Origin of the sequence: Pontitalea aquivivens (assembly GCF_046507575.1) — a bacterium.
Lineage (GTDB): Bacteria > Pseudomonadota > Alphaproteobacteria > Rhodobacterales > Rhodobacteraceae > Pontitalea > Pontitalea aquivivens.
In genome coordinates, this window is record NZ_JBKFEY010000001.1 from 447315 (window position 1) to 503232 (window position 55918).

At 66.0% G+C, this 55918-nt stretch carries 54 protein-coding genes and 3 tRNA genes (2 of these 57 only partly in view); 36 read left to right on the forward strand and 21 right to left on the reverse strand.

What is annotated here, in order from left to right:
• From ACK8OU_RS02155 to ACK8OU_RS02165, 3 genes are all read left to right on the forward strand, one after another.
• On the forward strand, positions 1-341 hold the 3' portion of the coding sequence (locus ACK8OU_RS02155; RefSeq protein WP_410301705.1) for an ABC transporter ATP-binding protein. It extends 763 nt beyond the left edge of the window; 341 of the gene's 1104 nt are visible here — the last part of the coding sequence; its start codon lies beyond the left edge, outside the window; it ends in the stop codon at positions 339-341.
• A gap of 118 nt (positions 342-459) precedes the next feature.
• Positions 460-1710, forward strand: a complete 1251-nt coding sequence (locus tag ACK8OU_RS02160; RefSeq protein WP_410301706.1) for an ABC transporter permease — start codon at positions 460-462, stop codon at positions 1708-1710.
• 80 nt (positions 1711-1790) lie between these two features.
• A complete protein-coding gene (locus tag ACK8OU_RS02165) occupies positions 1791-2702 on the forward strand; it encodes an ABC transporter permease (RefSeq protein ID WP_410301707.1) in 912 nt (303 codons plus the stop codon).
• A 66-nt stretch (positions 2703-2768) separates the two neighbouring features.
• Here ACK8OU_RS02165 and ACK8OU_RS02170 read toward each other — a convergent pair whose 3' ends face one another.
• Together ACK8OU_RS02170 and ACK8OU_RS02175 are read right to left on the reverse strand one after the other, a co-directional pair.
• The gene (locus ACK8OU_RS02170; protein ID WP_410301708.1) at positions 2769-3584 is read right to left on the reverse strand and encodes an anti-sigma factor family protein; all 816 of its coding nucleotides are present in this window, start codon (positions 3582-3584) and stop codon (positions 2769-2771) included.
• 39 nt (positions 3585-3623) lie between these two features.
• Positions 3624-4115 (reverse strand): RNA polymerase sigma factor, encoded by a 492-nt coding sequence (locus tag ACK8OU_RS02175; protein WP_410301709.1) that lies wholly within the window; start codon positions 4113-4115, stop codon positions 3624-3626.
• A 98-nt stretch (positions 4116-4213) separates the two neighbouring features.
• Between ACK8OU_RS02175 and ACK8OU_RS02180 the strand changes: the two genes are divergently transcribed.
• From ACK8OU_RS02180 to ACK8OU_RS02190, 3 genes are all read left to right on the forward strand, one after another.
• A complete protein-coding gene (locus ACK8OU_RS02180; RefSeq protein ID WP_410301710.1) occupies positions 4214-5632 on the forward strand; it encodes a S8 family serine peptidase in 1419 nt (472 codons plus the stop codon).
• 88 nt (positions 5633-5720) lie between these two features.
• A complete protein-coding gene (locus ACK8OU_RS02185) occupies positions 5721-6179 on the forward strand; it encodes a GNAT family N-acetyltransferase (RefSeq protein WP_410301711.1) in 459 nt (152 codons plus the stop codon).
• 51 nt (positions 6180-6230) lie between these two features.
• Positions 6231-6307: transfer RNA gene (locus ACK8OU_RS02190), tRNA-Arg, on the forward strand.
• Positions 6308-6413: 106 nt separating this feature from the next.
• Here the strand turns inward: ACK8OU_RS02190 and bhcD are convergent.
• The 4 genes from bhcD to bhcA all read right to left on the reverse strand — a co-directional run bounded on the left by bhcD (position 6414) and on the right by bhcA (position 10910).
• Positions 6414-7379, reverse strand: a complete 966-nt coding sequence (bhcD, locus tag ACK8OU_RS02195; RefSeq protein ID WP_410301712.1) for an iminosuccinate reductase BhcD — start codon at positions 7377-7379, stop codon at positions 6414-6416.
• Between the two features lie 167 nt (positions 7380-7546).
• The gene (gene bhcC / locus ACK8OU_RS02200) at positions 7547-8710 is read right to left on the reverse strand and encodes a 3-hydroxy-D-aspartate aldolase BhcC (RefSeq protein ID WP_410301713.1); all 1164 of its coding nucleotides are present in this window, start codon (positions 8708-8710) and stop codon (positions 7547-7549) included.
• Positions 8711-8751: 41 nt separating this feature from the next.
• Positions 8752-9720, reverse strand: coding sequence for a beta-hydroxyaspartate dehydratase BhcB (gene bhcB, locus ACK8OU_RS02205; RefSeq protein WP_410302004.1), 969 nt, complete (start codon positions 9718-9720; stop codon positions 8752-8754).
• Positions 9720-10910, reverse strand: a complete 1191-nt coding sequence (gene bhcA / locus ACK8OU_RS02210; RefSeq protein ID WP_410301714.1) for an L-aspartate--glyoxylate aminotransferase BhcA — start codon at positions 10908-10910, stop codon at positions 9720-9722. Before bhcA ends, bhcB begins: the two co-directional genes overlap by 1 nt.
• Before the next feature lie 168 nt (positions 10911-11078).
• Between bhcA and bhcR the strand changes: the two genes are divergently transcribed.
• A complete protein-coding gene (bhcR, locus tag ACK8OU_RS02215) occupies positions 11079-11927 on the forward strand; it encodes an HTH-type transcriptional regulator BhcR (RefSeq protein WP_410301715.1) in 849 nt (282 codons plus the stop codon).
• Here bhcR and ACK8OU_RS02220 read toward each other — a convergent pair.
• On the reverse strand, positions 11908-12777 hold the full coding sequence (locus ACK8OU_RS02220) for a bifunctional allantoicase/(S)-ureidoglycine aminohydrolase (protein WP_410301717.1): 870 nt from the start codon (positions 12775-12777) through the stop codon (positions 11908-11910). The genes bhcR and ACK8OU_RS02220 overlap by 20 nt on opposite strands.
• A gap of 249 nt (positions 12778-13026) precedes the next feature.
• Complete coding sequence (locus ACK8OU_RS02225; protein WP_410301718.1) at positions 13027-14259, reverse strand: urate hydroxylase PuuD; 1233 nt, start codon at positions 14257-14259, stop codon at positions 13027-13029.
• A 100-nt stretch (positions 14260-14359) separates the two neighbouring features.
• On the opposite strand from ACK8OU_RS02225, the gene ACK8OU_RS02230 reads away from it, so the two are divergent.
• Positions 14360-15283, forward strand: a complete 924-nt coding sequence (locus ACK8OU_RS02230; protein WP_410302005.1) for a LysR family transcriptional regulator — start codon at positions 14360-14362, stop codon at positions 15281-15283.
• 2 nt (positions 15284-15285) lie between these two features.
• Here ACK8OU_RS02230 and uraH read toward each other — a convergent pair whose 3' ends face one another.
• On the reverse strand, positions 15286-15639 hold the full coding sequence (gene uraH, locus ACK8OU_RS02235) for a hydroxyisourate hydrolase (RefSeq protein WP_410301719.1): 354 nt from the start codon (positions 15637-15639) through the stop codon (positions 15286-15288).
• A 145-nt stretch (positions 15640-15784) separates the two neighbouring features.
• On the opposite strand from uraH, the gene puuE reads away from it, so the two are divergent.
• The 4 genes from puuE (at position 15785) to ACK8OU_RS02255 (ending at position 20762) form a co-directional block, all read left to right on the forward strand.
• Complete coding sequence (gene puuE, locus ACK8OU_RS02240) at positions 15785-17209, forward strand: allantoinase PuuE (protein WP_410301720.1); 1425 nt, start codon at positions 15785-15787, stop codon at positions 17207-17209.
• Complete coding sequence (locus tag ACK8OU_RS02245; protein WP_410301721.1) at positions 17194-17676, forward strand: ureidoglycolate lyase; 483 nt, start codon at positions 17194-17196, stop codon at positions 17674-17676. Before puuE ends, ACK8OU_RS02245 begins: the two co-directional genes overlap by 16 nt.
• Before the next feature lie 61 nt (positions 17677-17737).
• A complete protein-coding gene (locus ACK8OU_RS02250; RefSeq protein ID WP_410301722.1) occupies positions 17738-19162 on the forward strand; it encodes a uracil-xanthine permease family protein in 1425 nt (474 codons plus the stop codon).
• 625 nt (positions 19163-19787) lie between these two features.
• Complete coding sequence (locus tag ACK8OU_RS02255) at positions 19788-20762, forward strand: type I glyceraldehyde-3-phosphate dehydrogenase (RefSeq protein ID WP_410301724.1); 975 nt, start codon at positions 19788-19790, stop codon at positions 20760-20762.
• A gap of 140 nt (positions 20763-20902) precedes the next feature.
• Here ACK8OU_RS02255 and ACK8OU_RS02260 read toward each other — a convergent pair.
• Positions 20903-20978, reverse strand: a tRNA-Ile gene (locus ACK8OU_RS02260).
• Positions 20979-21129: 151 nt separating this feature from the next.
• On the opposite strand from ACK8OU_RS02260, the gene purM reads away from it, so the two are divergent.
• Together purM and purN are read left to right on the forward strand one after the other, a co-directional pair.
• Positions 21130-22188: a phosphoribosylformylglycinamidine cyclo-ligase gene (gene purM, locus ACK8OU_RS02265; RefSeq protein WP_410301725.1), complete on the forward strand. Its 1059-nt coding sequence runs from the start codon at positions 21130-21132 to the stop codon at positions 22186-22188.
• Positions 22185-22772, forward strand: a complete 588-nt coding sequence (gene purN / locus ACK8OU_RS02270; RefSeq protein WP_410301726.1) for a phosphoribosylglycinamide formyltransferase — start codon at positions 22185-22187, stop codon at positions 22770-22772. The genes purM and purN overlap by 4 nt, the downstream gene beginning before the upstream one ends.
• Before the next feature lie 71 nt (positions 22773-22843).
• Here the strand turns inward: purN and ACK8OU_RS02275 are convergent, their stop codons facing one another.
• Positions 22844-23272, reverse strand: a complete 429-nt coding sequence (locus ACK8OU_RS02275; RefSeq protein WP_410301727.1) for a SufE family protein — start codon at positions 23270-23272, stop codon at positions 22844-22846.
• A 121-nt stretch (positions 23273-23393) separates the two neighbouring features.
• Between ACK8OU_RS02275 and ACK8OU_RS02280 the strand changes: the two genes are divergently transcribed.
• A complete protein-coding gene (locus tag ACK8OU_RS02280) occupies positions 23394-23882 on the forward strand; it encodes a hypothetical protein (protein WP_410301728.1) in 489 nt (162 codons plus the stop codon).
• A 185-nt stretch (positions 23883-24067) separates the two neighbouring features.
• Here the strand turns inward: ACK8OU_RS02280 and rnd are convergent, their stop codons facing one another.
• The 5 genes from rnd to ACK8OU_RS02305 all read right to left on the reverse strand — a co-directional run bounded on the left by rnd (position 24068) and on the right by ACK8OU_RS02305 (position 29239).
• The gene (rnd, locus tag ACK8OU_RS02285) at positions 24068-25222 is read right to left on the reverse strand and encodes a ribonuclease D (protein WP_410301729.1); all 1155 of its coding nucleotides are present in this window, start codon (positions 25220-25222) and stop codon (positions 24068-24070) included.
• Positions 25223-25356: 134 nt separating this feature from the next.
• Positions 25357-25707: a RidA family protein gene (locus tag ACK8OU_RS02290; RefSeq protein ID WP_410301730.1), complete on the reverse strand. Its 351-nt coding sequence runs from the start codon at positions 25705-25707 to the stop codon at positions 25357-25359.
• Positions 25708-25810: 103 nt separating this feature from the next.
• Positions 25811-25884, reverse strand: a tRNA-Gly gene (locus tag ACK8OU_RS02295).
• Positions 25885-26080: 196 nt separating this feature from the next.
• Entirely contained in the window at positions 26081-28156 is a 2076-nt protein-coding gene (locus ACK8OU_RS02300; protein ID WP_410301731.1) for an ASKHA domain-containing protein, read from the reverse strand.
• Positions 28157-28396: 240 nt separating this feature from the next.
• The gene (locus ACK8OU_RS02305) at positions 28397-29239 is read right to left on the reverse strand and encodes an AAA family ATPase (RefSeq protein ID WP_410301732.1); all 843 of its coding nucleotides are present in this window, start codon (positions 29237-29239) and stop codon (positions 28397-28399) included.
• Positions 29240-29488: 249 nt separating this feature from the next.
• Between ACK8OU_RS02305 and dksA the strand changes: the two genes are divergently transcribed.
• From dksA to ACK8OU_RS02340, 7 genes are all read left to right on the forward strand, one after another.
• On the forward strand, positions 29489-29914 hold the full coding sequence (gene dksA / locus ACK8OU_RS02310) for an RNA polymerase-binding protein DksA (RefSeq protein WP_410301733.1): 426 nt from the start codon (positions 29489-29491) through the stop codon (positions 29912-29914).
• A gap of 122 nt (positions 29915-30036) precedes the next feature.
• Positions 30037-31212 carry an FAD-dependent monooxygenase gene (locus tag ACK8OU_RS02315; protein WP_410301734.1) on the forward strand — a complete coding sequence of 392 codons (1176 nt, stop codon included), beginning with the start codon at positions 30037-30039 and terminating at the stop codon, positions 31210-31212.
• 98 nt (positions 31213-31310) lie between these two features.
• Positions 31311-32465: an ABC transporter substrate-binding protein gene (locus ACK8OU_RS02320; RefSeq protein WP_410301735.1), complete on the forward strand. Its 1155-nt coding sequence runs from the start codon at positions 31311-31313 to the stop codon at positions 32463-32465.
• Positions 32466-32540: 75 nt separating this feature from the next.
• Entirely contained in the window at positions 32541-33455 is a 915-nt protein-coding gene (locus tag ACK8OU_RS02325) for a branched-chain amino acid ABC transporter permease (RefSeq protein WP_410301736.1), read from the forward strand.
• A complete protein-coding gene (locus ACK8OU_RS02330; protein WP_410301737.1) occupies positions 33452-34432 on the forward strand; it encodes a branched-chain amino acid ABC transporter permease in 981 nt (326 codons plus the stop codon). Before ACK8OU_RS02325 ends, ACK8OU_RS02330 begins: the two co-directional genes overlap by 4 nt.
• A gap of 7 nt (positions 34433-34439) precedes the next feature.
• Positions 34440-35192, forward strand: coding sequence for an ABC transporter ATP-binding protein (locus ACK8OU_RS02335; RefSeq protein ID WP_410301738.1), 753 nt, complete (start codon positions 34440-34442; stop codon positions 35190-35192).
• A complete protein-coding gene (locus tag ACK8OU_RS02340; protein WP_410301739.1) occupies positions 35189-35878 on the forward strand; it encodes an ABC transporter ATP-binding protein in 690 nt (229 codons plus the stop codon). Before ACK8OU_RS02335 ends, ACK8OU_RS02340 begins: the two co-directional genes overlap by 4 nt.
• Before the next feature lie 30 nt (positions 35879-35908).
• Here the strand turns inward: ACK8OU_RS02340 and ACK8OU_RS02345 are convergent, their stop codons facing one another.
• Positions 35909-36505 (reverse strand): rhodanese-like domain-containing protein, encoded by a 597-nt coding sequence (locus ACK8OU_RS02345; protein WP_410301740.1) that lies wholly within the window; start codon positions 36503-36505, stop codon positions 35909-35911.
• A 182-nt stretch (positions 36506-36687) separates the two neighbouring features.
• Between ACK8OU_RS02345 and ACK8OU_RS02350 the strand changes: the two genes are divergently transcribed.
• From ACK8OU_RS02350 to ACK8OU_RS02410, 13 genes are all read left to right on the forward strand, one after another.
• The gene (locus tag ACK8OU_RS02350) at positions 36688-37596 is read left to right on the forward strand and encodes a MurR/RpiR family transcriptional regulator (protein ID WP_410301741.1); all 909 of its coding nucleotides are present in this window, start codon (positions 36688-36690) and stop codon (positions 37594-37596) included.
• A 58-nt stretch (positions 37597-37654) separates the two neighbouring features.
• Positions 37655-38425, forward strand: coding sequence for an ABC transporter substrate-binding protein (locus ACK8OU_RS02355; RefSeq protein ID WP_410301742.1), 771 nt, complete (start codon positions 37655-37657; stop codon positions 38423-38425).
• Between the two features lie 75 nt (positions 38426-38500).
• On the forward strand, positions 38501-39214 hold the full coding sequence (locus tag ACK8OU_RS02360; RefSeq protein ID WP_410301743.1) for an ABC transporter permease: 714 nt from the start codon (positions 38501-38503) through the stop codon (positions 39212-39214).
• The gene (locus ACK8OU_RS02365) at positions 39211-39918 is read left to right on the forward strand and encodes an ABC transporter permease (protein WP_410301744.1); all 708 of its coding nucleotides are present in this window, start codon (positions 39211-39213) and stop codon (positions 39916-39918) included. Before ACK8OU_RS02360 ends, ACK8OU_RS02365 begins: the two co-directional genes overlap by 4 nt.
• The gene (locus tag ACK8OU_RS02370) at positions 39915-40700 is read left to right on the forward strand and encodes an ABC transporter ATP-binding protein (RefSeq protein WP_410301745.1); all 786 of its coding nucleotides are present in this window, start codon (positions 39915-39917) and stop codon (positions 40698-40700) included. Before ACK8OU_RS02365 ends, ACK8OU_RS02370 begins: the two co-directional genes overlap by 4 nt.
• A 20-nt stretch (positions 40701-40720) precedes the next feature.
• On the forward strand, positions 40721-41845 hold the full coding sequence (gene menC / locus ACK8OU_RS02375; RefSeq protein ID WP_410301746.1) for an o-succinylbenzoate synthase: 1125 nt from the start codon (positions 40721-40723) through the stop codon (positions 41843-41845).
• Positions 41842-42564 carry a GNAT family N-acetyltransferase gene (locus ACK8OU_RS02380; RefSeq protein WP_410301747.1) on the forward strand — a complete coding sequence of 241 codons (723 nt, stop codon included), beginning with the start codon at positions 41842-41844 and terminating at the stop codon, positions 42562-42564. The genes menC and ACK8OU_RS02380 overlap by 4 nt, the downstream gene beginning before the upstream one ends.
• 87 nt (positions 42565-42651) lie before the next feature.
• The gene (locus ACK8OU_RS02385) at positions 42652-44964 is read left to right on the forward strand and encodes a Tex family protein (RefSeq protein WP_410301748.1); all 2313 of its coding nucleotides are present in this window, start codon (positions 42652-42654) and stop codon (positions 44962-44964) included.
• Between the two features lie 151 nt (positions 44965-45115).
• Positions 45116-45487: a glycine zipper domain-containing protein gene (locus tag ACK8OU_RS02390; RefSeq protein ID WP_410301749.1), complete on the forward strand. Its 372-nt coding sequence runs from the start codon at positions 45116-45118 to the stop codon at positions 45485-45487.
• A gap of 3 nt (positions 45488-45490) precedes the next feature.
• A complete protein-coding gene (locus ACK8OU_RS02395; RefSeq protein ID WP_410301750.1) occupies positions 45491-45973 on the forward strand; it encodes a hypothetical protein in 483 nt (160 codons plus the stop codon).
• A 190-nt stretch (positions 45974-46163) separates the two neighbouring features.
• Positions 46164-47411 (forward strand): efflux RND transporter periplasmic adaptor subunit, encoded by a 1248-nt coding sequence (locus ACK8OU_RS02400; RefSeq protein WP_410301751.1) that lies wholly within the window; start codon positions 46164-46166, stop codon positions 47409-47411.
• A 1-nt stretch (position 47412) separates the two neighbouring features.
• The gene (locus ACK8OU_RS02405) at positions 47413-48177 is read left to right on the forward strand and encodes an ABC transporter ATP-binding protein (RefSeq protein WP_410301752.1); all 765 of its coding nucleotides are present in this window, start codon (positions 47413-47415) and stop codon (positions 48175-48177) included.
• A 1-nt stretch (position 48178) separates the two neighbouring features.
• Positions 48179-49384, forward strand: a complete 1206-nt coding sequence (locus ACK8OU_RS02410) for an ABC transporter permease (protein WP_410301753.1) — start codon at positions 48179-48181, stop codon at positions 49382-49384.
• Here ACK8OU_RS02410 and ftsH read toward each other — a convergent pair.
• Entirely contained in the window at positions 49378-51240 is a 1863-nt protein-coding gene (gene ftsH, locus ACK8OU_RS02415; protein WP_410301754.1) for an ATP-dependent zinc metalloprotease FtsH, read from the reverse strand. The genes ACK8OU_RS02410 and ftsH overlap by 7 nt on opposite strands.
• Before the next feature lie 155 nt (positions 51241-51395).
• On the opposite strand from ftsH, the gene ACK8OU_RS02420 reads away from it, so the two are divergent.
• A complete protein-coding gene (locus tag ACK8OU_RS02420; protein ID WP_410301755.1) occupies positions 51396-53864 on the forward strand; it encodes an AAA family ATPase in 2469 nt (822 codons plus the stop codon).
• Between the two features lie 68 nt (positions 53865-53932).
• Here the strand turns inward: ACK8OU_RS02420 and ACK8OU_RS02425 are convergent, their stop codons facing one another.
• The 3 genes from ACK8OU_RS02425 to ACK8OU_RS02435 all read right to left on the reverse strand — a co-directional run.
• Complete coding sequence (locus ACK8OU_RS02425) at positions 53933-55252, reverse strand: TRAP transporter large permease (protein WP_410301756.1); 1320 nt, start codon at positions 55250-55252, stop codon at positions 53933-53935.
• Positions 55253-55317: 65 nt separating this feature from the next.
• Positions 55318-55842, reverse strand: a complete 525-nt coding sequence (locus ACK8OU_RS02430; protein ID WP_410301757.1) for a TRAP transporter small permease subunit — start codon at positions 55840-55842, stop codon at positions 55318-55320.
• Positions 55843-55844: 2 nt separating this feature from the next.
• Positions 55845-55918 carry the final stretch of a TRAP transporter substrate-binding protein gene (locus ACK8OU_RS02435; protein WP_410301758.1) on the reverse strand. It continues 946 nt past the right edge of the window, so the window shows 74 of its 1020 coding nt (coding positions 947-1020); the start codon falls outside the window, past its right edge; its stop codon occupies positions 55845-55847.

Below are 55918 nucleotides of genomic sequence, written 5' to 3' on the forward strand. Positions count from 1 at the left end.
TCCACGAAGGCCGCGCGCTGGTGCGGCTGGCCAATGGCGAGCTGATCGACGCGACGCCCGTCAACATCCAGACGCGCGGCCAGCGGACGCTGGTCTCGATCCGTCCCGAACGGGTGGAATTCAAGCCCGAGATGATGCCCCCCGGCGCCCACACCATCGACGCCGAGGTGCTGGAGGTCATCTACATGGGCGACATCCTGCGCGCGCGGCTGCGCGTGGCCGGATCGGACGATTTCGTGATGAAAATGCGCAACACCCTGGGCCAGACGCGCCTGGGCCCCGGCCAGAAAATCAAGGTCGGCTGGCATCCCCAGGATGCCCGCGCGCTCGATCCGATGTAGCATGGTCCGGCGCGGGCGCTGCCCCGCGCCAGTCCCGCCGCGTCCGGTCCGCTGCACTTTGGGCCCGGGCGCAGGAAATGCCCGGGTCCGCCCGCCCGAGATTGCCACAGGATGACCCATGACTGACGCCGCCGCCCCGCTTTCCACCGCAGATGGCCGCCCGCTCAAGGCGGCACTGGCCGCATCCCAGACCCGCGCGCGCCGCAAGGCGCTGGCGCTTGTGGCGCCGCTGCTCCTGTTCGTGCTGATCACCTTCGTGGTCCCGATCGGCCAGATGCTGTTCCAGTCGGTCTATAATCCCACCTTCGCCGATGCCGCCCCCGCGCTGCGGCAATGGTTCGACGACAATCCCCCCGGCGCCGGGATCGACGAGACGGCCTTTGCCGCCCTTGCCGCCGACCTCAGACAGATGCGTGCCGAACGGACCGCCGGCGCCGCGGGCACGCGCATCAACTATGACGTGGCGGGCACGCGATCGCTGTTCACCGCCGCCGCGCGCCGCGCCGACAACCTGGCCCCCCCCTACCGCGAGGCGATCCTGACCCTGGACCCGGGCTGGGGCGATCCGCTTTTGTGGCGGGCCATGCGCTCTGCCTCCAGTCCGGTCACCGCCGATTTCTACCTCGCCGCGCTGGACCTGACCCGGGATGAGACCGGCGCGATCGTCCAGGTCGATGAAAAGCAACGCGTCTACAAGCTGCTGTTCGGGCGCACATTGCTGCTTTCGGCGCTGATCACCTTTACCTGCCTGCTGCTGGCCTTCCCGATCGCGCATCTTCTGGCGACGCTGCCGCTGGCGAAATCGAACCTGCTGATGATCCTGGTGCTCTTGCCGTTCTGGACATCGCTTCTGGTGCGCACGACATCCTGGATCGTGCTGCTGCAACAGCAGGGCGTGATCAACAACGCGCTTGTCGCCCTTGGCATTGTGGGCGAAGACGGGCGCATCCAGATGATCTACAACCAGATGGGCACGATCATCGCGATGACCCATATCCTGCTGCCCTTCATGGTGCTGCCGCTCTACTCGGTGATGCGCCCGATCCCGCCCAGCTATGTGCGCGCGGCCCGCTCGCTGGGCGCCACCAGCTGGACGGCCTTCCGCCGCATCTACCTGCCGCAAACCCTGCCCGGCATCGGCGCGGGGGCGCTTCTGGTCTTCATCCTGGCGGTCGGCTACTACATCACGCCCGCGCTGGTCGGCGGCGCCGATGGCCAGCTGATCTCGAACCTGATCGCCTTCCACATGCAGAAATCGCTGAACTGGTCGCTGGCGGCGGCCCTTGCGGGCCTGCTCCTGGGGGGCGTGCTGATCCTTTACTGGCTCTACGACAAGCTCGTGGGCATCGACAATCTGAAGCTGGGCTGATCCGGCTTCTTCTTGGCTGAAATACTCCGGGGGTCCGGGGGCAGCGCCCCCGGCCGCGATGAGACAGGAGACCGATCCGAATGGCGCTTCCCGCCTATGCAAGCCCGCTCGAAAAGCTCTGGCATTATACCTATCTGGTGATCTGCGCGCTGATCTTCCTGTTCCTGATCTCGCCGATCCTGATCATCATGCCGCTGTCGTTCAACGCCGAGCCCTATTTCACCTTCACCGAAAAGATGATGGCGCTCGACCCCGAGGGCTATTCGCTGCGCTGGTATGACAGCCTGCTGACCTTCGGCATGCAGGCCCCCGATGCGCCGCGCGATGCGGCCTGGTGGGGGGATTTCTGGCGCAATGCGCAATGGATGCAGGTCACCAGGAATTCGATCATCATCGGCTTTTTCTCGACGCTGCTGGCGACCGTGCTGGGCACGCTGGCGGCGTTGGGCCTGTCGCGCCCGGAAATGCCCTTCCGCCGGGCGATCATGGCGGTGCTGATCTCGCCGATGATCGTGCCGATCATCATCACCGCGACGGGGCTGTTCTTCTTCTACTCGAAAACGGGGCTGGCCAATTCCTATCCCGGCATCATCCTGGCCCATGCCACGCTGGGCATTCCTTTCGTCATCATCACCGTCACCGCGACGCTGGTGGGCTTTGACCAAAGCCTTTCGCGTGCGGCGGCCTCGCTGGGGGCCAATCCGCGCACGACCTTCTTCAAGGTGATCATGCCGCTGATCCTGCCCGGCGTGATCTCGGGGGCGCTGTTTGCCTTCGTGACCTCGTTTGATGAGGTGGTGGTGGTGCTGTTCGTGGCCGATCACAGCCAGCAGACGATCCCGCGGCAGATGTGGAACGGCATCCGTGAACAGATCAGCCCGGCGATCCTTGCGGTGGCGACGATCCTTGTGGTGATCTCGATCGCGCTGCTGACCACGGTCGAATTGCTGCGCCGCCGTTCGGACCGGCTGCGGGGCATCAGCGCGCGCTGAGGGGCGTCGCCGGCCCAAGGGCCGGCGCGCCAACAGCCTGACCAAGGCCAGGCCGCAGGCGGGGGGTCAGCGCAGGGCGCCCAACGCGGCCTCTTCCTCTTCGGGTGTCATTGGCGCGCCGGCTTCGGTGGTGGCTATGAAGGCGTCCAGCGTTTCCAGCGACGAGGCCGGGGCATAGCTTTGCGTATCCGCGCGCGGCGCGGCGATGGCCAGGCGGATGTCCCAATCCGCGCCGCTGTGGCAGGCCACGGATACCAGGGTCCGGCCATCCGCCCCGTCATGTTCGAATTCGCGGCAGAATTCGCCCGCGCCATTGCGGAAACTGGCGATCGCGGCGATGCGGTCGCCATTGGGCAACGTGGCGACCTGACCCGAGGGCAGGCTGGCCAGCGTGGCGGGCAGACCGGGGCTGTCCAGTGCGGTGATGCGCAGCCCCCCCATTCCGTCCTGTGGCTTGCCCGTCTGTCCGGCCCAGAAGCCTGCGCCCAGGCCCACCGCCAGCGCGATGGATGCCGCCAGCGCCAGACGCGCCGCGCCGCGCCGCGCCGGCTGTGCCGATGCGGCGCGGCGCAGGAACGGCAGGATTGCCGCCCCGGCGGGGGCAGGGGTGGGGGCAGGGGCGGCGGCGGGCGTCTGGCGCGCGGCGGCCAGCGTCGCCTCGACCCGTGCGCGCAGCGTCTCGGGCACGGGCGGGGCGGGGCGGGCGGCATCGGCACGCAACAGTTCTGCCGTGCGCGCAAACATCGTGACCCGTGCCGCCACCTCGGGGGTGGCGGCCATGGCCGCCTCGATGTCGCGCGCGGTGGCGTCGTCCAGCACGCCATCGGCATAGGCCATCAGCAGGTCATCGCCCGGGACTGTCTGGGGGGTGGCTTTGGCCATTGCGCGTCTCCTTGATCCGCTGCGATAACGCGGCAGCGATCATTTTATTCCCAGTTTTTCTGCAAGTGCTGCGCGGGCGCGGGCAAGGCGGCTCATGACGGTGCCCTTGGGCACGCCCAGAACCTCGGCCGCTTCGGCATAGGACAGGTCTTCATAGGCCACCAGCAACAGCACCTCGCGCTGACCAGCGGGCAGTTCGGCCATGGCAGCTTCGGTCGCACCGAGCATCAGGCGGCTTTCGGTGACGTCCGCGCCATCGACGGTGGCGGATTCGGGGGTGTCGGCCACGTCGACTTCGGTGCCGCGGGTGCGGTTGCGGCGGGTCATGTCGATCCAGGCATTGCGCAGGATGCGGAAGGTCCATGCATCCAGCCGCAGGTCGGGGCCGCGCCGGTCGCGCGCGGCCAGCGCCTTTTCAACGGTGATCTGGACCAGATCATCGGCCAGATCGCCGCGCCGGCACAGCGACAGCGCAAACCGCCGCAGGTTGGGCAAAAGCGCAATCAGTTCTGTTTCAAAGGAATCGCCCATATGAGGTAGCCTGTTCGGGTTGCCTTGCGGGCACTGGGAATAAATACACGCGCAGAACGTATTCGCGGTAGTGACTGTTTGCCAGAAGGAATTTCGCCATGTTGTTGCGCCCCCCCCTGCTGCTGCCGCTTGTGTTGCTGGCGGCCCTTGCCCTGCCGCCGGTGGCCTGGCCCGAGGCAGGTTTTGTCGGCATGGCCTGGGCGGGCGACGACGATGACGACGATGGCAGCGATGATGATGACGATGATGACGATGATGACGATGACGATGATGACGATGATGATGACCGAAACGGCAGGGCCGGCCAGCCGGGCGGGCGTGAAACCGATCATGTTGATCAGCGCGCGAAACCGCGTGAAACGCGCGCGCCGCAGGCCCCGGCACCCCGCCGCCGCACCCCGCCGCCGCCGGTCCGTGCCCCTGCCGAGGTCGTGGCGCTGGACCTTGCCGCCGATGATCTGGCCGCGTTGACCGCGCAGGGCTTTGCCGTTCTGTCGGAACAGCCGGTGCCGGGGCTTGGGCTGACCGCGCATCGCCTGGCGATCCCGCGCGGGCAGACGCTGGAACAGGCGCGTGCCACGGTGCGCGCGCGCCCGTCCGGGCAGGCAGCGGATTTCAACCATTACTACCGGGCAGAACAGGCCTTTGAAGGGTGCCAGGGCGCTGATTGTCCGGCGCGCGAGGCGATCGACTGGCCGCGCTTTCCCACGCGCGCCGCGGCAAGCTGCGGGCGCAGCGTGACGATCGGCATGATCGATACCGGCATCAATGAAAACCACGCCACATTCGCCGGCGCGCAACTGGAACTGCACCGCCTGTCGTCCGACCGGATGGACCCGTCGGGCGCCATTCACGGCACCGCGGTGGCCGCCCTTCTGGTCGGCGATCCGGCCACGCGGTCGCCGGGGCTGGTGCCGGGGGCGCGGCTGGTGGCGGTCGATGCCTTCCACAGCGACCGCGGGGATGAGCGGGCCGATGTCGTCAACCTGATCGAGGCGCTGGACTTTCTGGCCGATGCCGGGGCGCGCGTGATCAACCTGAGCCTGGCCGGCCCCTCGAACGCGGTTCTGGAAGAGATGGTCACCCGCCTCGCGGTGGAGCGCGACATCGTTCTGGTCTCGGCGGCGGGCAATGGCGGGCCGCGGGCGGAACCGGCCTTTCCGGCCGCCTATGACCCGGTGATCGCGGTCACGGCGGTGGACCGCGACAGCCGCGTCTATCGCCGCGCCGCGCAGGGGCCGCATATCGACCTGGCCGCGCCGGGGGTGGATGTCTGGACGGCGGCCTCGGTCAGCGGCGCGCGGCCAAGGACGGGGACGTCCTTCGCGGTGCCCTTCGTCACCGCCGCCGCCGCGATCCTGCGCGAGGCCGAGCCCGGCCTTGATGCGCAGGCCGTGGTCGAACGGCTGCGCGCCGCCGCGCGCGATCTGGGCGCGCAGGGGCCAGATGCGGTCTTCGGGGCGGGGCTTTTGCAATTGCCGGCGGATTGCCTGCCGGTGCCGCCCGCCATGCCTTAGGACGCGGCGCCGCGCCGGGCAGGCCTTGCCGTGCCCGGCCAATCTTGGCACAACCCCGCCGACACGCAGTCGGCGAAAGGGCGCAGGCATGATCACCATTACGCAGGAACATCCGGTCCAGCCCGATCTGGCCCTGCTGCACGCGCGCCATACCCAGGCGATGCATGCCGACACCCCGCCCGAATCGATCCACATGCTGCCCGCCGAGGCGCTGGCCGCATCGGGCATCTGGTTCTTCGTGATGCGTGAGGCGGGCATGGCGCTGGGCATGGGCGCCTTCAAGCGCATCGATGCGGCCCATGCCGAGATCAAATCGATGCATGTCCTGTCCGAGGCGCGGGGCAGGGGGCTGGCGCGGCGCCTGTTGGATCACCTGATGGCCAGCGCCCGCGCCGCCGGTTTCGCGCGCCTCAGCCTGGAAACCGGCGCCCAGCCGTCCTTCGCGGCGGCGCGCGTGCTGTATGCGCAGGCCGGTTTCGCCGAATGCGGCCCCTTTGAAGGCTATGGCCCCGATCCCAACAGTGTCTTCATGACCCGCGCGATCTGACCACGAGGGGCCTTGCACGGCGCGCGGGCTTGGCCCAAAAGGGCAACGGATGGCCCCGTAGCTCAACTGGATAGAGCAGCCGACTTCTAATCGGCAGGTTGAGGGTTCGATTCCTTCCGGGGTCGCCATTCATTTTGCATGTAGATGATCGTGAAAGCCGCCATCCGGTGTAGCGGCGTTGCCGATAGGGTCACAGTCCGCTTATCCGCACGGCGAGGTCAGAGGCCTTCGTCATCAGAAGTCCAGTTCGATGGCGATGCCCTTCTTGACCGCCAGATCCACAACCGATGCAGCGACAGCAAGGTCCTGAAGGCCAACACCGGTGCCGTCGAAGATCGTGATCTGGTCATTGGCGGTGCGGCCCGGGTTGGTTCCGTTGATGACCGCGCCAAGCTGGACAATATCAGTTTCCCTGATCAGGCCTTCGGCAATTGCATGCTGCGCTTCACCAATGCTGACAGACTGTGCCACCTCGTCGGTGAACAGCAATGCCCGCGCCAGCAAAGCGGTCTCGAGTTCTTGCTTGCCTTTCGTATCGGTGCCCATGCAGGCGATATGCGTGCCCCCCGATACATGGTCCGCCATCAGCGACGGCGCAAAAGCCGAGGTGATTGTGATGATGACGTCGGCCTCCGCCATGCCGGGCAGTTCGACGGCTTCAAAGGGCACACCGGCCTCGACCGCCACCTTCTCGATATCAGGCAGCATCCCGGGGTGGTAATTCCAGCCGATAACCTTCTCGAACGGGCGCTGTTCGAGAGCCGCGCGCAGCTGGAAGGTGGCCTGGTGGCCCGCGCCGACCATGCCCAACACCTTCGCGTCCGGACGCGCGAGATGCCTGATCGACACCGATGAGGCCGCAGCGGTGCGCAGGGCGGTCAGCAAATTGCCACCGACCATCGCCTGGACTTTGCCCGTATCCGGATCGAACAGGAAAACGGTTGACTGATGGTTGATCAGCCCGCGTTTTCCAAGGTTGTTCGGCCAGTAGCCCCCGGCTTTCAGTCCGAGCACAAGCCCCGCACGGTCGAACCCGCCCTTGAAGCCATAAAGGGCATCCTCGTGCCCGATGGCCTCGCGCACCACGGGGAAATTGCGGGCATCGCCCGACGCCATGGCGGCAAAGACCTTTTCGACGGCGTCGAATGCCGCCTCGCGCGTCATGAGGCCGGCGATTTCACGTTCGGGTACGATCAGCATCTTTCTGTCCCTGTTCCTGTTCTTGTTCGAGCCGTCGTTGGCGATCACATCGAACCAAGCCGTCCCGGAATTCATGCGCCCGTGTGCCACTGCCGGAAGGAAAGCATGCACACGGACGACTATCCTGTTCCTCCCGGGCCAGACCTCTCTGCCTCGGGTCGGAAAGATCAGTAGGCGTGACCGCGCGCGGACACTGGCCAGACGCATTCCACCTTGCCGTTCCGCACACCGACATACCAATCGTGCACGTTTGCGGTCGGGTCGCAGTGGCCCGGTACCAACCGGAGTTTGTCATTGACCTTGAGCACGCCGTTCGGATCCATCACCACGCCATGCTCGTCCGAGCACTTGATGTATTCGACGTCGTCGCGCCCATAGACAACGGGCAAGCCGCTATCGACGGATTGCACCTTGAGGCCGGCATCGACGATGGCCTTGTCGGCCTTGGCGTGGCTCATCACCGAGGTCAGGATGAAGAAGGCATTTTCCCATTCGCCCCGGTCGATGCGCTTTCCGTCCTTGTCCAGAATACGGCCATAGTCCGCGTCCATGAAGGCGTAAGAACCACACTGAAGTTCATTGTACACGCCCGAATTCGACTCGAAATAGTAGGAGCCGGTGCCGCCGCCGGAAACGAGTTCACATTCGATGCCTTCGGCTTTCAGGCCCTCGACGGCGTCCTTGACCATCGCGATCGCCACTTCCAGCTTTTCCTTGCGTGCCGCATAGCTGTCCAGGTGCTGCATGGCGCCCTGGTAGGCCTGGATGCCGGTGAACTTCAGGTTCGGCGCTGCCTTGACCGCCTTTGCGATTTCGACAACCGCGGGCGTGGTGGTCACACCGCAGCGCCCGGCGCCACAGTCGATTTCCACAAACACCTCCAGCCCGGTGCCGTGCTTTACGGCAGCATTGGACAGATCGGCCACGTTTGCCAGGTCATCGACGCAGACGATAATGCGGCTGCCCAGCCCGGGCAGGCGCGCCAGCCGGTCGATCTTGGCGGGTTCGCGGACCTGGTTCGACACCAGCACGTCCTTGATGCCGCCGCGCACGAACACCTCGGCCTCGGACACTTTCTGGCAGCAGACGCCGACCGCGCCGCCCAGACGTTCCTGGAGCCTGGCGACGTCAACCGACTTGTGCATCTTGCCATGAACGCGGTGCCGCATGCCATGCGCCCTTGCGTAATCACCCATCTTCCTGATGTTGCGTTCAAGCGCGTCGAGATCGAGGATCAGGCATGGGGTCTGGATATCGGCTTCATCCATGCCCGGCTTTGCGGGGATGTCATAGCCGACTTCGAAGTCGTCGAGATTGGTCAGGTCTTTCATGTCGGCACTCCTCTGTCAGGAATTTGATGGGCAGGGTTGGGTCAGACGGCCAGCCAGGGCAGTTTGTCGAGATCGACATTGCCGCCGGTCACGATCAGGCCCACGCGCTTGCCCCTGAAGGCATCAGGGGTCTTCAGCACGGTCGCCAGCGGGACTGCCGAAGACGGTTCCATCACGATCCGCAGATGTTTCCAGATCAGCATCATCGCGTCGATGATTTCCCGTTCCGAGGCCGTATATATCTCGGATACATGGTTCGACACGAAGTGCCAGGTCAGGTCTTTCAGGGGCACCAACAGGCCGTCGGCGATGGTCTTGGGCGCGTCATCGGCGATGATGTATCCTGCCTTGAAGCTGCGGCAGGCGTCGTCGGCCTGCTCGGGCTCTGCAGCGATCACCTTTGTTTCCGGCGCCAGCGTGGACAGCGTCAGGCAGGTGCCCGAGATCATGCCGCCGCCGCCAATGGGTGCGACGACCATGTCCAGCCCGCCGGTCTGCTCGATGAATTCTTTGGAACATGTGCCCTGGCCGGCGATCACGCGCGGATCGTTGTAGGGGTGGACGAAATCTCCGCCTGTTGCGGCCTGCACCCGGGCAAACGTCGCTTCACGCGAAGAGGTCAAAGGCCCGCACTCGGTGATCTTGCCGCCATAGCGGCGCACGGTGTCTTTCTTGGCCTGTGGCGCGGTGCGTGGCATGACCACGTTGCAGGGAATGCCGCGCCTCATTGCCGCGTAGGAAAGACAGGACGCGTGGTTGCCCGACGAATGCGTGGCAACGCCCTTTTTCGCCTGTTCATCATCAAGCCCGAAGACCGCGTTGCAGGCACCGCGCACCTTGAAGGCGCCCGGCTCCTGGAAGTTTTCGCACTTGAAAAACAGTTGAGCGCCCGTCAACTCGTTGAGATAGTCGGATGTCCGAACCGGCGTGCGGCGGATAAAGGGTTCGATACGCACATGGGCGTCAAGCATGTCCTGATAGGTCGGGACGTACATGTCGGTGTCCTTTATCATGCGGCGTTCTTCCGGGCCGCCGCGGGATGGCCGCGGTAATAGTCCTGGGCTGCGGCGACGCCGGACCCAAGCCTGATGTCAAGGCCCAGGTCGACCATGCACATCTCTGCGGTTGCGAGGCCGGACAGGGTCATGACATCCGTGAGGCTGCCAAGGTGGCCGATGCGAAAAACCTTTCCCGCGACCTCGCCAAGGCCGACACCAAAAGCGACGCCGTATTTGCTGGCCGCATGGGAAACGATCGACGTCGCATTGAAACCTTCGGGCGTTCGGATCGCGCTGACGGTGTCCGAGTGGACCGACGGGCTGGCTGCGCAAAGTTTCAGGCCCCAGGCCGCAACGGCCGCGCGGACGCCTTCCGCAATGCGGTGGTGGCGGGCAAAGACGTTCTCCAGGCCTTCGGTCAGCAGCATGCCGCAGGCCGTGTTCAGCCCGTTCAGCAGGCCCACAGCCGGGGTGTAGGGATAGGCGTTGTTTGCATAGCCCCTGGCCATGTCATGGATGTCAAAGAAAGTGCGTGGCAAGGTGGCTGTCTTCGTCGCCGCCATGGCCTTCGGGCTGAAACCGACAATGGCAAGACCAGCCGTCAGCATGAAGCCTTTTTGGGAACCCGTCACGGCGACATCCACCCCCCATTCATCGAAGCGAAAGTCCATCGACGCGATCGAGGACACGCCGTCTACGAACAGCATGGCCGGGTGGCCAGCGGCATCCAGCGCGCGACGAACGGCGGCGATGTCCGACCTCACGCCGGTCGCGGTTTCATTGTGCGTGGCAAGGACGACCTTGATTTCATGGTTCTTGTCAGCGGTCAGGATTTCTTCGTAACGATCCGCAGGCAGCCCTTCACCCCACATGGTTTCGACAATCTCGACATCAAGGCCGTGGCGCTGACACATGTCGATCCAGCGATGGCTGAACATGCCGTTGCGCGCTGCAAGAACCTTGTTCCCGGCGGACAGGCAGTTGGACAGCGCGGTTTCCCAGCCACCTGTGCCGGTCGACGGGAAAATGAAGATTTCGGCGCGGTCGCTTTTCAGAACCTTGCGTACGCCTTCACGCGCCGGGTGCAGGATCTGGCCGAAGAGAGGTGACCTGTGGTCGATCGTCGGCATGTCACAAGCCTTGCGAAGGCTTTCGGGGATGTTGGTCGGGCCCGGGATGAAAACGGGGTTCTGAAAGCTCATGATTGGTTTCCTTCCTTCGTTGCCCGCACGATAAATGCCCTCGGATTTCGTTGATACTATTTTGAAAAATCATTTCATTTCTGATGTGTTTGAATTTCATTATAGTTGTCAGTATGTTATATTTTTCATATAATGAATTTGTTTTTCACATAAAATCGAAGGCTTCTTATGGTTTCTCAAGATAATAAACCTGAAACGGGTCGGAAGGCGCGTGGCAGACCCCGTGGATGGGAAGACAAGACGGCCCAGAATACGGTTAAGTCTCTTGATCGCGCGATGGAGGTCTTTGAGTATCTGAGCGAGGCCCAGGGCAAGCCTTTGACTGCGCTTGCCGGCGAAATGGATCAATCGCCGGCTACGGTTTACCGGATACTTGTGACACTGGAGGGCAGGGGGCTGGTCGAGTTCGACCATGAAGAGCAGGTGTGGCACATCGGGCCGCGCGCATTTGTCATCGGCGCGCGATTCCTTCGGCGAACCAGCCTTGTCGATCGGGCCAGACCGATCATGCGCCGACTTATGGAGGCAACCGGCGAAACGGCCAATCTGGGCATCGAAAAGGAAGGCGCCGTTTTGTTCCTGAGCCAGGTTGAAACCCATGCGAGCATCCGGGCCTTTTTTCCGCCGGGTACATTGTCGCCGATGCATGCATCAGGGATCGGCAAGGCGTTGCTTGCGCACATGGATGACGACCGGCTGGACAGATTGCTGGCGACCGTCACGCTGGATGCGTTCACCGAACACTCGATAACCGGGACAGCGACGCTCAGGAACGAGCTCAAGACGATTCGTGAAACGGGTTACGCGGTTGACAATGAGGAAAAGAATGCAGGCATGCGATGCATTGCGGCACCGGTGTTTGACCTGAACACAGAGGTGATTGCGGGAATATCCGTATCGGGACCGACCAGTCGTGTCAGCCCCGCCGAGATTGAACGGTTGAGCCGCCCCGTGATCGAGGCGGCGCGTCAGTTGACCCTGGCGATCGGAGGCAACGTTAATCCGCAGCAGTCCTGAGGCGCGGGTGCCGTGGCCAGTTCACAGTCCCCGGACGCAAGGCCATATGGCGGTTCACGTCCTTGTAAAGCAGATACCGGAACTTGCCCGGACCACCGGCATAACAGGCCTGCGGGCAGAATGCGCGCAGCCACATGTAATCACCGGCCTCGACCTCTACCCAGTCGTTGTTGAGGCGATAGACGGCCTTGCCTTCAAGCACATAAAGGCCGTGTTCCATTACATGAGTTTCAAGAAAGGGAATGACACCGCCCGGCTCGAAGGTGACGATGGTCACATGCATGTCATGGCGCAGGTCCGCCGGGTCGACAAAGCGCGTCGTGGCCCATTTCCCATCGGTACCCGGCATCGCCGAGGGTGTGATGTCGTTTTCGTTCAACACCAGAACATCAGGGGTATCCAGCCCCTCGACAACCTCATAGGCCTTGCGCACCCAGTGGAAGCGCAGCACCGCGTCGCCGCGATTGTGCAGGGTCCAGCCACTGGACGGTGGCAGGTAGGCGTAACCGCCGGGGGTCATCTCGTGGGTCTTGCCGTTCACCTTCAGGGTTGCGGCGCCTTCCACGATGAACAGGACGCCTTCAGCCCCGGGGTCGGTTTCCGCCCGGTCCGATCCGCCGCCCGGCAGCACCTCCATGATGTATTGCGAAAAGGTCTCGGCGAAACCGGAAAGGGGACGCGCGATCACCCAAAGGCGGGTTTTTTCCCAGAAAGGAACGAAGCTTGTAACGATGTCACGCATCGTGCCTTTCGGAATCACGGCATAGGCATCGGTAAAGATGGCGCGGTCTGTAAGCAGCTGATCTTGGCCCGGGTGTCCCCCGTGCGGCGCGAAATACTTGGTGGTCATGGATGCTCCTGAAGGCAGCGGATCTCTTTGCCAAAATATGCACCGCGACCCGGGCGGGAACCACATGGAAAGAAGCGACAGCTCTGTTCGGAAAGATTTGAAAATGACAGGGATATGCGTGAATAACTGAAAAGCGGCGGACCTGTTCCGGCGTCCATTTCCGATAGGCGCAAGCCGAATGTCCGGGAACGCGTCAACATGGGCCCGGCGTTCGCCTTTGGCCAAGCCTGCGGGGTGAGGTGGGCCACCCTACCGGTCGCGGACTTCCCGCACCCAGGCGACGATCAAAGCCCGGGATTCGTCATCCATCTGGATGGCATTGGGCGGGGGCATCGCGTGGCTTACCCCGGCGTGAAGATAGATTTGTTCGGCGTGTCGCGCGACATCGCTTTGGGTTTCGAGCAGGATATCCTTGGGCGCCCAAAGCAATCCGTCCCAGGAGGGTTCACGCGCGTGGCACATCGAACAGTTGCCGACCACGGCGGAATAGGCATCCTCAAACCCTTCGGCAGAGGCAAACCTCTCTTCGTAGGGGGTGAGGGGGCGGGCTTCGGCCTCATCGTAGGTGTTGCCCGCCGATACCGTCGACAACCATGCGATCAGGATCATCAGCAGAACGGTCACCAGCCAGGTCCAGTGCGGCCCCTTGCCGGTCTTGTGCATGGTGTTGAAATAATGGCGGATGGTGACGCCGGTCAGGAAGACAAGGCTGGCGATGATCCAGCTGTATTGCGTGGCAAACGCCAGCGGATAGTGGTTCGACAGCATCAGGAAGACCACCGGAAGCGTCAGATAGTTGTTATGCGTCGAGCGCACTTTCGCGATCTTGCCGTATTTCGCGTCCGGGGTGCGGCCGGCCTTGAGGTCGTCCACGACGATGCGCTGATTGGGCATGATCTGAAAGAACACATTCGCCGTCATGATCGTGGCCGTGAAGGCACCCAGGTGCAGCAGCGCCGCCCGGCCGGTGAAGATCTGGTGATACCCCCAGGACATGATGACCAGAATGATGAAAAGAAGCAGCATCAGCAGCGTCGGGTGATCGGCCAGTTTCGACTTGCACAACGCGTCATAGGCCAGCCAGCCGATGGTCAGCGACGCCCCGGAAATCAGGATTCCCTGCCACAGTGAAAGATCCGCCCTGGTCGGATCCAGAAGGAAGATCTCGCCGCCGACCCAGTATATGATCATGAGCAAAGCCGCACCGGACAGCCATGTCGTGTAGCTTTGCCATTTGTGCCAGGTCAGGTGCTCGGGCATCCGTGCGGGCGCGACAAGGTATTTTACCGTGTGGTAGAAGCCGCCTCCATGAACTTCCCACTCTTCTCCGTAGGCCCCCTCGGGCAAGGCCGCGTTCGGTTTCAGCATCAGATCAAGTGCGATGAAGTAGAACGACGCACCGATCCACGCCATCGCAGTGATCACATGCAGCCAACGGACGGAAAATGCGATCCAGTCCCACAAGATTGCCAGGTCATACATGGCGTTCCTCCCAAGATTCGATTTCCCGGATACTCTAGGCGCGCGGCGTTTGTTCTGGTATTACCGCAAAACGCCAAGCAGCATCAAAAAAATCGGAATAATGTCCTACTTCGACAACATCCGCACCTTTGTCCGGGTTTATGAGCTCGGCAGCATGTCGGCGGCAGGCCGGGATCTGAGGGTTTCCCCTGCTGTAACATCTTCCCGGATTTCGCAACTTGAAGAGCACCTGGGCGTCAGGCTGTTCCAGCGCACCACGCGGAGCCTGACCCCGACCCAACAAGGACAATCATTCTATCGGGGTGCCACGGAGATACTGGAAGCTGTTGAAAGTGCTGAAGCGCAGATTGTAAGCATTACTGAGAACCTCAGGGGGTCTTTGTACGTTGCGGCGCCACTTGGTGTTGGAAGGCGACTCATCGCCCCGCAGGTGCCGGACTTTCTGAAGGAGTATCCAGAGGTCAACGTGAGGCTTCGGCTGACGGATCGGAAAGTGGATCTGACAACGGAAGGATTGGACCTGGCGTTCTTTCTTGGGCAGCCCGAAGACAGCAATCTGAGAATACGAAAGATTTCCGATGTCGATCGTATCCTGTGCGCTTCCCCTGCCTATGTCGAGCGGCGCGGAATGCCCGAGAGCGGCACTGACCTGGTTTCCGGGGGCCATGAATGTCTGAGTTTGCGCTTTCCTGGCGCCACCGAATTCCAATGGCTTTTGACCACGCCGAATGGCCCCAAACGCTTCCGCGTCTCGGGCCGCTACGAGTCGGATGACGGCGATGTGCTGACGGACTGGGCATTGGCCGGGCACGGCATCGCCATGAAGCCGGTATTCGAAATCGCGGATCACCTGAGATCTGGCGCCCTGGTTCCGGTGGCAGAGAAGACCCCACCAGAACCGATTCAGATGGCATGTCTGTTCACGCACCGTCGCAGGCAGGACCCGAAGACGCGATTGTTCATGGAATTTGTGATCGACCGTATCGCCGCGACGATCCGGTCGACGGACGGAAAAAAGCAGTAAGTTCAGCTTCCGCGATAGGTCGAATAGCTGAACGGCGAAAGCAGCAGCGGCACATGGTAATGCGCGTGTTCCGACATTCCGAAGCGGATCGGGATGATGTCCAGAAAGCGCGGGGTTTCCGGCGGGGTGCCGCAGGCATCGAGGTAGGCACCGGCGTGGAAAATCAACTCGTATTCGCCGGTGGCGAATTCCGATGCGGGCAGGATTTGCTCGTCTGTTCTGCCATCGTCATTGGTCACGAGGGCCTTAAGCAGGGTCCGCTTGCCGTCTTCGACACGGTACAGCTCGATTCTCAGACCTTCGGCGGGGCATCCCCGCGCGGTGTCGAGGACATGGGTCGTCAGATAACCAGACATTTTTTTCTCCCGGATTGCTGGGCGTTTCTAGGCTGAATGCGCCACAGGACACAAAGCACGTCTGCCGAAGGATCCTTTCTGTTTTTTTTGAAAAACGGCACGGATTTTCTGGTTTATTGTTTCATCACGAAGAAGGAATATCCAGGTGACACGTTATCCCAGAGACATGACCGGCTATGCCGATCAGGTTCCCGCCGCGAACTGGCCCAATGGAGCCAGGATCGCCATCCAGATCGTTCTCAACTACGAAGAGGGCGGAGAGAACAATATCCTGCACGGCGATGCCGCGTCAGAGGCCTTCCTGTCCGAGATCACGGGCGCAGCGCCCTGGCCCGGCAAGCGGCACTGGAACATGGAATCCATCTACGAATATGGCAGCCGCGCCGGGTTCTGGCGCGTGCACAGCCTGCTCAAGGAACTTCCGATCACGGTCTACGGGGTTGCTACCGCGCTTGCCCGCGCCCCCAAGCAGCTGGCGGCGATGAAGGCAGCCGGCTGGGAAATTGCCAGCCACGGTCTGAAATGGATCGAACACAAGGATATGAGCGCGGAGGAAGAGCGCGCCCAGATACGCGAGGCGATCCGTTTGCATACCGAAGTTGTCGGGGTGGCACCCCGCGGCTGGTACACGGGGCGGTGTTCCATGAACACGGTCGAACTGGCCGCAGAAGAGGGCGATTTCGCCTATATCGCCGACAGCTACGCAGACGATCTGCCCTACTGGGTGAAGGCCGGCGGCAAAGATCACCTGATCATACCGTATACCATGGATTGCAACGACATGCGGTTCGCGATCCAGGCCGGGTACACCAATGGTGACCAGTTCGAAAGCTATCTCAAGGACAGCTTCGACATGCTTTACGCCGAAGGAAAAGCCGGTGCGCCCAAGATGCTGTCCATCGGCCTGCACTGTCGTCTGGCCGGGCGTCCGGGCCGGGCGATGGCGCTGAAGCGTGCGCTGGAGTATTTCATGAAGCACGAGGGCGTCTGGTTCGCGACGCGCGAACAGATCGCAGATCACTGGGCAAGCGAGCATCCGCCAGCGCAGGGCACCGCGCCGTCCGAAATGGACAAGGCAACCTTTGTCGCTGAATTCGGGGGGGTGTTCGAACACAGCCCCTGGATTGCAGAAGGTGCGTTTGACCTGGAGCTTGGCCCGACCCATGACAATGCCGCGGGTGTCCATAACGCCTTGGCGCGTGTGTTCCGCACCGCTTCTGAAGAGCGGCGCCTTGGTGTTCTGACGGCGCACCCCGATCTGGCCGGGAAACTGGCGGCCGCAGGTCGCCTGACAAAGGAAAGCACTGCGGAACAGGCCGGTGCGGGCCTTGACATGCTGACGGATGACGAACGCGCGACCTTTCAGAAGCTCAACGCAGAATATGTCGAACGCCACGGTTTCCCGTTCATCATCGCGGTGAAGGACAACACCAAGGCCAGCATCCTTGAGGCATTTCGCCGTCGCATAGGTAACGGCCGCGACGCCGAATTCACCGAGGCCTGCCGTCAGGTCGAACGCATCGCGGAACTGCGTCTCAAGGAGAAATTCGCGTCATGGGCCACTGCCTGAAAGCCGTCCCGATTTCGCAAGATGCCATCGCAGGCCTGGCAGAGCTGATCGAAGCCAGCGGCGCGCCCGACAAGCTGATCAATCAGGGGCTCTGCGGTCGTTATCACGATCGCGCATCGCTCGACATTGAAGGCGAAATCGGGATCAGCGTATTCAGGTCCGTTTCTTTTTCCATGCCTTTCAAAATGAAGATGATGGAACGTCACCCCCATGGCAGCCAGGCTTTCCTGCCCATGCAGGAGGGCGACTATCTTGTCGTGCTTGCCGAAGACAAGGACGGCGCACCGGGCATGCCGCGCGCGTTCATCGCTGGCGCGGGCCAGGGCGTGAATATCGGGCGCAATGTCTGGCACGGGGTTCTCTGTCCTTTGTCCGACCCCGGTATTTTCATGGTTGTCGACCGGGTGACCAACAGCCCGAACCTTGAGGAACACTGGTTCGACGAACCCTATACAATCGAAAGATAACCAACAAAAAAACGTCGGAAGAGGAGCCGGCGCAAGCACAACCAAGGGAGGAAACCCAACCATGTCTGATGCATCCATCGGAACGCCAGAGCAGCTCTGCGATCCAAACTACACGCCGCCGATCATGAAGGCGGTGCCATTGGGCATCCAGCACGTTCTGGCCATGTTCGTGTCCAACGTCACGCCCGCGATCATCGTCTGCGGCGCGGCGGGCTTCGGCTTTGGTTCGAACAGCCCCGACTTTCCGAACATGATCTACATGATCCAGATGTCGATGTTCTTCGCAGGCATAGCGACGCTGTTCCAGACCATTGGCTTTGGCCCGGTGGGGGCGCGGCTGCCCATCGTGCAGGGAACGTCGTTTGCCTTCATCCCGATCATGATCCCGCTGGTCGCAGGTAAGGGCGTTGATGCCATCGCCGTGCTGATGGGCGGTATCCTGGTGGGCGGGTTGTTCCACGCCAGCCTGGGTCTGTTCATAGGACGGCTGCGCTTTGCCCTGCCACCGCTGGTGACGGGACTTGTGGTGACGATGATCGGCTTGGCGCTTGTCCAGGTCGGCATCCAGTATGCGGCGGGCGGCGTTCCTGCCATCGGCACCCCGGAATACGGATCTGGCGTGAACTGGCTGATGGCGGGCACGGTAATTGTCGTGACACTTGGGTTGAAGTTCTTCACTCGTGGCATGTTGTCGGTATCGGCCGTGCTGGTCGGGCTTCTTGCGGGTTATGCCGTTGCTTTCGCGCTGGGCCAGGTGAACCTGGGCAACGTTGGCCGCGCAGCTGTCTTCGCACTCCCGAACCCACTGCATTTCGGGCTGGAATTCAGCGTTGCGGCGATCATCGGGTTCTGCCTGATGGGAGTGGTCTCGGCGGTGGAAACCGTGGGCGACGTATCGGGGATCACCAAGGGCGGCGCAGGCCGGGAGGCTACCGACAAGGAAATTCAGGGCGCGACCTTTGCCGACGGCCTCGGCACCGCCGTTTCCGGCCTGTTTGGTGCACTGCCCAACACCTCATTCAGCCAGAACGTCGGCCTGATTGCCATGACCGGCGTCATGTCGCGCGGTGTCGTCACCATCGGGGCCTTGTTCCTGATCCTGTGTGGCCTGGTTCCGAAAGTGGGCGCGGTAATTTCGTCCGTTCCGATCGAGGTGCTTGGGGGCGGCGTGATCGTGATGTTCGGCATGGTCGTCGCGGCGGGCATCTCGATGTTGTCGGACGTGAACTGGAACCGCCGCAACATGGTGATCTTTGCCATTGCCTTGTCGCTGGGTCTTGGTCTGCAGCTTGAACCTGACGCGCTGCAATACCTGCCCGCGACGCTCAAGGTTCTGGCAACCTCGGGAATCCTGCCGGCCGCGATGATCGCAATCGTGTTGAACCTGCTGCTGCCCGAAGAACTCTCTGATGAGGCGACAGAGGAGGTTTCGGGCGGCATGGCGGGTCGTGGCCGTGGCTCGATTATGGGGGACGATCACATATAAGGATTCCAGCCTGGCGCCTGGCGTCACGATGACAACTGGTGAAGCGGCATGCCCGGCGTGCCGCTTCTTTTCTTTTCCGCCCTGCAGAGCCCGACCCGCTGGGCGCGGTCATGCGGGGCCCGGTTTCATGCTGGAAAGGATGGTCTTTCGGATAAACCCGCATCGCCTTCGCCATCAGCGCCTTTCGGCATGGCGGCTTGCCGCAGGACAGCGCCGTTATGCATCTGCCGCCGATATTCACGGTCTGGAACGGCGGCGGTGACGTGACGAGGACAAGGTTGAGATCGTATTGCCGGTCGGCATGGCCATGACCTGTCGGCAGCGCCTCTTCCCGCCGTGCTGTGGCACCGGGAATTGATGGCAACAGCCAGCAAAGCCTTCTGTGGCGAAAGGGACAGACCTGTATCCGGTCTGATCATGATGATGCTGGCCGATGCGTAAACCGCCCTGCCGTCCCTTTTCATCACTGTCGCGTTCCTGGCCTTTGGGGTGATCTGGATTGGCAGGCCAGGAAACGCCGCCAACTGCGAAAACGGCATTTCCGCAACCTGTTCTGCACGATGGCCGCTTGAGCTTGGCCCGCGGCAGGCATAGCCTCCGCCGCAAAGCGGCGCGGAGGCGGTTCATGCGGGTGTTCATCAACGGGTTCGGGCGGATCGGGCGGTCGGTGCTGCGCGCCTGGGCGTTGCGCCCCGATCGCTGGCCGGGGCTGGATATCGCGGGCATCAACGATATCGCCGCGCCGGAAATGTGCGCCTATCTGTTTCAATATGACAGCGTCTTTGGCCCGTTCCCCGGCACGGTCACGCTGGACGGTGGCGCGCTGGTCGTGAACGGGCGCGCGATCCCGCTTGCGCGCAGCGCCGATCTGTCGGGGCTGGATCTGTCGGGGGTGGATGTGGTGATGGAATGCACCGGCCGGGCCGACAGCGCGGCGGTGGCGGGGCGGGGCCTTGCGGCGGGCGCGCGGCGGGTGCTGATCTCGGGGCCCTCGGCGGCGGCGGAACTGACGGTGGTTCTGGGCGCGAATGAGGCGGCGCTGGCCGATCAGCGCATCGTGTCGAACGCGTCCTGCACCACCAACGCGCTGGCGCCGCTGGCGCGGCTGATCCACGAAAACTGGGGCATCGTGACCGGATCGATGACCACGATCCATTGCTATACCGGCAGCCAGCCCACGGTGGACGCGCCCGCCGCGGATTACGCCCGTTCACGCGCGGCGGCGCTGTCGATGGTGCCCACCACCACCAGCGCGCAGCGTCTGCTGGACCGCGTCCTGCCGCAGATCGCGGGGCGGATCGAGGGGGCGGCCGTGCGGGTGCCCACGGCCAGCGTCTCGGCGGTGGATCTGGTGGTGATGACCGAACGTCCCGCGACCGGGGCGGCGGTCAATGCGGCCTTCCACGCGGTCGGCGGGGTGATTGGCGCCACCGATCTGCCGCTGGTGTCGTCCGATCTGCGGGCGCGCCCCGAAAGCATCATCATGGCCACGCCGGAAACGCGGGTCACGCCGGCCGGGATGCTGCGCGTGTTCGGCTGGTATGACAACGAATGGGGCTTTTCCAGCCGCATGCTGGACGTGGCCTGCCGCATGGCCTGACCCTTCGCCGCCCGCCGCCCGCCGCCCATGGCAAGCTGACGTCCCGGCGGGATCAGGAACAAACCGCCGTGAACCGGCCCCACAGGTTCGCCAGAGATCCCACCCGGGTGACTGAAAACAAGGCGAAACAATATGGGGTTTGGTAGGCCCGGAGGGACTCGAACCCCCAACCAAGGCGTTATGAGCGCCCTGCTCTGACCATTGAGCTACAGGCCCCCAAGGTCTGGTCCTTGCCTAGCAGATTGCCGCGCCGGGTCAAGAATGTCGGCGCTGCAAGAATATCGGACCGCGCGGGCCATATCCGTTGCCCCCGCGCGGCCATTGCGCTAAGGCGCGGGCAACGGGTTTTCAGGCGGAGTTCGCGACGATGAGCACGGGCGCAAGTGAGGGCAAGAACGGGCTGACCTATGCCGATGCAGGCGTCGATATCGATGCGGGCAATGCGTTGGTGGAACGGATCAAGCCGGCGGCGAAACGCACCGCGCGTGCGGGCACGATGTCGGGGCTGGGCGGATTTGGCGCGCTGTTCGATCTGAAGGCCGCCGGCTATACCGATCCGGTGCTGGTCGCCGCGACCGATGGCGTGGGCACCAAGCTGCGCATCGCGATCGATACCGGCAATGTCGACACGATCGGCATCGATCTGGTGGCGATGTGCGTGAACGACCTGGTCTGCCAGGGCGCCGAGCCGCTGTTCTTCCTGGATTACTTTGCCACCGGCAAGCTGGATGTCGATCAGGCCGCCCGCATCATCGACGGCATCGCCGAGGGCTGCGCGCAATCGGGTTGCGCGCTGATCGGGGGCGAAACGGCGGAAATGCCGGGCATGTATTCCCATGGCGACTTCGACCTTGCGGGCTTTGCCGTAGGTGCGATGGAACGCGGCGCCGATCTGCCCGGCGGCGTGCAGGCGGGCGATGTGCTGCTGGGGCTGGGCTCGAACGGGGTGCATTCCAACGGCTATTCCTTCGTGCGCAAGGTGGTTGAACTGTCCGGCCTTGGCTGGGACGCCGCCGCGCCCTTCGCCGAAGCCAGCCTTGGCGCGGCCCTGCTGGCGCCGACCCGGCTCTATGTCAAACAGGCGCTGGCGGCGGTGCGGGCGGGCGGCGTGCATGCGCTGGCCCATATCACCGGCGGCGGGCTGACCGAAAACCTGCCCCGCGTCCTGCCCGAGGGGCTTGGCGCGACGATCGACCTGTCGTCCTGGCAACTGCCGCCGGTCTTCCGCTGGCTGGCCGAAACCGCGTCCATGGCCGAAACGGAACTGCTCAAGACCTTCAACTGCGGCATCGGCATGATCTGCGTCGTTGCCCCCGACCGCGCCGGGGCGCTGCGCAACCTGCTGGAAGCGCAGGGCGAAACCGTCACCGTGATCGGCACCGTCACCGAAGGGCAGGGCGTCAACTACCGGGGCCGCCTGCTGTGAAACGCGTCGTCATCCTGATCTCGGGGGGCGGGTCGAACATGATCCGCCTGGTCGAGAGCATGGTGGGCGATCATCCGGCGCGGCCGGTTCTGGTGGTGTCGAACGATCCCGCGGCCTCGGGCCTGGAAAAGGCTGCGGCGCTGGGCGTGCCGACGGCGGTGGTCGATCACCGCCCCTTCGGCAGGGACCGCGCCGCGTTCGAGGCCGAACTTCTCAAGCCGGTTCTCGCCGCCGCCCCCGACATCCTGTGCCTTGCGGGGTTCATGCGCGTGCTGACCCCGGATTTCGTGAACCGCTTTGCCGGGCGGATGCTGAACATCCACCCTTCGCTTTTGCCGAAATATCCGGGCCTGAACACCCATGCCCGCGCGATCGCCGCCGGTGATACGCAGGCCGGCTGCACCGTGCATGAGGTGACGCCCGTTCTGGACGATGGCCCGGTCCTGGGCCAGGCGCGGGTGCCGGTGGAACCGGACGACACGCCCGAAACGCTGGCCGCGCGCGTGCTGAAAATGGAACATCAGCTTTATCCCGCCGTCCTGCGCCGCTTTGCCGCGGGCGATCGCAGGCCTGTGTCTCTCTGACGGCTTCTTCTTGGCCAAAATACTCCCGCCGGAGGCTCCCGCAGGGTCCGTGCGCGGGCGGGCAGGGGCGTTCAGCCCGCCGCCGTTTCCGCCGCCAGGTTCCGGATGCGCTCGACCATCGCGCGCAGCCCGTTCGACCGCTGCGCGGACAGGTGATCGTTCAGCCCCAGCCGGCCCAGTTCCGCCGCGGCATCGACCTGGCCCACTTCGGCCACCGTCAGCCCCGCATACAGCGCATGCAGCACCGCGATCAGGCCGCGCACGATCATTGCATCGCTTTCGCCCTGGAAATCGAACCGCGCCCCGGGGCCGGTACCCGTGATCCGCGGCAAAAGCCAGACCTGGCTGGCGCAGCCTTCCACCTTGATCGCGGGCACGCGCAGCGCCTCGTCCAGCGCGGGCATGGCGCGGCCCAGTTCGATCACATGGCGATAGCGGTCTTCCCAGTCGTCCAGGAATTCGAAGGTCTCGGCGATCTCCTCAAAGGCGGGGGTGGCCATGGCGCGCTCCTTTTTCCGGTTTGCCTTGTGCTAGCGCCGGCGTGGCCCAAGGTCCAGTGGCGGCCTTTTCAAAACCCTTCCGATCGGCTACCCAAGGGGGGCAATTGCACCCGGAGGGCCCATGACGTCGAAGCTTCCCGTCCTGCTCGCGCTGTCTGCGGCGCTGTCGCTGTCCGGGTGTGACCGGGTCGGCGAAAGCCGCCTGAACCCGTTCAACTGGTTTGGGCGGTCCGAAGCCGCCCCGGCGGCGGTCGTGCAGACCGATACCGGGCTGCCGGGCGATGCGCGCGCGCTGGTGGCCGAGGTCACCCGGCTGGAGGTACGCCAGACCCCCGGCGGCGCGATCATCTTCGCCGCCGGATTGCCGCCGACGCAAGGCTGGTGGGATGCCGGACTGGTGCCCGAAAACGACGGGCTTCCGGTCGATGGCGTGCTGACCTATCGCTTTGCCCTGGCCGAACCGACCCCTGGCACACCCGCCGCCGCGCGCGTGTCCACCCCGCAATCGCGAGAGGTGACGGTCGCCACGCACCTGTCGACGATCCGCCTGGCCGGGGTGCGGCGCATCGTGGTGACCGGCGCGGGCAATTCGCGTGCGGTCAGCCGCTGATCCCGGCCACGCCGACCCCGATCTGCCGACCCAGCCCAGGCCGACCCCGATCTGCCGACCCAGCCCAGGCCGTCCCCGATCCGCCGCCCCCGATCCGCCGCCCCCGATCCGCCGCCCCGGTGCACAGCCCGGGGCGCGCGGGGGTCTTGTGTCGTGACAGGCCGAGGCCGGGACGCAGGCCGGGGCTATGCCACCACAACCCGCACCGCGCCGCCTGCGGCGGTCAGGGCGATTTCCCCCCGCGCCAGACGCAGCGCATCGCGGCCAAAGACATCGTGGCGCCAGCCGGTCAGGGCGGGCACGTCACGTTTGCCCGCCGCGATCCGGTCCAGATCAGACGATGTCGCGATCAGCTTGGCGGCCACGCCCGCCTCTTCGGATTTGGCCTTCAGCAATACCCGCAGCAGATCGGCCACGGCGGTGTTGACCTGAAGCTGGGCGGCTTCCTCCTCGACCTTGGGGAAGGTTTCGGGGCGGGCTTCCAGGCCAGCCTTCACCGCGGCCAGGATGCCATCGGCAATGTCGCCGCGGCGCGCTTCGCGCAGCAGCAGCCGCGACTTGCCCAGTTCGTCCAGCGAGATGGGCCTGGTCGAGGCCAGTTCCAGCAGCGCATCATCCTTGAAGATGCGCGAACGCGGGATGTTGCGGGCCTGGGCATGGGCTTCGCGGAAGCGCGCCAGTTCACGCACGATCGCCAGGAACCGCCCCGAGGTGGTGCGCGTCTTGACGCGCTGCCAGGCCTCTTCGGGGCGGGTGATATAGGTTTCGGGCGACAGCAGGATCGCCTCTTCTTCCTCGACCCAGGCTTCGCGGCCGGATTTCTGCAGCTCTCTGGACAGGAATTCATAGATCACCCGCAGATGCGTCACATCAGCCAGCGCATAGACCAGCTGCGCTTCGGTCAGCGGGCGGCGCGACCAGTCGGTGAACCGCGATGTCTTGTCCAGCGCCTGGCGCGCGATCTTCTTGACCAGCGTTTCATAGCCGACCTGTTCGCCAAAGCCGCAGACCATCGCGGCGATCTGGGTGTCGAACAGCGGCCTGGGAAAAACCCCGGCTTCGGTAAAGAAGATCTCAAGATCCTGGCGGGCGGCATGGAATACCTTGACCGTGCCTTCATGGCGGAACAGGTCATACAGCGGTTCCAGCGACAGGCCATCGGCCAGCGGGTCGACCAGAACGGCGGCGCCGTCCTTGCCCGGCAGCGCCATCTGCACAAGGCAGAGCCTGGACCAATAGGTCCGTTCGCGCAGGAATTCGGTGTCGACGGTGACGTAGGCTTGGGTCTTCGCCTGTTCGCAAAAGGCGGCAAGGGCGTCGGTGGTGGTGATGGTCTGCATCAGGCGCTTTCTTTCGTCGCGGGGTCATCCCGCCGGTTTGATCCCTTTAGGCGAGCGGCGCGCGAATGAAAAGCGCGCACCGCCCTTTGCGGGGCCCTTTGCGGGGCACAGGGCGGGCAGGCCCGCCCCGTCGGTCAGGCCTGCGCGGCGGTGACGATGATTTCCACGCGATAGTCCGGGGTGGCCAGCTTTGCCTCGCCGGTGGCGCGGGCGGGGCAGTGGCCCTGCGGCACCCAGGCATCCCAGACCGCGTTCATCTCGGCGAAATCGGCGATATCGGCCAGCCAGATCTGCGCCGACAGGATGCGGGTCTTGTCCGACCCCGCCGCGGCCAGCAGCCGGTCGATCGAGGCCAGGATTTCGGTGGTCTGTTCGGTTACGCTTTTGCCCGGCGCGCCGACCTGGCCGGCAAGCCAGATCATGCCGTTGCAGACCACGGCCTCGCTCATGCGGGCGCCGCATTCGATGCGTTTGATATCGGCCATCGCCGTCTCCTGTCTGTTGACATTGTGCGACGGTGATAGCGAAAGCCGCAGGCCCAAGCCAGCGGGAAAGATGGCGATGTCAGGGGGAATGAGGCATGGGGGATGGAGCGGGTGAAGGGAATCGAACCCTCGTCTTCAGCTTGGGAAGCTGCGGCTCTACCATTGAGCTACACCCGCGTCGGGGGGACAGGTAAGCGATGGCGCGGGCGGCGTCAAGCGGGCGCGCGCGGCGGGATGGGAAAAATGGGGGCGGGGAAAATGGGGCCCGAAATGCGCGCCGGGCAAGGGGCGGCGGCAAGGGGGCTGTCTGCCCCCTCTGGCCTGCGGCCATTCACCCCCGAGGATATTTCGACAAAGCCGAAAGGCCCGCGCGTCAGCCCCGCCGGCGCCGGCGCCTGCCGCCTTCGCCGCCCGATCCGGGATTGCCCGATCCGGTATTGCCCGATCCGGTATTGCCCGATCCGGTATTGAAGGACACATCCGGCAGGGTCACCAGCCGGGCCAGTTCCGGGAAGGGAGCGGTGGCGTGGGGCAGGGCGCTGGCGGCGACGAAATGGTCCTGAAACCGTGGCTCGATCGCGGTTTCGATCTTGGTGATGCGCCGCACCTGCGCCTCGATCGCGCGCCGCGCGCTGACCGAACACAGCGCCATGCGCGCGCCCGTTCCCGCGGCATTGCCCGCCGAGGTGACGGCGGCAAGCGGCACATCGGGGATCATTCCCAGGATCATCGCGTGTTTGGGGCTGATGTGTGCCCCGAAGGCACCGGCCAGCACCACGCGGTCGACCCGGTCGACGCCCATTTCATCCATCAACAACCGCGCGCCCGCGTAAAGCGCCGATTTGGCCAGCTGGATCGCGCGGATGTCGCCCTGGGTGACGGTGATGCGCGGCCCGCCCGCCGTTCCGGCATCATGGATCACATATTCGTGGGTACGCCCTGTCGGCTGACAGCGCGGGCTGCCCACCTGTTCGGCCGATCCGATCAGCCCGCTGGCATCGACGATGCCGGCGGCGCGCATTTCGGCCACGGCCTCGATGATGCCCGATCCGCAGATGCCGGTGATGGCGGGGGCGGCGCTGGCAAAGCCGGGCGCATCGGACCACAGATCGCAGCCGATCACGCGAAAGCGCGGCTCCTTGGTGGCGGGGTCGATCTCCAGCCGCTCGATCGCGCCCGGGGCGGCGCGCTGGCCCGAGGAAATCTGCGCGCCCTCGAAGGCGGGGCCGGTGGGCGAGGAACAGGCCAGCACCCGGCTGCGGTTGCCCAGCAGGATTTCGGCATTGGTGCCCACATCCAGGATCAGCGTCAGGGCGTCCTGCGATTCGGGCGCTTCGGACAACGCAACCGCGGCGGCATCGGCGCCGACATGGCCCGCGATCAGCGGCAGGACATAGGCGCGCGCCGCGGGTGCGATCGTGGCCAGGCCAATGTCGGTGGCGCGGATCGACAGGCTGTCCGAACTGGCCAGCGCAAAGGGCGCCTGACCCAGTTCCACCGGGTCAATCCCCAGCAGCAGATGATGCATGACCGGGTTGCAGACGACGGTCGCTTCGACGACCGCGTCCGCGGTCACGCCGGCCTCGTCCGCCAGCATCCGGCCAAGCACGGCGAGCGCGTCCTGCACCGCGGCCGTCATGTCCCGCGCGCCTGTGGGGGACATCATCGCATGGGAAACGCGGCTCATCAGATCCTCGCCAAAGCGGATCTGCGGGTTCATCATCCCCGACGAAGCCAGCACCCGGCCATCGCCAAGATCGACCAGATGGCCCGCGATGGTGGTCGAACCCAGATCGATCGCCAGACCGAAAAGCGGGCCTTCGTGATAGCCGGGCCAGATCCCGATCAGACGGGGCGGGCCCATATGATCGTGATGGATGGCGCAGGTCACCTGCCAGCCGCCCTTGCGCAAGCTGGCCTGCAATATGCGCAAGACATCAGGTTCGACGTGCAAGCCGCTGATCTGCCATTGCTCTTTCAGCGCCTTGGCAAGCCTTTGAAGGTCGCCGGATGGGTCGTGCATGTCGGGGGCGGCAACCTCGGCAAAACAGAGCCGGGTGGCGGGGTCCATCCGCATCACCCGCTCGGTGGCGGATTTTCGGATGACCTGACGATGCACCTGGCTTTCGGGCGGCACGTCCAGCACCACATCGGCCATGATCCGCGCCTGACAGCCAAGCCGCCGTCCCGGCGGCAGGCCGCGGACCCGGTCATAGCGATCCTCGACCGCGTTCGGGGGCGAAAGCGCCGCGCCACCCACCGTGATGCCATGCTTGGGAAATGCGCCAAATGCGGGCGCCACCTGGCATTTGGAACAGATGCCGCGGCCGCCGCAAACCGAATCGAGATCGACCCCCAGCTGCCGCGCGGCCTGCAGCACCGATGTGCCGATCGCCACGCGTCCCCGTTTGCCTGACGGGGTGAAGATCACCAACGCGTCATCGCTCATCTCTTGCACCCCTTCGCCCCCTTGGCCGGTTCTAGGTCGAAGCGGGGCCGGGCCATGGTCCGGGCGCGACCGCATGTGGCGTGAATGCGTCATGCCGGGGCAAGGGGGGCGCTGCCCCCCGTCGCTGCGCGACTCCCCCCGAGGTATTTGTGGCAAGATGAACAGGCGTCTTTCATCTTGCCACAAATACCTCGGGGGTGAATGGCCGCAGGCCAGAGGGGGCAGAGCCCCCTGACGCGTCTAGCGCCCCTGGCGCCGGGCCATGAAGGCGAGGCGTTCGAACAGATGCACGTCCTGTTCGTTCTTCAGCAGCGCGCCGTGCAGCCTGGGCAGCAGGCTTGATCCGTCGCGTTTCAGATCCTCGGGGGTCAGATCCTCGGCCAGGAGCAGCTTGAGCCAGTCGAGCACTTCCGAGGTCGAGGGCTTTTTCTTCAGGCCCGGCGTTTCCCGGATTTCATAGAACTGGGTCAGCGCCGTGCTCAGCAACGCGTCTTTGATGGCGGGGAAATGCACGGCCACGATCTGGCGCATGGTTTCGGCATCGGGGAAGCGGATGTAGTGGAAAAAGCACCGGCGCAGGAAGGCGTCGGGCAATTCCTTTTCATTGTTCGAGGTGATGATGACCACGGGGCGGTGCCGGGCGCGGATCGTCTCGCCGGTTTCATAGACGTGGAATTCCATCCGGTCGAGTTCCTGCAGAAGGTCGTTGGGAAACTCGATATCGGCCTTGTCGATTTCGTCGATCAGCAGCACCACTTTTCCCGGCGCCTCGAAGGCCTGCCACAGCTTGCCCTTGCGGATGTAGTTCCTGACTTCATTGACACGCGCATCGCCCAGCTGACTGTCGCGCAGGCGGCTTACGGCATCATATTCATACAGGCCCTGTTGTGCCCTGGTGGTGGACTTGATGTTCCATTCCACCATCGGCAGGCCAAGGCTGGCCGCGACCTGGCGGGCCAGTTCGGTCTTGCCGGTTCCGGGTTCGCCCTTCACCAGAAGGGGCCGTTCAAGGGCCACCGCGGCATTCACGGCTACGGTCAGATCCTGGGGGGCGACATAGGTCTCGGTCGATTGGAAACGCATGCGCGGGGCTCCGTCATGGGGGCTGCACGGGGGTGCGGCGGGGGGCGGCGGCGAAAGGACCGCAGGTTGCGGCGCGACACTAGCGGGGCGCAATCGCGCTCGCAACCCGTGGTGTCGGTGTTGGCGCGGGCGTTCTCATGTCGAAGATTTAGGGGTAGTGACATCCCTCGGCACATCGGGTATTAGCCCGCCGAGACGTGGCGGTTGACCGGATGGATCATCGCACAGACCGGCTTCAAGGAGGGCTCAATGGTGAAACCCGAGAATTTCCTTCCCGAGGATTACCGCCCAGCCGAAGACGAACCCTTCATGAATGACCGGCAGCTGGAATATTTCCGTCGCAAGCTGATCGCCTGGAAGAACGAGTTGCTGGAACAATCGGCCGAAACGCTGGAAGGGCTGGCGGAATCGGCGCGCAACGTGCCCGACATCGCCGACCGCGCCAGCGAGGAAACCGACCGCGCGCTGGAACTGCGCACCCGCGACCGTCAGCGCAAACTGGTGGCCAAGATCGATGCGGCGCTGCGCCGGATCGAGAATGGCGAATACGGCTATTGCGAGATGACGGGCGAGCCGATCAGCCTGAAGCGGCTGGATGCGCGCCCGATCGCGACGATGACGCTGGAAGCGCAGGAAAGACACGAGCGGCGCGAGCGCGTTCACCGCGACGATTGATCCGCGGCGACCTGATCCGGCGCGGTTTGATCTGGCGCAAGGACGTCATGCCACCGGGCCCGCAGGGTGCCGGTGGTTTTTCTTTGTAAAGGCCCCTTCGGGGGGTGCGGATTGGGGGGCATGTGCTGATCGGCAAGAGGATCACGGTGCTGGGTGCGGGCGTTGCGGGGCTGGCGGTGGCGCGCGCGCTGGCGCTGCGGGGGGCCGGGGTGACGGTTCTGGAACAGGCCGGGGCGATCCGCGAGGTGGGCGCGGGGGTGCAGATCTCGCCCAATGGGGCGCGGGTTCTGCGTGCGCTGGGCCTGGGCGATGCGCTGGCGGCGGCGGGCCCGCGGTCGGTCGGGGTTGAGATGTTCGATGGCGAAACCGGCGCGCGCGTCGCGCGGCTGGATCTGGCCCGGTTGCGCCCGCGCGACGATTATCACCTGCTGCATCGCGCCCGTCTGATCGACCTTCTGGCCGAGGGCGCGCGCGCCGCGGGCGTTCAGATCCGCCTGCTGCAGCGCATCGACCGGGTGGAGCTGGGCGATCATCCCCCCCGCCTTGTCACCGCGCAGAACGGCGAGGCCGAGGTGGATCTGCTGATCGGGGCGGACGGGCTTCATTCGAAGGTGCGCGAGGCGCTCAATGGCCGGGTTGCGCCCTTTTTCACCCATCAGGTCGCCTGGCGCGCGCTGATCCCGGCCGAGCCCGACGCCCGCCCGGTGGCGCAGGTCTTCATGGGGCCGGGGCGCCATGTGGTCAGCTATCCGCTGGGCGGCGGGCTGCGCAACATCGTCGCGGTGGAGGAACGCCGCCGCTGGGTCGAGGAAAGCTGGAACCTGCGCGATGATGCGTTGACGCTGCGCGCGGCCTTTGCCGATTTCTGTCCGCTGGTGCGCGGCTGGCTGGATCGGGTCGGGGAATGCTGGCTCTGGGGCCTGTTCCGCCATCCGGTCGCGGCGCAGTGGCACGGGCGGGGGGCGGTGATTTTGGGCGATGCGGCGCATCCGACGCTGCCGTTTCTGGCGCAGGGCGCGGTCATGGCGCTGGAGGATGCCTGGGTCCTGGCCGAGGCGCTGGCCGGCCATGACACCCCCGAGGCCGCCTTTGCCGCCTATCAGGCCGCCCGCGCGCCGCGCTGCGCGGCCATCGTCGAAGCCGCCAACCGCAATGCACGCAACTATCACCTGTCGGGTATCAGCCGGTCGGTCGCGCATCTGGGGCTGCGCGCGATTTCGGGGCTGGCGCCGGACAAGCTGTTGGGCCGGTTCGACTGGATCTATGGCCATGACGTGACCGGGGGCGCGGGGGGGTGATCCCCGCGGTTTTGCGCGGGCAGGGCCGCAATCGGCCCGACAGCGTGGACAGCGGCGCGAATCTGCGCGATGACAGGCCAAACATCAGGGAGCGAGAGATGGCTTTGAAAACAGCACTCATGGGCGGCATCGCGGCGATGGCGCTTGGGTTCGGCGCGCTGGCGGCCCAGGCCGAGGGGGTGAAGGTGGGCATGATCACCACGCTTTCGGGCGGGGGCGCGGGGCTGGGCCTTGATACGCGCGACGGGTTTCTGCTGGCGCTGAAACAGGCCGGCGAGGCGGGCGGCAAGGTCGATCTGATCATCGAGGATGACCAGCAAAAGCCCGACGTGGCGGTGCAGATCGCCGACAAGATGATTCAGTCCGACAAGGTTGATCTGCTGACCGGGATCGTCTGGTCGAACCTGGCGATGGCGGTGGTGCCCGCGGCCACCGCGCAGGGACGGTTCTACCTGTCCACCAATGCCGCGCCCTCGGCGCTGGCGGGGGCGGGCTGCAACCCGCTGTATTTCTCGGTTTCCTATCAGAACGACAATCTGCATGAGGCCGCCGGCGCCTATGCCGCGGATGCGGACATCGCAAAGGTGTTCATCATGGCGCCGAACTATCCCGCGGGGCAGGATTCGCTGGCGGGTTTCAAGCGGTTCTATGACGGCGAGGTCGTTTCCGAGGTCTATACCCAGGTGGGCCAGACCGATTATGCCGCCGAAATCGCCCAGATCCGTGCCAGCGGCGCGGATGCGGTGTTCTTCTTCCTGCCTGGCGGCATGGGCATTGCCTTCATGAAGCAATATGCCGAATCGGGCGTGGACATTCCGCTGATCGGCCCGGCCTTCAGCTTCAGCCAGGATATCCTGCCTGCGGTGGGCGATGTGGCACTGGGCAAGATCAACACCGCCAACTGGTCGCCCGATCTGGACAATGCCGTCAATGCGGGCTTTGTCGAAGGCTTCCGCGCCGAATATGGCCGGCTGCCGTCCATCTACGCGGCCTATGGTTTTGATACGGCAAACCTGCTGCTGTCGGCGCTGGACCGTGCGGATGTCGCCGACAAGGAAGCGTTCCGTGCCGCCCTTGCCGCCGCCGGTTTCGCATCGGTCCGGGGCAAGTTCGCCTTTGGCCGCAACCAGCACCCGGTGCAGGACATCTATGTCCGCGAGGTGGTCCGGGACGGCGACATGCTGACCAACCGCATCATCGGCACCGCGATGACCGACCGCGCCGATGCCTATGGCGATCAGTGCGGGATGTAAGACGGGCTTGACGCAACCGGGGCCGGGCCGGGCAGGTCCGGCCCGCGGGATGCCCGCGGCAAGGGAGAGGCGGTGATGTTGCTGGCCGAGCAGGCGCTGAACGGCCTGCAATACGGGATGATGCTGTTCCTGATGGCGGCGGGGCTGACGCTGGTCTTTGGCGTCATGGGGCTGATCAACCTGGCGCATGGCGCGCTGTATATGATCGGCGCTTTCGCCTGCGCGGCGGTGGCGGGGGCGACGGGGTCGTTCTGGCTGGGGCTGGGCGCCAGCCTGGCCGCCGCGGCCGCGGCCGGTGCGCTGGTGGAACTGGCGGTGATCCGGCGGCTTTATGCGCGCGACCATCTGGATCAGGTGCTGGCGACCTTCGCGCTGATCCTGGTGTTTTCCGAGGGCACGCGCTGGCTGTTCGGGGCCTTTCCGCTGTATCTGACGCTGCCGCCGGCGCTGTCGGGCGCGGTCAGCCTGCCTGGGGGGCTGCACTATCCGCTGTTCCGGCTGGTGATCATCGGCCTGGGCGGGGCGGTGGCGCTGGGCCTGTTCTGGCTGATCGGGCGCACGCGGCTGGGCATCCGCATCCGCGCGGGCGAGGCCGACCGCGAGATGATCGGCGCGCTGGGCGTTGATATCGCCCGGCTTTACACCATCGTCTTTGCGCTGGGCGCGGGTCTGGCGGGTCTGGCCGGGGCGCTGGTGGGCACGATCCAGTCGGTGCAGGTCGGCATGGGCGAGCCGGTGCTGATCCTGGCCTTCGTGGTGATCGTGATCGGGGGCATCGGCTCGATCAAGGGTGCGCTGGTGGGCGCGCTGCTGGTGGGCATGACCGACACGCTGGGCAAGGCGCTGCTGCCGGGGCTGCTGGCGCGGGTGACGGATGCGGCCAGCGCCAATGCGACCGGTTCGGCGCTGGCCTCGATGCTGATCTATATCCTGATGGCGGCGGTGCTGATCGTGCGCCCGCAGGGCCTGTTCGGGGCGCGCGCCGGATGACCCGCGAAACCCTGGTCAATCTGGTGATCCTGGCCGCGCTGATCGGCACCGCGCTGGTGGCGCAGGCGCTGGGCGAGGGGTTCGTGGTGACGCTGGCCACCAAGGCCGCCATCTTTGCGCTGGCCGGGGTGGGGCTGAACCTGGCGCTGGGCTTTGGCGGGATGGTGTCGCTGGGCCACGCCGCCTTTTTCGGCATCGGCGGCTATGTCTGCGCGATCCTGGCCAGCCATGCGGCCAGCGGCCAGCCGGTGGCTGTGCTGCCCTTCACCATTGCGGGCACGAATGAAATGCCCGCGATCTGGCCCGTGGCGATGGCGGTGTCGGGGTTGGCGGCGGGGGTGATCGGGGCGCTGTCGCTGCGCACCACGGGGGTCTATTTCATCATGGTCACGCTGGCCTTCGCGCAGATGATCTATTACTTCGCCGTCAGCTGGCCGCGCTATGGCGGCGATGACGGGCTGAGCTTTTATGTCCGCAACAGCTTTCCGGGGCTGAACACCTTTGACCCGATCCAGTATTTCGCGATCTGCGCCACGCTGCTGGTGCTGGCGCTGGGGGGCTGTGCGCTGATCCTGCGCGCGCGCTTTGGCATGGCGCTGGAAGGCGCGCGCCAGAACCCCGCGCGGGCGCAGGCGCTGGGCATCCGGCCCTATGGGCTGCGGCTGACGGCCTTCGTGCTGTCGGGGATGATCGTGGGGCTGGCGGGCGCGCTTTATGCCGATCTGAACCGCTTTGTCAGCCCGGCGATGCTGTCATGGCACATGTCGGGCGAGATCATGGTCTTCGTGATTCTGGGTGGGGTGGGGCGGCTGTGCGGCCCGGTGGCAGGGGCGGCGATCTATATCCTGCTGGAACATCTGCTGGGCGGGGTCAGCGATTACTGGCAGGTGCTGCTGGGGCTTTTGCTGCTGGGGATCGTTCTGTTCGCCCCCGGCGGCCTGATCGGGCTGATCGCGCCCGGGCGGCGCCATGTCTGAGCCGGTCATGTCCGCGCCGATCCTGGAACTTCGCGACCTGCGCAAACGCTTTGGCGCGCTGGTGGCGACCGATGGCGTCAGCCTGACCCTGCGCCCGGGCGAAATTCATGCGCTGATCGGCCCCAATGGCGCGGGCAAATCCACGCTGATCAAGCAGATCCTGGGCGAAATCCGCCCCGATGCCGGCACCATCCGCTTTGAGGGGCAGGCGATCGACGGGCTGGATGTGCCCGCCCGCGCGCGGCTGGGTCTGGCACGCAGCTTTCAGGTGTCCTCGGTGGTGCCGGGCTTCAGCGTTCTGCAGAACGTGGTTCTGGCGGTGGCCGGGGCCAGCGGGCGGATCTATCAGTTCCACCGCCCCGCGCTGCGCGATCCGGCGCTGGTCGAACCGGCGGTGTTTCACATCCGCCACGCCGGTCTGGCGGGGCGTGAGGGCGTTCTGGCCGCGGACCTGTCGCATGGCGAACGGCGCAAGCTGGAAATCGCGATGGCGCTGGCGCTGCGCCCGCGCGCCTTTCTGCTGGATGAACCGATGGCGGGCATGGGCCTGGAAGGCGCGCGCCAGCTGACCGCGATCCTGTCCGACCTGCGGTCCGAGGCGCCGATCCTTTTGGTCGAACATGACATGGACGCGGTCTTTGCCCTGGCCGACCGGATTTCGGTGCTGGTCTACGGGCGTATCATTGCCACCGGCACCGTGGCCGAAATCCGCGCCGACCCCGAGGTGCGCCGGTCCTATCTGGGCGAGGATGCGCCATGACCGATCTTGTGCAAATCGACCGTCTGTCCGCCTTTTACGGCCCGGTTCAGGCGCTGTTCGATGTTTCGCTGACCCTGGCCGAGGGCGAGGTGCTGGCCCTGATGGGGCGCAACGGCATGGGCAAGACCACGACCATCCGCGCGCTGTGCCGGCTGTTGCCCCATGCCGGGGGGGCTTTGCGCTTTGGCGGGGTGGATCTGACGGGCCTGCCCGCCCATCGCGCCGCCCGGCTGGGCATCGGTCTGGTGCCCGAGGGGCGGCGCTGTTTCCTGCCGCTTACCGTTGCGGAAAACCTGACCGTCGCGGCCCGCCCCGGACCCTGGGATATGGCGCGGGTCTGTGCGCTGTTCCCGCGTCTGGCCGAACGGATGGGGCAGGTGGCGGGCACGTTGTCGGGGGGGGAACAGCAGATGCTGGCAATCGGGCGGGCGCTGATGACCAACCCGCGCCTGCTGGTGCTGGATGAGGCGACCGAGGGGCTGGCCCCGGTCGTGCGCCAGGAAATCTGGCAGGCGGTGCGCCAGCTCAAGGCCGAGGGGCTGTCGATCCTGCTGGTCGATAAGTCCCTGCGCGAAATTGCCGCCGTGGCGGACCGGGCGGTGATCCTGGAACGCGGCGCCAGCGTCTGGACCGGGCCGCTGGCCGGCCTGGGCCCGCATCTGGCCGATAGGTATCTGGGCGTCTGATCCCCCGGCTGGTCTGACCGTGGCCGGGCGTCAGCCTTGCCCGCCCGCCACCGTCAGCCCCAGAAGCCGCCAGACCTGCATCCCGCCGCGATACCAGAAGATCCGTTCCGCCGGGTAACCGGCGGCGATCATCGCGCGGATCGCGGTGGGCGACTGGCCGCACCAGATGCCGTTGCAGAACAGCGCGACGGGCCGGGCGTCGGTGCAATCCCAGCCGTCGAAGTCGATCTCGCAGCCCAGCCGGGCCAGTTCGTCGGTCATCTGGGTATAGGGGATGGATATCGCGCCGGGGATCGTGCCGCCCTGAAACCAGTCGGGGGTGCGGCTGTCGACCACCACGGCCGCGGGGTCCTGCAGCATCGCCAGCAATTCCAGCTCGCCGATCGTGGTGACGCCTTCGGCGGTGACCATCGGCTGGATGCAGAAATCCGGGCAAGGCCGCGAGGTGCGCGCCCATTCGCCGCTGATTTCATGCCCGGGGTCCTGGATGCGGGAAATCTCGACCGGGCCTTCGTCGGTGGTGATGGTCACGCGGGGCAGGTCCTTGCCGATGCCCACGGTGACATCCTGCGCCAGGGCAGGGCCAGCCAGAAGCGCCAGGATGGCGGGCAGACAGGTGATGCGCATGATGCGGTCTCCTTTCATCGGATGCGGCGCGTGGAACCGGCGGGCCGGGTCGCCCGGGCCCGACCAGCATAGGCGCCCGGGGGGCGGGTGTCACCTGTGGCGCGGCGCCGTGCAAGTTTATTGACAAATTTTAAATAATGGAGGTTAACTTGCAAAACCCCGAGTCATCCCGGAGCCCGCCCTTGACCCAGCCCCTGCGCCGCCGTCTTGCCCAAGCCGCCAGGGACGGCTCGCGCGCGGAACGGGCGCTGGCGACCTTCATGGCGCATGCGCTGGCCGATCTGCCCTTTGAAACCGCCGCCAGCCTGGCCGGCAAGGTCGGCGTCAGCGAGGCGACGGTGGGCCGGTTCTGCCGCGCGCTGGGCTATGCCAATTTCCGCGACCTCAAGGATCATCTGAAGGAAGACATCGGCGAGGGGCCCTGGCTGATCGCCGATCGCCTGGCGGACCTGCGCGCCCGTGCGGGCCGGGGCATGCCTGTGGCCGGGCAAGCCGCCGACCCCGGACCCCATGCCCAGGCGCTGGAACTGGAAATGGCGGGCCTTGTGCAGGTGCATGAAATGCGCCGCCGCCCCGATTGGCCGGGGCTGGTGCGCCGGCTGGCCCATGCGCCGCGCGTCTTCGTGGCGGGCTTTCAGACCGAACGCGGCATGGCGCAATATTTCTGCGCGCAGCTGCAATATGTGCGCGACGGGGTTCAGATGCTGGATCTGGCCGCGGGCAATTTCGCGGAAATGCTGGCCGCGGATGACGGTGGCGGCAGCCTGGTGATCTTTGAGGCGCGGCGCTATTCGCGGCTGGCCAGGGTGCTGGCGCAGCAGGCGCGCGCGGCGGGTATCAAGGTCACGCTGGTCACCGATCAGTTCTGCACCTGGGGCGCCGAAACCAGTGATGAGCTGTTTGCCGTGCCCACCCAGTTCGCCCAGTTCTGGGATTCGACCGCGATGATGGCGATCCTGGGCAACCTGCTGATCAACGACATCTTTCTGGAACTGGGGCAGGGCGCCGAACACCGCCTGACCCGCATCGCCCGCCTGTATGGCGGTTTCATCGGCCATGTCGGTGACCCGGTCGCGCCGGTGGCGAAATGACCCCGCCCCCTGTCAAAGACCACCAACCATAACAAACCACCCAACACGGAGTAATCGAATGATCCGCAAGATCGCCTTTCTTCCCCTGCTGGCCGGCCTGATCGGCACGGCTGCGGCGGCCGAACCCCTGCGCCTGGGCACCGAGGGTGCCTATCCGCCCTTCAACTATATCGAAAGCGACGGCACCATCGCGGGCTTTGACGTCGAGATCGGCCAGGAACTGTGCAAGCGCATCGGCGCCGAATGCGAGGTCGTGGCGCAGGATTGGGATGGCATCATCCCCGGCCTTCTGGCCAGGAAATACGATTTCATCATCGCCTCGATGTTCATCACCGAAGACCGCAAGCAGCAGGTCGATTTCACCGATCCCTACTACATGGCCGCAATGACCCATGTGGTGCCGAAAGATGCCGGCATCACCGAATTCACCAATGAGTCGCTGGCCGGCAAGGTCATCGGCGCGCAATCGGGCACGACCCAGGCCGATTACATCACCGCCACCTATCCCGATGCCGACATCCGCCTGTATCCCACCCAGGATGAGGTGAACCTGGACATGGTCAGCGGGCGTATCGACCTGCAGGTGGGCGACATGCTGCCGATGCTGGACTGGACCACCAAGTCCGGGGACGGTGCCTGCTGTGAACTGGCTGGTGAGCCGATCACCGATCCGGCCTTTGTGGGCGAGGGCGTGGGCATCGCGCTGCGCCAGGAAGACGACGATCTGCGCGAACGCCTGAACAAGGCGCTGCAGGACATCCGCGCCGATGGCACCTACAAGGCGATCAATGACAAGTATTTCGCCATCGATGTCTACACGATGAAGTAACCGCCCCCGCGGTTGCCAGCGCCGCCCCCGCAGGTCGGGGGCGGCCTGGCGCCCCCGGTGGTAAAGGACAAGGCGATGATCGAGCTGTTTGCCTATGGCGATGCCGGCTGGGGGGATGAAATCCTGCGCGGTCTGGGCATGACGGTGCGGCTGGCGCTGGTCACGCTGCCGGTGGGGCTTGCGATCGGTTTTGCGATCGCGCTTGCCTCGATGGCGCGCCACCCTGTGCCGCGGGCGCTGGGGGTGGGGTATACCACGCTGATGCGCGGCCTGCCCGAGATCCTGACGCTGTTCGTCGTCTACAACGGGGCGGGGCTGGCGCTGAACGCGGCGACGGGCTGGCTGGCGCCGGGCGCGGGCCCGGTCGATTTCAGCCCTTTTGCCGCGGGCGTTGTGGCGCTGGGCATGGTCTTTGGTGCCTTCGCCGCCGAGGTGATCCGCGGCGCCTTTGCCGCCCTTGATCCGGGCCAGATCGAGGCGGGGCTGGCCGTGGGCATGCGCCGGGGCCAGATCTTCCGGCGCATCAAGCTGCCGCAGATCTGGCGCTTCGCGCTGCCGGGTCTGGGCAATCTGTGGATCAACCTGCTGAAGGATACCGCGCTGGTGTCGATCATCGCGCTGGATGATCTGATGCGCGCGACCAAGGTGGCGGTGGGGGTGACCAAGCAGCCCTTCACCTTCTATCTGGTCGCCTGCCTGATCTATTGGGCGCTGTGCCTGATGTCCGAAGTTGTGCTGGCGCGGCTGGAACGGCGGGCCAATCGCGGTGTGCGGGGGCTGGGCGCATGAACCCGATCGCCATCCTGCTGGACAACGGCCCCCGCCTTTGGGACGGTACGCTGATGACGCTGCAGCTGACCGGGCTTGGCGCGCTGATCGCGGCGGCGGTGTCGCCCTGGCTTGCGCTGTGGCGCGCCTATGGGCATCCGCTGTCGCAGGCGCCCTTGCGGCTTTACATCTCATTCATCCGTGGCACGCCGATCCTGGCGCAGTTGTTTCTGGTCTATTATGGCGCGGGACAGTTCCGGGCGGATCTGACGGCGCTTGGTCTGTGGGGCTTTTTCCGCGACCCGTTCAATTGCGCGCTTCTGGTCTTTGCGGTCAATTCCACCGCCTATCAGACCGAAATCCTGCGCGGCGGCATTCAGGGCGTGGCCCGCGGCGAGACCGAGGCCGCGCGCGCCATCGGCATGGGCCGGGCGCTGATGCTGCGCCGGGTGATCTTTCCCCATGCCTATCGCATCGCCTGGCCGGCGCTGGGCAATGAGGTGATCTTGCTGATGAAAGCCTCGGCGCTGGCCTCGGTGGTGACGGTCTTTGACCTGATGGGGCGCACCCGGCAGGTGTTTTCCCGCAGCTTCGACTTTTCCGTCTATCTTTGGGCGGCGCTGATCTATCTGGCGATCACGGCGGCCTTCGTCGTGATCTGGCGCATCGCAGAACGGCGGCTGTCGCGCCATCTGGCGGCCCGCGCGAAAGGAGCCCATCCATGACCCCATCCATCGCTTCGCCGACCGCGCCGGCATCCGAAATCATCGTGCAGGCCGACGACATCCGCAAATCCTTTGGCCAGATCGAGGTGCTGAAGGGTATTTCGCTGCAGGCGCGCAATCATGACGTGATCTCGATCCTGGGCGCCTCGGGGTCGGGAAAATCGACCTTTCTGCGCTGCCTGAACTTTCTGGAAACGCCCAGTTCGGGCACGGTCACGGTGCATGGTCGGGAAATCGTGGTGCGCAATGGCCGCCCGCAAGACCCCCGCCAGGTGGAACGCCTGCGCACCCGGCTTGGCATGGTGTTCCAGCAGTTCAACCTGTGGTCGCACCGCACTGTTCTGGAAAACGTCATGGAAGGTCCGGTTCTGGTCAGGCGCCTGCCCCGCGCCGAGGCGCGCGACAAGGCCGAGGCGCTTCTGGTGCGGGTGGGGCTGGCCGAACGGATGCAGATGTATCCCGCACAGCTGTCGGGCGGCCAGCAGCAGCGCGTGGCCATCGCCCGCGCGCTGGCCATGGAACCCGACGCGATCCTGTTTGACGAACCGACCTCGGCGCTGGACCCCGAACTGGTGGGTGAGGTGCTCAAGGTCATGCAATCGCTGGCCGAAGAGGGGCGCACCATGATCGTGGTCACCCATGAAATGGCCTTCGCGCGCGAGGTTTCGACCCGGGTGGTCTTTCTCCACGAAGGCCGCGTGGCCGAACAGGGCCCGCCCGAGCAGATGTTCACCAATCCCCAAAGCGACGCCTTCCGCCGCTTCATCGCCAAGATCCGCTGACCCCAGACGAAAGACCCATCATGCCCCAGACCTTTCCCGGCATCCGCATCGAGGCGGCCGAGTTGCGCATCGTGTCGCTGCCGCTGCTGACCCCCTTCGTGATTTCTACCGGCACGATGACCGACAAGGTCTTTGCGCTGCTGATCCTGAAGGCCGAGGGGCTGGAGGGGCTGGCCGAGGCGGTGATGGATCCCGCGCCCGACTATCTGGAAGAAACCATCCCCGGCGCGATGGCCTTCCTGCAAGACATCATCCTGCCCCGCATCGTCGGGCAGCGATTTGCCAGCCCCGCCGATCTGCTGGCGATCCTGGATCCCTGGCGCGGCCATCGCATGGCCAAGGCGGTGGTGGAAATGGCGGTCTGGGACCTGTGGTCCAAGGCGCTGGGCCTGCCGCTGGCATCGGCGCTGGGCGGGGTGCGCGACGCGGTCGAGGTCGGCGTCAGCCTGGGCATCGCGCCCATCGCGCGCACGCTTGATCGCGTGGCCGAGGCGCAGGCGGCGGGCTACCGGCGCACCAAGCTGAAGATCCGGCAGGGCCATGACCTGGCGGTGCTTGCGGCGGTGCGCAAGGAATTTCCCGATATCAGGCTGACGGTCGATGCCAATACCGATTACGGCCTGGCCGATCTGGCCGTGATGCAGGCGATGGATCAATTCGCGCTGGATTACATCGAACAGCCGCTGGCCTTTGACGACATCCACGATCACGCCCGGGTGCAGGCCGCGATCCGCACCGCGATCTGTCTGGATGAAAGCATCCGCTCGGCGGTGGATGCGCGCAAGGCGCTGGTCGCGGGGGCGGCGCGGGTCATCAACATCAAGGTGGGCCGGGTCGGCGGCTTTGCCGCGGCGCGCGCGATCCATGATGTGGCCCAGGCCTTCGGCGCGCCGGTCTGGTGCGGCGGCATGCTGGAAAGCGGGGTGGGGCGGGCGCATAACATCCATCTGGCCACCCTGCCCAATTTCACCAAACCGGGCGATACATCCTCGGCCAGCCGTTATTTCAAGCGCGACATCATCCAGCAACCGCTGGAGGCCACCGATGGCCTGATGCCCGTGCCCGGCCACGGCCCCGGCATCGGTGTCACGCTGGACCGGCCCTTTCTGGACAGCGTTACCCGGCGGACCGAGGTGATCCGATGACCGCCGATGGCGTGGTGATCCGCGATCTGCAGGGCGTGGCCGAGATGAAGGCGGCCGAGGCGCTGCAACTGCAGGTCTGGGGCGCGGCCGACCTGCCCGACAATTCCGATATCCTGCTGGCGATCCAGCATGAAGGCGGGCTGGTGGCGGGGGCCTTCCGGGGCGGGCGGCTGCTGGGTTTCGTCTTTGGCTTTCCCACCGCCACGGCGGGGGTGCAGCATTCGCACCGGCTGGCCGTTCATGGCGATGCGCGCGGGCTGGGGCTTGGGGCGCGGATGAAATGGCATCAGCGCGACTGGTGTCTGGCGCGCGGCATTCACACGGTGCGCTGGACCTATGATCCGATGCGCGCGATCAACGCGCGGCTGAACATCGCCGCGCTGGGGGCGACGGCGGGCACCTATCTGGTCGATTATTATGGCCCGATGGAAGGGATCAACGCGGGCCTGCCCTCGGACCGGGTGCTGGCGGAATGGGATCTGGCCGCGCCCGGCGTGGCCGCGCGGGCGGCGCGTCGGCCTGCGCCTTCGCCCCGGGTGGACCTGCGCCTGCCGATCCCGCCCGATCTGGACGCGCTGATCGCCGCCGATCCGGCCGCGGCGCTGGATGCGCGGCTGGCCCTGCGCGCGGCGATGCATGATGCCTTTGCGCGTGGCCTGCGGGTCACCGGGTTCGATCCGGCGGCGTCCTGCTATCTGCTGACGGCAGGCCAGCCATAAGCGCCGCGCCGTCTTGGCGCGGGCGGGCAGGGGCGCTAGAAGGGCCTCCCCGGCATCAGACCCCAGCAGCAGATCGGACGGCCAGACGTGGATACCGCAGTACGCATCGCAAGAACCATCGCCGAGGACATCGGCGCCCGCCCCGAACAGGTGACCGCGGCCGCGGCGCTGCTGGACGGGGGGGCCACCGTGCCCTTCGTCGCGCGCTACCGCAAAGAGGCGACGGGGGGGCTGGACGATTCGCAGCTGCGCACGCTGGCCGACCGGCTGGCCTATCTGCGCGAGATGGAGGCCCGGCGCGCCACGATCCTGGACACGATCAGGGGTCAGGACAAGCTGACCCCAGATCTGGAACGCGCGATCGCGCGCGCCGCCACCAAGGCCGAGCTTGAGGATATTTACCTGCCCTACAAGCCCAGGCGCCGCACCAAGGCCACGATCGCGCGCGAAAACGGCCTTGGGCCGCTGGCCGAGGCGATCCTGGCCGACCGCGCCGCCGATCCGCAGGGCCTGGCAGCCGGCTATCTGTCCGAGGCGGTGCCAGGGGTGAAGGATGCGCTGAACGGCGCGCGCGACATCATCGCCGAGGGGCTGGCGGAAAACGCGGGTCTTCTGGGCGACCTGCGTGCCTTCCTGCAGCGCGACGGCTGGCTGGCCGCGAAGGTCATTGCCGGGCAGGAGGACAAGGGCGCGAAGTTTTCCGACTATTTCGCACATCGGGAAAAATGGGCCGATGTGCCCAGCCACCGGGCGCTGGCGATGATGCGGGCGGCCAATGAAGGCGTGCTGACGCTGGATATCGGTCCCGATGGCGATGAGGGCGCCGCGCGCGCCGAGGCGATGGTCGCCGCCGCGCTGGATGTGCGCACCAGCGGCCCCGGCGATCGCTGGCTGCGGCAGGTGGCGGGCTGGACCTGGCGGGTCAAGCTGAGCCTGTCGATGATGCTGGACCTGATGGCCGATCTGCGTGCGCGCGCGCAGGATGAGGCGATCCGGGTGTTTGCCCGCAACCTGCGCGATCTGCTGCTGGCGGCACCGGCGGGGGCCAAGGCCACGATGGGGCTTGACCCCGGCATCCGCACCGGGGTCAAGGTGGCGGTGGCCGATGCCACCGGCAAGCTGATCGACACCGCCACGGTCTATCCGTTCCAGCCGAAAAACGACCTGCGCGGCACCGAAGCGACGCTGGCCAGCCTGATCGTGAAACACGGGGTCGAACTGATCGCCATCGGCAACGGCACCGCCAGCCGCGAAACCGAACGTCTGGTGGCGGACCTGCTGAAAAAGCTGCCCGGCACGAAGAAACCGACCAAGGTGGTGGTGTCCGAGGCCGGGGCCTCGGTCTATTCGGCATCCGAACTGGCGGCGCGGGAATTCCCCGATCTGGACGTCAGCCTGCGCGGCGCGGTGTCCATCGCGCGGCGGCTGCAGGACCCGCTGGCCGAACTGGTCAAGATCGAGCCGAAATCGATCGGTGTCGGCCAGTATCAGCATGACGTGGACCAGCACCGGCTTGGAAAGTCGCTGGAGGCGGTGGTCGAGGATGCGGTGAACGCGGTGGGGGTCGACCTGAACACCGCATCGGCGCCGCTTCTGGCGCATGTCTCGGGCCTTGGGCCGTCGCTGGCCGAGGCGATCGTGGCGCATCGCGATGCGAACGGGGCGTTTTCCAGCCGCAAGGACCTGCTGAAGGTCGCCCGCCTTGGGCCGCGCGCGTTTGAACAATGTGCGGGCTTCCTGCGCATCCGCGACGGGGCCGAGCCGCTGGATGCCTCGGCCGTCCACCCCGAGGCCTATGGCGTGGCGCGGCGCATCGTGAAGGCCTGCGGGCGCGACATCCGCGCGCTGATGGGCGACACCGCCATCCTGCGCCGCCTGCGGGCCGAAGATTTCGTCGACGACAGCTTTGGTCTGCCCACGGTGCGCGACATTCTGGCGGAACTGGAAAAACCCGGCCGCGATCCCCGTCCCGGCTTTGTCACCGCGACCTTTGCCGACGGGATCGAGGATATCAAGGACCTGCGCCCCGGCATGATGCTGGAAGGCACGATCACCAATGTCGCGGCCTTCGGCGCCTTTGTCGATATCGGCGTGCATCAGGACGGGCTGGTCCATGTCAGCCAGCTGGCCGACCGCTTCGTCAAGGACCCGCATGAGGTTGTGAAGGCGGGCGATGTGGTCAAGGTCCGCGTGGTCGAGGTGGACATCCCCCGCAAGCGTATCGGGCTGACCATGCGCAAGGACGGTGGCGGGCGCGATGACGGGGGCCGCCCCGATCCCGCCCGTGCGCCCGCCAAGGGCCCGCGCGGGGGCAAGGCGCAGGCCGCCCCGCCCAGGGGCGATGCGGGGGGGCCCGGCGCGCTGGGCGCGGCGCTGCTGGATGCGATGCGCAAGCGATAGCCGCCCCCGGGCCCGGCCGCGCGCCCGGCTTTTGCCCAAATCGCCGCCGCGCCGGGAACCCCCGGCGCGGCGGCTGCGTTATGGGGATGTATCCGGCGTGGGGATGCGCCCCGCGCCGCCCATGCAATCGACCACCACAAGGGAGATGATGATGTGCGCCCAGACCAACGCCCCGATGTCCGAAACCGCCAAGGCCGCCGCGCGTGAGGTGAAGGACAAGATCACCGAACCCTCGGCCGAGGATCTGCGCCAGGAACTGGACCGCCTGCGCGAGGATATGGCGCGCATTGCCGGGACGCTGGCCGATCTGGGCCGCCACCGGGGCGAGGCCGTGGCCGACAGCCTGCGCGACAATGCCTCACGGATCTATGCGGCGGGTGAACAGCGCGCCGAGGATCTGGCCCGGCGCGCCACCGACGCCTATGCCGAATGCAATGACATGGTGCGCCGCCAGCCCGCGACGGCGATGGGCATCGCCGCGGGTCTGGGCTTTCTTGCGGGCCTTCTGCTGGCGCGGAAATAACCGATGCTGGCCGTGATCCGCGGCATGGCGGGCGGGCTGCGCGCGCTGGTCGCCGCCAGGGCCGCCGCTTTGGGGCGGCGTCTGGTGCTGGGCGCGCTGGGCGGGGGGATGGTTCTGGTCGGACTTGGCTTTCTGACCGCTGCCGTCTGGTTCGCGCTGCGCGCGGTGATGTCGCCGGTGCAGGTGGCGCTGATCCTGGGGCTGGCCTATGGCGGGCTGGGGCTGGTGCTGCTGGCCCTGGCGCGGCACCGGCCCACGCGGGCGCCCGTTCCCCCCGCAGCGGCCGCGACGACAGGCGCCACCGCTGGCGCCGCAGCAGGGGACGCAGCAGGGGACGCGGCGGGATTTCAGGCCGGTCTTGATGCGGCCCTGGGCGGGACTGCGCGCGACCTCATGCGTGATCAGGGGCCGGTCCCGGCATTGCTGGGGGCGTTTCTGATCGGCCTTGATCTGGCGCTGGTCCTGCGCCGCCCGCGCAAGGACTGACCCTGTCTGCAGCGCGGCTGTGGCGATTTGCCCGGCCCCGCAGCGGTCCACAAGGCGGCCCCGCCCAGTGCTGGCCCATGCGCGGGCACTGGACATGGGCGGGTGGCTCTGATCTTTTTGGCATGCCCTGACAGCCGGGCCCGAAAGGACGCCCCGCCCCCGAAAGCCCCGCCCCCGAAAGGACGACCGCATGAGCCAGTCGCGCGACGACATCGCCCGCACCCTTGCCGCCGCAGGTGCGCGGCGCAGGCCCTGGTGGCTTTGGGCGGCGGCGCTGCTGGCATTGGCGTTGGGTGGCGCCTTCTGGCTGCAATCGGCCCGGCAGGGCGCATCGGTCAGCTATCTGACCGAGCCGGTCACGCGCGGCCCGCTGGTGGTGACTGTCACCGCGACCGGCACGGTGCAGCCCACGACCGAGGTCGCGGTGTCGTCGGAACTGTCGGGAACGCTGGCCACGGTCGAGGTGGATTACAACGACCGCGTCGCGGTGGGGCAGGTGCTGGCACGGCTGGATGACACCAAGCTGCGCGCCCAGCTGACCAATGCCGAGGCCGCGCTGGCGGCATCGCGCGCCCAGGTCGCCCAGGCCGAGGCCAGCCTGACCGAGGCGCAGGTGAACTATGATTCGCAGCGCCAGCTGGATGAACGCGGCGTCGGCACGCATCGTGAATTCGTGGCCAAGCAGGCCGCCTTCGATCGCGCGCGCGCGGCGCTGGACATGGCGCGGGCCGATCTGACCCTGGCCGAGGCCAACCTGACGCTGCGCCGGGCGGATCTGGACAATGCCGCGATCCGTTCGCCCATCGCCGGGATCGTGCTGGACCGTGCCGCCGAGGCGGGCCAGATCGTTGCCGCAACGCTGCAGGCACCGACGCTGTTCACCCTGGCCGAGGATCTGGCGCGGATGGAACTGCGCGTCGATATCGACGAGGCCGACATCGGCCGCGTCGGGGTAGGTAATCCGGCGCGGTTTACCGTGGATGCCTATCCGGGCCGTGCCTTTGCCGCCGAACTGGTGCAGCTGCGCTTTGCCCCCGAAACCACGGACGGGGTGGTCACCTACAAGGGTGTGCTTTCGGTGGACAATGCCGATCTGGCGCTGCGCCCCGGCATGACCGCCACCGCCACGATCATCGTTTCCAGGGTCGAGGATGCGCTGCGCGTGCCCAATGCCGCGCTGCGCTTTGCCCCGCCGCAGGTGGTGGAAACCGAACGCGCCACGGGGTCGGGGCTGATCGGGATGATCATGCCCGCCCGCCCGCGCGGCACCGGGGGGGCGGATGACGGGGCGCAGCGGTCGGTCTGGGTGCTGCGCGAGGGCGCGGCGGTCGAGGTGGCGGTCACGCCGGGCGACAGCGACGGGCGCCACACCGCGATCCTGGCCGGCGATCTGGCCGCGGGCGAGGCGGTGATCACCGACCAGACCGGGGGGCCGTAGCATGGCCGCCGCCGCGACTGCCACCCGATCCGACGCCCGATCCGACGCCAGATCCGATGGCCCGCCGCTGATCGAATTGCGTGGCATCACCCGGGTCTACGGCACCGGCGAGGCCGAGGTGCGCGCGGTAGACGGGGTCGATCTGACGATCCGGCAGGGCGAATTCGTCGCCATCATGGGCCCGTCCGGGTCGGGCAAGTCGACGGCGATGAACATCATCGGCTGCCTCGACCGGCCAAGTGCGGGCCAATACCTGTTCAACGGGGTCGAGGTGGCCGGGCTCAGCCGCGATCAGCGCGCGGTGCTGCGGCGCGAATATCTGGGCTTCGTCTTTCAGGGCTTCAACCTGCTGGCGCGCACATCGGCGCTGGAAAATGTGGAACTGCCGCTGATCTACAAGGGGCTGGGGCGGGCCGAACGCGCCGCCCAGGCGCGGGCCGCGCTGGACAAGGTGGGCCTTGGCGGGCGTGAAGGGCATGATCCCTCGCAATTGTCGGGGGGCCAGCAGCAGCGCGTGGCCATTGCCCGCGCGCTGGTCGGCAACCCGATGCTGATCCTGGCGGATGAACCGACGGGCAACCTGGATACCCAGCGATCGCATGAGATCATGGACCTGCTGACCCGGCTGAACCGGGATGAGGGCATCACCATCGTCATGGTCACGCATGAAGAGGACATGGCCGCCTTTGCCCGGCGGCTGGTGGTCTTTGTCGATGGCCGCCTGGCCCGGGATGAGCCGGTGGCGCCGCGCGGGCAGGGCGGCTGAGATGCTGTGGGAAACCATCCGCCTGGCGCTGCAGGCGATCACGCGCAACGCGCTGCGGTCTTTCCTGACGGTGCTGGGCGTGGTCATCGGGGTGGCGGCGGTGATCGCGATGGTGACCGTGGGGCAGGGGTCGTCCGAACAGGTGCGCGCCAGCGTGGCAAGCCTGGGAACCAATGTGCTGATGGTCCGGCCGGGCAAGCAGATGATGGGCCCCGGCACGCGCGAAAGCGCCCCCGCCTTTGGCCTGCGCGACGCCACGGCGCTGGCCGATTTGCCCGCGGTTGAGGCGGTCGCGCCGATCGTGACCACGGGGCAGACGGCGGTGTTCGGCAATGCCAATGTCGCCACCTCGGTCACCGGAACGACGGCGGATTACCTGGCGGTGTCGAACTGGACGGTGCTGCGCGGCCGCGCCTTCACCCCGGGCGAAGAGGCGGCGGGCGCCGCCGTCTGCATCCTGGGCGAAAGCCTGCGCCGGGCGCTGTTCGGTGCCACCGACCCGACCGGCGCGGTGGTCCGTATCAAGACCGTTTCCTGCGAGGTGATCGGCCTGCTGCAGGCCAAGGGCGCCGGCGCGATGGGGCAGGATCAGGACGATTTCATCCTGATGCCGGTCCGCGCGGTGCAACGACGGCTTCTGGGTACGCAGGATGTGTCGACCCTGTCGGTGGCGCTGGCATCCGGCGTGTCCACCGCGCGCGGCATCCGCGATGTCGAGGCGCTGCTGCGCGAACGCCGCCGCATCGCGCCGGGGCAAGAGGATGATTTCTCGGTGCTGGACATGGCGCAGATCGCGTCAATGCTGTCTTCGGTCAATGCGGTGCTGACGGGGCTTTTGTCATCTGTCGCCGCGGTCAGCCTGCTGGTGGGGGGCATCGGCATCATGAACATCATGCTGGTGTCGGTCACCGAGCGGACGCGCGAAATCGGCATCCGGCTGGCGGTGGGGGCCAGTGCGGCGCAGGTCATGACGCAATTCCTGGTCGAGGCGGTGGTGCTGTCGGTGATCGGCGGGGTTCTGGGCATCGCGCTGGGGCTGGGGCTGGCCTTCGTGGCCGCGCGGATCATGGTGATCCCGTTTTCGCCCAGCCTTGGGGTGGTGGCACTGGCCTTTCTGTTTTCGGGTTTTGTCGGGGTGATCTTCGGCTTTTTCCCCGCGCGCCGGGCCGCGCGGCTCGACCCGATCGAGGCGCTGCGCTATCAGTGACCGTCCGCGCCCCGCAGCCCGGGGGCCGGCGCGGTGGTCGGCGGCGCAGCGGGCGGCACCGCGGGACGCAGCGCCGGAAAATCGTCGGGGGTGATCGTTTCGCGTTCCAGCAGCAGGCGGGTGCCAGCCTCCAGATCCGCGCGGCGGGTTTCCAGCAGGTCGCGGGCGCGGGCGAAGGCGCGGTCGATCAGATCGCGCACGGCCAGATCGACCTCACGCGCGGTGGACTCGGAATAGTCGCGCGGCGACAGGGACATGCGGTCTTCGCCCAGAAAGCTGGCGCGTTCGGGTTCCAGCACCGCCTGGCCCAGATCGGGGTGCATGCCATAGCGGGTGACGATCTGGCGCGCGATGTCGGTGACGCGGGCCAGGTCATCGGCCGCGCCGGTGGAAATTTCGCCCAGGGCCAGATCCTCGGCCGCGCGCCCGGCCATCAGCACCACCATCCGGTTTTCCAGATCCTGTCCGGTGATCAGAAAACGGTCCTCGGTCGGGCGGGTCATGGTATAGCCCAGCGCCCCCACCGAACGCGGGATGATCGAGACCTTGTGCACCGGGTCCGCCCCGGGCAACGATGCGGCGGCCAGCGCATGGCCCATTTCATGCCAGGCGACGGTTTCGCGTTCGCGCGGGTTCAGCAGATGGCCCTTGCGTTCCAGCCCCGCGACGATGCGTTCTATGGCGCGGGTCACATCCTCCATCGTGACCGCCCCGGCGCCGCGGCGTGTGGCCTGGATGGCGGCCTCATTCACCAGATTGGCCAGTTCCGCCCCGGTAAAGCCCGGCGTCAGCGCGGCGATCTGGTCCACATCCAGCCCCGCCGCCTTTACCTTGCGCAGATGCACCCGCAGGATGGCCGCGCGGCCGGTGCGGTCGGGCCGGTCCACCACCACCTGCCGGTCAAAGCGGCCCGCGCGCATCAATGCGGGGTCAAGGATTTCGGGGCGGTTGGTCGCGGCCAGCAGGACAATGCCTTCGCGCGGGTCAAATCCGTCAAGTTCGGCCAGCAACTGATTGAGCGTCTGTTCCTTTTCGTCATGGCCACCGCCAAATCCGCCCACGCCGCGCCGCTTGCCCAGCGCATCCAGTTCGTCGATGAAGATGATGCAGGGCGCGGCCTTGCGGGCCTGTTCGAACAGGTCGCGCACCCGTGCCGCGCCCACGCCCACGAACATTTCCACGAATTCCGACCCCGAGATCGAGAAGAACGGCACCCCCGCCTCGCCCGCGATGGCGCGGGCAAACAGCGTCTTGCCGGTGCCGGGCGGGCCGGTCAGCAGGATGCCCTTGGGAATGTGCGCGCCCAGCCGTCCGAATTTTTCCGGCTCGCGCAGGAAATCCACGATCTCCTTCAGTTCGGCCTTGGCCTCATCGACGCCGGCCACATCGTCAAAGGTGACGCCGGTGTCCTTTACCACATAGACCTTGGCCTTTGACTTGCCCACGTTCATCACCCCGCCGAAGCCCTGCTTTTCGGCGAAGCGGCGAAAGAAGAACGACCACAGCGCGAACAAAAGGATCACCGGCATCACCCAGGACAAAAGCGCCCCGATGAAGGTGTTTTCCACCGTGCCGTCGAATTCCACCTGATTGCGCGACAGCGCATCGGCCAGATCCTTGGGCACGACATTGGTGACGAAATTGGTGCGCCCGTCCTGGGGTTCGGCATAACGGCCCGACAGTTGTTCGGTTGTCACCTGAACCTCGGCGATCTGGCCGCGTTCCAGCATGTCCAGAAAGCGCGAATAGGGGATGCGTTCGGTCACGGCCGCACCGCTGAGCCATTCCTGGAACAGCAGCAGTGCCACGAAACCCATCAGCACATACCAGATGTGGAACTGCTTTTCCTTGTCCATCGCCGCCCCCGCCGTGCCTGTTTCCGTTGTCTGGCGCCACGATAGGCCGCTTTGGCCCCGCGATAAAGCCCAGGGGCGCCGATCGGGTCGAAAGGCGGGTTTCCCTTTCGCGCCAGAATGCTAGGCTTCGGGTGACGGAATGGCTGGAATGGAGGATGGCAGTGGGCAAGGGTGGCGACGATCACGCGGGCACGGTCCTGTCGGCGGCACAGCTGCGGGCGGTCTGCGACCCCGCGACCTTCGATTTCGATACAACCGAAACCCTGGAGCCGATGGCCGATTTCATCGGGCAGGACCGCGCGATCGAGGCGATCGGCCTGGCCGCGCGGATGCGCCATCGCCGCTTCAACCTGTTCGTCCACGGTCCCGAAGGCACCGGGCGCCATTCCGCCGTGCTGCGCATCCTGCAGCAAGAGGCGGCCGCGCGGCCCGCGCCGCAGGACTGGATCTATGTCCACAATTTCGACAATCCCGACAAGCCGCGCGCGATCTGCCTGCCGCGCGGGGTGGGGCCGCGGCTGCGCGATGCGATGCGCGAACTGGTGGACGATCTGGCCAATGACATCCCCGCGCTGTTCGACAGCGAGGAATATCAAAGCCGCCGCGCCACCATCGAAGAGGAATTCTCGGGCCGGCGCGACAGCGCCTTCAAGGCCCTGGGCGAGGCCGCGCGCGACCGCGATGTGGCGATCCTGCGCACGCCGATGGGCTTTGCCCTGGCACCGATGAAGGAAGGCGAGGTGCTGAAATCCGAGGCGATCGCCCGCCTGCCCGAAGACGAACGGGCCGGGATCCAGAAGCATCTGGCCGATACCGAACAGGAACTGGAGGAATTCCTGTCCGCCCTGCCGCGGCTGGAAAAGGAACACCGCGCCGAGGTGACGCGCCTGAATGCCGAACTGGCCGAGGCGGCGGTCGCGACCGCGATGAAAGAGGCCACCGCCGCCTTTGGTGCAATCGCGGTTCTGGCGCCCTATTTCGAGGCGGTGCGCGCCGACATCATCGCCAATGCCGAACTGTTCCTGAAGGCCGGCGCGCGCGGCGAGGACGGCCCCTTTCCGGTGGCCAGCGCCCGGGTGCATGACGACCTGCGCTTTCATCGCTATGGCGTCAATGTCGTGGTCTCGGTCGCGCAGGATCCGGGGCAGGGCGCGCCGGTGGTGGTGGAAACCCTGCCGACGCTGGCCAATCTGACGGGCCGGATCGAATACCTGCCGACGATGGGCACCCTGGTCACCGATTTCACCCAGATCCGCCCCGGGGCGCTGCATCGGGCCAATGGCGGCTATCTGCTGCTGGATGCGCGCCGCGTGTTGTCCGAGCCTTTCGCCTGGGATGCGCTGAAACGCTGCCTGGAAACCGCGGCGGTGCATGTCATCACCGCGGCCGAGCGGATGGGTCTGATCGCCACCACCACGCTGGAACCGGACCCGATCCCGCTGGATGTGCGGGTGGTGCTGGTCGGCGACCGGCTGCTGCATCTGCTGCTGGAAGACCTTGACCCCGACTTTTCCGAACTGTTCCGCGTGGCGGCGGAATTCGGCGACGACATGACGCGCGATCCCGAAACGCTGCGGCTGCTGGCACGGATGCTGGCCAAGATCGTGCGCGATGAAAAGCTGCGCCATGTCACAAGCGACGGCGTGGCCGCGATGGCCGATGCGGCGACGCGGATGGCCGAGGACCAGACCCGCCTGTCGCTGCGCATGAGCGCGCTGTGGGACATCCTGCGCGAGGCCGATCATCTGGCGGGGCAGGCCGGGGCGGCCACGATCACCGCCGATCATGTCGAGGCCGCGCAGCGTGCCGCCGAACGGCGTGCCGATCGGCCGCGCGAACGGATGCAGGACATGATCGGGCGCGGCACGATCCTGATTTCCACCCGCAGCAGCGTGGTGGGGCAGGTCAACGGGCTGACCGTGGCGCAGCTGGGCCGGGCGCGCTTTGGCTGGCCGGTGCGGATCACCGCGCGCGTGCGGGTGGGCGCGGGCCAGGTCATCGACATCGAACGCGAGGTCAAGCTGGGCGGGCCGATCCATTCCAAGGCGGTGCTGATCCTGTCCAGCTTCCTGTCCACCCGCTACGCGCCCGAAGAGCCGTTGTCGCTGTGGGCGAGCCTGGTCTTTGAACAGACCTACGGCGGGATCGAGGGCGACAGCGCCTCGGTCGCGGAACTGTGCGCGCTGCTGTCGGCGCTGGCCGAGGTGCCGCTGTCGCAATCCTTCGCGGTCACCGGATCGATCAACCAGATGGGCGAGGTGCAGCCCGTCGGCGGCATCAACGAAAAGATCGAAGGGTTTTTCGACAGCTGCCGCGCGCAAGGCCTGACGGGGCGGCAGGGGGTGCTGATCCCGCGGCGCAACGCCGACAACCTGATGCTGCGTCCCGATGTTGTGGCGGCGGTGGCGGCGGGCCAGTTCCAGATCCATGCGATTTCGCATGTGGATCAGGCGATGGAAATCCTGACCGGCCTGCCCGCGGGCGTGCGCGGGATGAATGACGAATTCCCGGTCGGCACGGTCAACGGCAATGTCGAGGTGCGCCTGCTGGACTTTGCCGAGGCCCGGCGCGGCTTTGCCCAGCCCGAGATCACCGTGACCACCACCGGGGCCGAGGACAGCTGATGCAAACGCCCCGCCGGATCGGTCCGGCGGGGCGTTCTTTTACACGGCAGTGGCACGGCCGCCTGCGGTCAGAACAGCACCGAGGGCAGCCACAGCGCGATCTGCGGGAAGATCACCACCAGCGCCAGGCCCAGGATCTGCAGCCCCACGAAGGGCAGGGCGGCCATGTAGATATCGGTGATCGTCACCTCTTTCGGCGCGACCGATCGCATGTAGAACAGGTTGTAGCCAAACGGCGGCGTCAGATAGGCCGATTGCATCGACAGCACGAACAGCACCGCAAACCAGGTGGTGTCAAAGCCCAGTTCGCGCACGATCGGCACAAAGATCGGCACGGTGATGAAGACGATGGCGAAATCGTCCAGGAACATGCCCAGCACGAAATAGACCGCCAGCATCGCCACGATCACCGCCATGGGCGAAACCTCGAAATCGTCGATCAGGTCGCTGACCACCGATCCGGCGCCAAGGCCCACGTAGATCTTGGAAAAGAACACCGCCGCCAGCGCGATCCACATCAGCATGCCCATCAGCTTTGTCGTGGACAGCATGACATATTTCAGCATCGGCCAGTCCAGCCGCCCGCGCAGCCCGGCGATGACCAGCGCGCCGAAGGCACCGATGGCCGAGGCCTCGGACGGCGAGGTGATGCCGCCGATGATGCAGCCCAGCACCGCCCCCACCAAAAGCCCCGGCGCCACCAGATGGCGCAGCGCCTTCAGCTTTTCGACGCCGCTGACACGTTCATGGACGGGCGCGGGCGGGCCCATTTCGGGGCGCAGGCCGCACCGGATCAGGATATAGGCGATGTAGATCCCCGCCAGCATCAGCCCCGGGATCAGCCCGGCCGCGAACAGCTGGCCCACGGATTCGCGCGCCAGGAACGCATAGATGATCATCAGCACCGACGGCGGGATCAGAAAGCCAAGCGCGCCCCCGGCCATGATCGTGCCGGTGACCAGCCGCTTGTCATAGCCACGCCGCAGCATTGATGGCAGCGCGATGATGCCCAGCGACACCGTGGCCGCCCCCGACACACCCGCCATCGCCGCGATGATCGCGCAGATCAGCACCGTGCCGACGCCCAGCCCCCCGGGCAGGCCGCCCATCAGCTTGTGCATCATGGCGAACAGATCGTCGGTGATGCCGGACCGTTCCAGCACCAGCCCCATGAAGATGAACAGCGGCAGCGACACCAGCAGGAAATTGTCCATCGCGCCAAAGGCGGACGCGACCAGCAGGTCAAGCCCGCCGGGGCCGAACATCATATAGGCCGCGCCCATGCCCGAAATCATCAGCGCAAAGGCCAGCGGCGCGCCAAGGATCATCAGCACCAGCATGGATGCGAACATGATTGCGGTAATGGTCATCGGATCAAGATCGACCATGGGTATCCTCCTGTCTGCGCCGGGCGGCGCGTCAGGTCAAAGGGAAGGGTTCAGATCCGCCGCGGTCAGTTGCGCGGGGCCAGCCGTTCATCATCGCGCCCGGCCAGCCGGACCAGCGCGCGCAGCAATTCGGCCACGACCTGCAGCGCCAGCAGGCCCACCGCCACCGGCAGCACGGACTTGAACGGATAAAGCGGCGGTTGCCAGATCGAGCGGGCGGAATATTCGCGCGCGGCCCAGGAGGTCGCGGCAAAATCGATCGCCATGTCCAGAAACACCACCAGCACCACCAGCGCCAGCACATAGACCACCACATCGCAGGCCGCGCGGGCGCGCGGGGGCAGCAGGCCATAGACAACCTCGGAGCGGACATGGCCCTGATGGCGCAGCGTATAGCTGCCCGCCAGGATGCAGAACCCGCCATACAGCATGGTCGACAGTTCATGCGCCCAGACGGTGGGGGCGTTCAGGAAATAGCGCGCGCCGATTTCCCAGACGAGCGCGCCGATCATCACCAGCGTCAGCCAGGAAATGGCCCGTCCGACAAAGTCGGACAGACCATCCTGTGCCACGAGATATCGGGCAAGCACGCTCACTTCAGGCGGCCCTGCGCCTTGGCGTTGTCCACCATCATCTCGATCGCCTTGGCATTGCGGTCGGATTTCG

Bases quoted from the DNA above. Each gene is read 5' to 3' on its own strand.
- ACK8OU_RS02420 (WP_410301755.1), top strand. From the start codon at position 51,396: ATGGCAGTGGGCAAGGGTGGCGACGATCACGCGGGCACGGTCCTGTCG.
- ACK8OU_RS02245 (WP_410301721.1), top strand. From the start codon at position 17,194: ATGGGCCACTGCCTGAAAGCCGTCCCGATTTCGCAAGATGCCATCGCA.
- ACK8OU_RS02365 (WP_410301744.1), top strand. From the start codon at position 39,211: ATGAACCCGATCGCCATCCTGCTGGACAACGGCCCCCGCCTTTGGGAC.
- bhcC (WP_410301713.1), bottom strand. From the start codon at position 8,710: ATGAAAGACCTGACCAATCTCGACGACTTCGAAGTCGGCTATGACATC.
- ACK8OU_RS02305 (WP_410301732.1), bottom strand. From the start codon at position 29,239: ATGCGTTTCCAATCGACCGAGACCTATGTCGCCCCCCAGGATCTGACC.
- dksA (WP_410301733.1), top strand. From the start codon at position 29,489: ATGGTGAAACCCGAGAATTTCCTTCCCGAGGATTACCGCCCAGCCGAA.
- bhcD (WP_410301712.1), bottom strand. From the start codon at position 7,379: ATGCTGATCGTACCCGAACGTGAAATCGCCGGCCTCATGACGCGCGAG.
- ACK8OU_RS02330 (WP_410301737.1), top strand. From the start codon at position 33,452: ATGACCCGCGAAACCCTGGTCAATCTGGTGATCCTGGCCGCGCTGATC.
- ACK8OU_RS02345 (WP_410301740.1), bottom strand. From the start codon at position 36,505: ATGCGCATCACCTGTCTGCCCGCCATCCTGGCGCTTCTGGCTGGCCCT.
- ftsH (WP_410301754.1), bottom strand. From the start codon at position 51,240: ATGGACAAGGAAAAGCAGTTCCACATCTGGTATGTGCTGATGGGTTTC.
- purM (WP_410301725.1), top strand. From the start codon at position 21,130: ATGAGCACGGGCGCAAGTGAGGGCAAGAACGGGCTGACCTATGCCGAT.
- bhcA (WP_410301714.1), bottom strand. From the start codon at position 10,910: ATGAGCTTTCAGAACCCCGTTTTCATCCCGGGCCCGACCAACATCCCC.
- ACK8OU_RS02400 (WP_410301751.1), top strand. From the start codon at position 46,164: ATGAGCCAGTCGCGCGACGACATCGCCCGCACCCTTGCCGCCGCAGGT.
- rnd (WP_410301729.1), bottom strand. From the start codon at position 25,222: ATGCAGACCATCACCACCACCGACGCCCTTGCCGCCTTTTGCGAACAG.
- ACK8OU_RS02280 (WP_410301728.1), top strand. From the start codon at position 23,394: ATGACGTCGAAGCTTCCCGTCCTGCTCGCGCTGTCTGCGGCGCTGTCG.
- ACK8OU_RS02390 (WP_410301749.1), top strand. From the start codon at position 45,116: ATGTGCGCCCAGACCAACGCCCCGATGTCCGAAACCGCCAAGGCCGCC.
- ACK8OU_RS02275 (WP_410301727.1), bottom strand. From the start codon at position 23,272: ATGGCCACCCCCGCCTTTGAGGAGATCGCCGAGACCTTCGAATTCCTG.
- ACK8OU_RS02255 (WP_410301724.1), top strand. From the start codon at position 19,788: ATGCGGGTGTTCATCAACGGGTTCGGGCGGATCGGGCGGTCGGTGCTG.
- ACK8OU_RS02175 (WP_410301709.1), bottom strand. From the start codon at position 4,115: ATGGGCGATTCCTTTGAAACAGAACTGATTGCGCTTTTGCCCAACCTG.
- ACK8OU_RS02300 (WP_410301731.1), bottom strand. From the start codon at position 28,156: ATGAGCGATGACGCGTTGGTGATCTTCACCCCGTCAGGCAAACGGGGA.
- ACK8OU_RS02160 (WP_410301706.1), top strand. From the start codon at position 460: ATGACTGACGCCGCCGCCCCGCTTTCCACCGCAGATGGCCGCCCGCTC.
- ACK8OU_RS02325 (WP_410301736.1), top strand. From the start codon at position 32,541: ATGTTGCTGGCCGAGCAGGCGCTGAACGGCCTGCAATACGGGATGATG.
- ACK8OU_RS02320 (WP_410301735.1), top strand. From the start codon at position 31,311: ATGGCTTTGAAAACAGCACTCATGGGCGGCATCGCGGCGATGGCGCTT.
- ACK8OU_RS02230 (WP_410302005.1), top strand. From the start codon at position 14,360: ATGTCCTACTTCGACAACATCCGCACCTTTGTCCGGGTTTATGAGCTC.
- ACK8OU_RS02360 (WP_410301743.1), top strand. From the start codon at position 38,501: ATGATCGAGCTGTTTGCCTATGGCGATGCCGGCTGGGGGGATGAAATC.
- ACK8OU_RS02225 (WP_410301718.1), bottom strand. From the start codon at position 14,259: ATGTATGACCTGGCAATCTTGTGGGACTGGATCGCATTTTCCGTCCGT.
- ACK8OU_RS02395 (WP_410301750.1), top strand. From the start codon at position 45,491: ATGCTGGCCGTGATCCGCGGCATGGCGGGCGGGCTGCGCGCGCTGGTC.
- ACK8OU_RS02370 (WP_410301745.1), top strand. From the start codon at position 39,915: ATGACCCCATCCATCGCTTCGCCGACCGCGCCGGCATCCGAAATCATC.
- ACK8OU_RS02355 (WP_410301742.1), top strand. From the start codon at position 37,655: ATGATCCGCAAGATCGCCTTTCTTCCCCTGCTGGCCGGCCTGATCGGC.
- ACK8OU_RS02335 (WP_410301738.1), top strand. From the start codon at position 34,440: ATGTCCGCGCCGATCCTGGAACTTCGCGACCTGCGCAAACGCTTTGGC.
- ACK8OU_RS02410 (WP_410301753.1), top strand. From the start codon at position 48,179: ATGCTGTGGGAAACCATCCGCCTGGCGCTGCAGGCGATCACGCGCAAC.
- ACK8OU_RS02185 (WP_410301711.1), top strand. From the start codon at position 5,721: ATGATCACCATTACGCAGGAACATCCGGTCCAGCCCGATCTGGCCCTG.
- ACK8OU_RS02425 (WP_410301756.1), bottom strand. From the start codon at position 55,252: ATGGTCGATCTTGATCCGATGACCATTACCGCAATCATGTTCGCATCC.
- uraH (WP_410301719.1), bottom strand. From the start codon at position 15,639: ATGTCTGGTTATCTGACGACCCATGTCCTCGACACCGCGCGGGGATGC.
- ACK8OU_RS02380 (WP_410301747.1), top strand. From the start codon at position 41,842: ATGACCGCCGATGGCGTGGTGATCCGCGATCTGCAGGGCGTGGCCGAG.
- bhcR (WP_410301715.1), top strand. From the start codon at position 11,079: ATGGTTTCTCAAGATAATAAACCTGAAACGGGTCGGAAGGCGCGTGGC.
- ACK8OU_RS02165 (WP_410301707.1), top strand. From the start codon at position 1,791: ATGGCGCTTCCCGCCTATGCAAGCCCGCTCGAAAAGCTCTGGCATTAT.
- ACK8OU_RS02405 (WP_410301752.1), top strand. From the start codon at position 47,413: ATGGCCGCCGCCGCGACTGCCACCCGATCCGACGCCCGATCCGACGCC.
- ACK8OU_RS02290 (WP_410301730.1), bottom strand. From the start codon at position 25,707: ATGGCCGATATCAAACGCATCGAATGCGGCGCCCGCATGAGCGAGGCC.
- ACK8OU_RS02340 (WP_410301739.1), top strand. From the start codon at position 35,189: ATGACCGATCTTGTGCAAATCGACCGTCTGTCCGCCTTTTACGGCCCG.
- ACK8OU_RS02250 (WP_410301722.1), top strand. From the start codon at position 17,738: ATGTCTGATGCATCCATCGGAACGCCAGAGCAGCTCTGCGATCCAAAC.
- ACK8OU_RS02170 (WP_410301708.1), bottom strand. From the start codon at position 3,584: ATGGCCAAAGCCACCCCCCAGACAGTCCCGGGCGATGACCTGCTGATG.
- ACK8OU_RS02180 (WP_410301710.1), top strand. From the start codon at position 4,214: ATGTTGTTGCGCCCCCCCCTGCTGCTGCCGCTTGTGTTGCTGGCGGCC.
- menC (WP_410301746.1), top strand. From the start codon at position 40,721: ATGCCCCAGACCTTTCCCGGCATCCGCATCGAGGCGGCCGAGTTGCGC.
- ACK8OU_RS02220 (WP_410301717.1), bottom strand. From the start codon at position 12,777: ATGACCACCAAGTATTTCGCGCCGCACGGGGGACACCCGGGCCAAGAT.